Here is a 57,433-nt window from a genome sequence, read left to right on the forward strand (position 1 = left end):
TGTCGTTGCGCGGGGTTTGGGGGGTCGCGGCCGCCCCGGTTTTAACGCCCCCGGCCCCTTCCCGGGGGCCCCGGGGCGCGTCGGCGCCCGACGGCAACACCAGCACGACCTCTGCCGGCACCACCGGTGAGACGGGTACGACGGGCGAGACGGGCACCACGGGCGAGACCGGCAGCACCGGCGAGACCGGGACGACCGGCGAGACCGGCACCACCGGCGAGACGGGCACCACCGGCGAGACCGGCACCACCGGTGAGACGGGCACCACGGGCGAGACGGGCACCACGGGCGAGACCGGCACCACCGGCGAGACCGGGACGACCGGGACGACCGGCGAGACCGGCACCACCGGCGAGACGGGCACCACCGGTGAGACCGGCACCACCGGTGAGACGGGTACGACCGGCGAGACCGGCACCACCGGCGAGCCCGGCGAAGAGCCCGGCGGAGAGCTCCCGCCGTACTGCGAGGAGATCGACGAGAACTTCGAGGAGAAGGCTCTCGACATCGAGATCTCGGGCCTGCCCGGCAAGATCGTCGCGGGCAGCGCCCCCGAGGAGTTCAACCTCACCATCGCGAACAAGTCGGAAGCCGACCTCAAGGAGGTCGCCTTCTACGCCGAGGTCGAGAACTACGAGCTCGACGAGGACAAGTTCCTCAGCAAGTACATCGACCTGGAGTTCAAGCTTCCCGGCACCAACGAGTGGGTCGGCATCGGCGACAAGGAGTGGGCCGGCGGCTACTTCTGGGGCGTCGAGACCATGAAGTCCCAGGACTTCGTGAAGATCGACCTCCGCCTCACCATCGACAAGAACGCTCCGGCCGGCGACAGCTACTCCTTCGGCTCGGGCGGCTACCTCGGTGACGTCGAGGGCCAGGAGTGCATCGCCGAGAACGCCGGCGAGATCGTCGACTTCGTCGTCCTGGCTCCGGGTTCCTCGAACGAGGACCCGGGCGAGGCGAAGCCGGGCGACGAGAAGCCGGACGACAAGGGCCCCGACACCAAGCCGCAGGGTGACATCAAGGAGATCCCGGTCACCGGCAACCTCGCCGAGACCGGTTCCTCCTCGGTGCTGCCCACCATCGGCATCGCCGGTGGTATCGCGATCGTCGCCGGTGCCGGCGTCGTGTTCGCGATGAAGCGCCGCAAGAGCGACGCGGTCGCGTAACACGCCGCACCACAGCAAGAGAGGCGCTGCACTCGGAGGGGGGTGCAGCGCCTCTCGTCTGTTCCGGGGCGGTCAGGAGGACTTGGGCGGGACCGCCGGCATGCCCAGGAACGGGAGGTTCAGCGCGCCGAAGGCGTCGGCCGGAACCGCCGGGGCCTTCGGGGCGACCGGGGTGAGGCGTTCGTAGGCCGTGCCCTGTTCCGGACGGCGGTCCGTCTCGCCCTTGTTGGGCCAGAAGGACATCGCGCGCTCGGCCTGGGCCGTGATGGTGAGGGACGGGTTCACGCCGAGGTTCGCGGAGACCGAGGCGCCGTCGACGACCGAGATGCCCGGGTGGCCGTAGAGGCGGTGGTACGGGTCGATGACGCCCGACTCCGCAGAGGCGCCGATGGGGCAGCCGCCCAGGAAGTGGGCGGTGAGCGGGGTGCCCATCAGTTCGCCGATGTTGGACCCGGCGAAGCCGTTGATCTCCTCGGCGAGGAGGGAGGCCGCGCGGGTGGCCTCGGGGATCTGGTTCGGGTTGGGGGCTCCGTGGCCCTGGCGGGCGGTGAGGAGGCCCTTGCCGACACCGTTGGGCTTGCGGTACGTGGTCAGGGAGTTGTCCAGGGACTGCATGACCAGGCCGATGATGGTCCGCTCCGACCAGCGGCGGTTGGACAGCGCACGGACCGTGAGCCACGGGTGACGGGCGCAGTTGGCCAGCCAGGCCAGGACCCGGCGTGAGCTGTAGGGGACCTGGAGGACGGTCATGCTGCCCATCGAGTTCGAGCCCTTGCCGTAGCGGACCGGCTCGATGTGGGTGTGCTCGTCCGGGTGGATCGAGGACGTGATCGCGACGCCGCGCGTGAAGTCGACCGTGTCCGCGCCGTGGCGCTTGCGGTAGCGGCGGTTGTCGGTCTGGGCGCCGACGAGGGCCTCGGAGTTGGTACGGGTCAGCTCACCGAGCCGCGCGGAGATACGGGGCAGGAGCCCGCCGTCCTTCATCCGGTGCAGCAGCGTCTGGGTGCCGTAGGTGCCGGCGGCGATGACGACGCGCTGAGCCGTGAACGTACGCCCCTTGCTCTTGCGCTTGTTGTCGCTGGGCAGGGTCTTGACGGCGAAGCCGCCGCGGGAGTCCTCGGTGACGGTGACCACCGACGTCATCGGGTGGATGACCGCGCCCGCCTTCTCGGCGAGGTAGAGGTAGTTCTCGTTGAGGGTGTTCTTGGCGCCGTGGCGGCAGCCCGTCATGCACTCGCCGCACTCGGTGCAGGCCCGGCGCGACGGGCCCGCACCGCCGAAGTACGGGTCGGGGACCTCCGCGCCCGGCTCGGCCTGCGCCGTGCCGACCTCATCCCTGCCGACGGCATCCTTCCCGTCCCCGAAGAAGACACCCACCGGTGCCATGTGGAAGGTGTCGCCGACGCCCATCGCCTGGGCGGTCGCCTTCAGATGCACGTCCGACGGGGTCATGGTCGGGTTGAGGCGAACCCCGAGCATGCGCTTCGCCTGGTCGTAGTACGGCGCCAGCTCCTCCTGCCAGTCCGTGATGTCCTTCCACTGCGGGTCGTTGAAGAACGGGGCAGGGGGGACGTACAGCGTGTTGGCGTAGTTCAGGGAGCCGCCGCCGACTCCCGCGCCCGCCAGCACCATCACATTGCCGAGCAGATGGATGCGCTGGATGCCGAAGAGGCCGAGGGCCGGGGCCCACAGATAGTTGCGCAGGTCCCAGGAGTTCCTGGGCAGCGTCTCGCGCGTGAAACGGCGGCCCGCCTCCAGGACCCCGACGCGGTAGCCCTTCTCGGTCAGCCGCAACGCCGAGACCGCGCCGCCGAAGCCCGAGCCGACGACGACGACGTCGTAGTCGTAGCCGGATTCGGATGCGGAGTCGTCCTGTTTTCGGGCAGGGGGGACCTCGGACATGGCGGCTCTCCTCGTCGAGAAACGTGCGGGTGCGGGGTTGGGGCGGGTGCTAGCGCAGGCGCAGGGCCTTCATGACCTTCAGGGACGTGCTCATGAACGCCGCGTACTTCGCGTCGTCCATGCCGAAGGACGGGGCCAGCGGGATCAGCCGCTGCTGTGCCACGGTCTGGGCCTCGGTGTACTTGAGGATTCCCTCGGAGCCGTGCCTGCGGCTCAGGCCGGAGTCCTTCATTCCGCCCATCGGCGACTGCACACTGCCGTACGCGGGCGCGTACCCCTCGTTGATGTTGACCGTGCCGGTGCGCAGGCGGGCGGCGACGGCGTGGCCGCGCCTGCCGTCCTTCGTCCAGACACTGGAGTTGAGGCCGTACGGGGTGGCGTTGGCCTGCTCGATGACGTCGTCCTCGTCCTTGAAGCGGTAGAGGGAGACGACGGGGCCGAAGGTCTCCTCGGTGCACACGGCCATCGGCGCCTCGACGCCGTCGAGGATCGTCGGCTCGTAGAAGAGCGGGCCGATGTCGGTCCGGTGGACGCCGCCCGCGACGAGCGTGGCGCCCTTGGCGACGGCCTCCTCGACATGCCGCTTGACGGTCTCCAGCTGGCGCTCACCGACGAGGGAACCCATGTCGGCGCCGTAGGCGAGGGAGTTGCCGAGCCGCATCGCCTTCGTACGGGCCGCGAAGCGCTCCAGGAACGCGTCGGCGACGGACTCGTGGACGTACAGCCGCTCGATCGAGATGCACAGCTGCCCGGCGGAGGAGAAGCAGGCACGGACGGCGCCCGCGGCCGCCTTGTCGATGTCGGCGTCGTGCAGGACCAGCATGGCGTTCTTGCCGCCGAGTTCGAGGGAGACGCCGATGAGGCGGGCGGCGGCGCCCTGGGCGACCTCGCGGCCGGTGCGGGTGGAGCCGGTGAAGGAGACGTAGTCGGCGTGCTTGACGACCTCGGGGCCGACAACCGGGCCTTCACCGATGACGACCTGGAAGACGCCGTCCGGGAGTCCGGCCTCGACGAGGAGGTCACGGGCCCACAGGGCGGTCAGGGCGGTCTCGGTGTCGGGCTTCATGACGACCGCGTTGCCGGCGACGAAGGCCGGGAGCGCGTCGCCGACCGACAGCTCCAGCGGGTAGTTCCAGGGGGCGATCTGGCCGACGACACCGCGCGGCTGGCGCAGTTCGGTGGTCTTGGTGAGGACGGGGACGACGCCGGTGTGCCGCTTGGGCTTCAGGTACGAGGGAGCCCTGCGGCCGTAGTGGCGGGCGGCGACGGCGACGGCGAGGACCTCTTCATGGGCGTGGAGGCGGGCCTTCCCGGTCTCCAGCTGGATCAGGTCGAGCACCTCGGCCTGGCGCTCCAGGACCAGGTCGTGGAAGCGGAGCAGCACGGCGGCGCGGGCGCGCGGCGATGTCGCGGCCCAGGCGGGCTGGGCGGCACGGGCGCGGGCGAAGGCCTCGGCGACGTCCTCGGGGGTGGACTCGGGCAGGTCGGCCAGCTTCTCCCCGGTGAACGGGGTGTGGTTGGCGGTGCGGCCGGAGCCGACGACACCACGGGTGAGCTGGGCGACCACCTCGGGGGTGACCACGTCGGCGGCGGTGCGCGCACCGGCCGGGGCGGCGGCGACCGGGTTCGTGCCGAGCTGACCGCTGGGGTGGGGGGCGAGGGCCTGCGAGTCCGTCATGGGGGCGAGAGTATGACGCAATCAAGGCTTTGGGTACCCGTCGGTAACAGCTTTTCGCGAGGCCCTCACACCCCCGACCGGGCGCATCCCTTATCGCGCCAGTGATCACTGGCGCGATAAGGCCTGATCAGGGGCTTGTCGGGCCCTGTGGGCTCACAGACCCTGGATCTTCAGGTGCTTGACCACGTTCGTGAAGATCTCCTCACCGTCCTGCCGCGCGGCGCCCTCCGCCGGCATCGTCACCTGCAGCCGCCAGTACGACTTCTCTTTGTCCTTGCCCGGCACGATCAGCTCGTGCAGGCGGTAGCGGATCGGGTCGTCGCCCGACGAGCTGTACGGGATGTAGTCGACGGTCGTCTCGAAGGCCGGCTCGGCCTGGTACGTGACGTCCTTGGTGTCGACGTCGGGCTCCTTGTAGTCCACGCCGTTCTTGCCGCCCGCCGTGTAGTACTCGTCCCACACGTCCTTCTTGGGCTCGAGCACCTTGTCGGCGTTGTCCTCGGTGATCTCGACGTGCTCCAGGTAGATGCCGAAGACGCCGCTCGGGTCGCGGTACGTGACGCCGTCACCGCTGTCGCCCTCGGAGCGCTCGTACTCGCTGGGAACGCCCACGTCCGCCGAGAGGATCTCGCTCTCGGGCCGCACCTGCCATCCCTCGGGCAGCTCGTCGCCGCCGAAGGGCTTCACGAGGACCAGCACGAGGGCGACGGCCACCGCGAGCACGCCGCCGAGCAGGCCGAACTGCGCGGGCCTGTTGCGGTGCAGGACCGGCGGCACCCAGCGGGAGCCGCCCTTCCCCGCCGCCGCCCCGGCCCCTGCGGCCCCGAACACCGCGGTCGGGTCGAGCGCCGCCTGCGGCGGCCTGGCCACCGACTCCAGCGTCGTGCGGATCTCGGCCGCGCCCGGCCGGGCCGCCGGGTCCTTGCGCAGCAGTTGCATCACCAGCGTGCCGAACGCCCCTGAGCCCCGCGCCGGCATCTGTGGCTCGGCGGACAGTACGGCCTGGAGGGTGGCGGGGGTGTGCGAACGGCGGTACGGCGACATGCCCTCGACCGCCGCGTACAGCACGACGCCCAGCGACCACAGGTCCGACTCCGGCCCCGGCCGCTGCCCCAGCACCCGCTCGGGCGCGATGAACTCGGGCGAGCCGACGAACGCGCCGGTCTCCGTCAGCCCCTGCTCGCCCTCGACCTGGGCGATGCCGAAGTCGGTCAGGACGACCCGGTCGCCGCTGCCGAGGAGCACGTTGTCCGGCTTGACGTCCCGGTGGAGCACACCCGCCTCGTGCGCCGCGGACAGCGCGCCGAGGACGGCGAGTCCGATGCGGGCCGCCTCACGGACGTCGAGGGTGCCCTCCTGGAGCCGGTCGCCGAGCGACTGACCACGGACCAGTTCCATCACGATCCACGGCTTGCCGTCCTCGATGACGACGTCGTGCATGGTGACGACGGAGGGATGGGAGATACGGGCCGCGGCGCGCGCCTCACGCTGCATCCGGAGGTACACGGTCTCGCGCTCGCGCTCGCCCAGGTGTTCCGGCACGCGCGGTTCCTTGACGGCGACGTCGCGGTCCACGACCTCGTCGTGGGCGCGCCACACCGTGCCCATCCCGCCGTGGCCGAGCCGGGCTACGAGGCGGTAGCGGCCGCCGATGAGCCGGCCGTCGGCCCCCTGGGGCGCCTGCGCCTGCGGGGCGTACTGGGTGGGCTGGTGCGCCTGGTGCGTGGCTTGGGGCTCCGCGCCGTTCTGCTGCTGCATCGGGTGCTGCGCCTGCGGCGGCACCGGATGCTGCGGCGGTTGCAGCGCATAGCTCGTGGGCTCGTGGGCCCGTCCCCCGTCGTTCGTCATGTTCACATCCTGGCGAAACGCGGCTGTGGTCGCTACTTGCGTAGTTGAGCGATGCAAAACGGTAACGGAGCCGTCAGGCGGCAGACGGAGGGGGCCGCCAGCTCTGGACCATGACGTCGAACTGCTTCCGGATCGTGGGCCAGTCCTCGGCGGGGCCGGCCATGAAGAGGGCGTACTCGGTTCCGTCGTCGTCGTAATGGACCTGGTCGATCGCGCGGCGCTTGCCCGGGTGGTCCTTGATCTCGGTCCACGTGAACTCCCAGAGCGCCGACTTCGTCTGGTCGCGGTAAGTGATGGGGTGCAGCGTCAGCCGCCGGTAGTCCGACCGCTCGTCGACGATCTTCTCCAGATCCTGCAGGTGCATGTACGGGTTCTCGAAGTCGGGCGACGTGTCGATGCTGATCCGGATGCGATGGCGGCCGTTGTCGGGCGTGTAGTCGATCTGATCTCCGTCCAGCTGCCGCGTCCAGCCGTCCGGTACGAGCAGGCTGAAGCCCTCGGGGTCGTTCTCCCGATGCCAGCCCTTCGGCACGGAACCGGTCTTGGCGGGCGCGGGAGACGAGGACGTGCCGGGCCCGGGCGCGGTGCCACGGCCGGTCGGGGTACCGCCGCCGCTCCCGTCCGCGTAGTGCATCGCCAGGAATCCCGCGCCGCCACCGACGATCGCGGCGATGACGCCGGCCAGGAGTACCGCGCGCCAGCGGCCGGCCGGCTTCCGGGCCGAAGCTGGGGCCGCGGGACCGGTGGACGGGGTGGGCGCGGTGGTGGGGTCCGGCGCGAACGGGGCCCCTGGCAACTGTGCCGTCGCCGCCCTGCGTTCCTCGCGGTCCACCGTCTGCGTCGGTACGTACGCCTGCGCCGCCCTCAGGCTGCGCCCCTCCATCGCCTCCATCAGCATCCGCTCGGTCTCGGCGGCGGACGGGCGCCGCCCGGGGTCCTTGCACAGCAGCGCCGTGATGACCGGGGCCAGCGGGCCCGCGTTCCGGGCGGGCGGCGGCTCCTCGGTCACCACGGCCTGCATCGTGGACAGCGGCGACGTACGGCGGAACGGAGAGTTCCCTTCCACCGCGGTGTACAGCGTGGCGCCGAGGGACCACAGGTCGGACGCGGGTCCGGGATCGCCGCCGCGTACCCGTTCCGGAGCCAGATAGTCGATGGAGCCGACGAGTTCACCGGTCCTGGTGATCGTCGAGTCGCCCTCGATGGCGGCGATGCCGAAGTCGGTGAGCAGGACGCGGCCGTCGGAGGCGAGCAGCACGTTCCCCGGCTTGACGTCGCGGTGCAGCACACCGGCGGCGTGCGCGGCGCGCAGCGCACCGAGGACGTGCAGGCCGATCCGGGCGGCCTCGGTGGCGCGGACAGGGCCCGATTCCTTGGCGGCATCGGCGAGTGACGGGCCGTCGACGTACTGCATGACGATCCACGGGCGGTCGTCGTGCTCCAGGACGTCGTGGACCGTGACCACGTTGGGGTGGGAGATCCGGGCGGCGGCCCTGGCCTCCTTCTGGGTCCTGGCGTGCAGGACCGTCCGGTCGGCCTCGGACACATACAACCCGGCGGTGAGCTCCTTGACCGCGACGGTTCTGTGCAGGAGTTCGTCGTGGGCGCGCCAGACCTTGCCCATGCCGCCGCGACCGATGCTCTCGGCCAGCCGGTACCGGCCGGCCAGCAGCAGTCCCGCTCCCGTGCTCCGTCTGTTCTCCACGTGCCCCGTGCCCCCGCCCCGTTCCTTGGAATGACAGGTTACGGAGGGGAAGTACGTACGGGGAACACGGGGCTGCTCACCAACTCGCACCGTGACGCGGTTGTTGCGGGATGCGGTCGGCAAGGCGGTCACCGGGTGGATTTCGGACAGGGGCTGCTCACCAACTCGCACCGTGACGCGGTTGTTGCGGGATGCGGTCGGCAAGGCGGTCACCGGGTGGATTTCGGACAGTGGTCGACGGCTGGTCGCCGACGGTCGTACGGGAGGCCGGCAGTCCTGGTCAGCCGGCCGCGCGGTACGCCGCCGTCGCCTGCTGGTAGATCTCGCTGACCTTGTCCCGCTGGCCCTCCGGGCCGATCACCTGGATCACGTGGTACCGGTCGCCGACGATCATGGCGATGTTGCGGACGTACACCTCGCGTCCGGTGCTGTCCTGCCAGGTGAACTGCCCCTCCGCCATGGCCTGTTTGCCCACGTCGATGCGGCGCAGACCGGACGCGGACGACCAGGAGGACTCCCGGAACGGCTGCAGTTCGCGCTCCTTGTTGCGCTGGTACGCCATCGGGTCCGCGCCGTTCGCCCGGACCGAGTCCCGGCCGGGGACGACGATGAGGGTGAAGTCGCCGCCGACGTAGCGGACCTGACCGCTGTCGTTGATGGGCCGCCGCTGCCACGTCTTGTCGACGCCGATCCGGAAGCCCTCCGGATCCACGCGCACGACATAGCCGTCGGCGAGGTCCACCGCGGGTGCGGAGGTCTGGGGCTGCTGACCGTCCGGGGCACCCGAAGGCTGCTGGGGGCCGGGGGTCCCGCCTCCGTCGGGGGACTCGCTGTTCGCGGGTGCGCCGGCGCCAGGGGCCGTGCTGCCGGCGGACTGGGGATCAGCCTTCGGCATGAACATCACGGCGTACGCCACGGCCGCGGCCAGCGCCAGCAGGATCAGGACCAGGAGGAGACGGCCGAGCGAGCGCGGGCCGCGCGGTCGCCGCTCGCGCCGCTCCCGGGGCTCCTTGACCTTCTTGTGGCGGTGGCGGCCGTGTGTCGCCGCGGGCGAGCCGGCGCGGCGCTTGCGGACGAGCTCACCGCGTCGGCGTACGACGGGCAGCCGCGTGCCGTCGACGGACGGCAGCGGCACGACCTCCGCGCCCGCGTCGGGCTCGGGCGCGGACCTGATCAGCGAGCGCAGCCAGCCGCGGAGCTCCTCGAAGTCGGGGCGCTCGGTGGGGTCCTGGCGCAGCAGCGACTCGACGACAGGCCGCAGCGGGCCGCACTCCTCGGCGAACGCGGGCGGCTCGGCACAGACCAGCTGGACCAGCTCGACCGCGCTCTCCTCGGGGTACGGGGCATGTCCCTGCACCGCACGGTAGAGCAGCGCGCCGAGCGCCCACAGGTCCGTGGCCGGGCCGATGGGCGGCGCCAGTTGCCAGTTCTCGTGGACCGGGCCCGCCTGCTCGGGCGCCCAGCGTTCGGTGACCGCGCCGACGACGGCGATCCGCGCCTGGCGGGCCCGCTCGGCGGCGAGGGGAGTGGCGGGACCGCGATAGGGGGCCAGGGGGGTGGCCGGGCCGCCCGCGACGACGTCGTCCCAGCGGCCGGTACCGACCGTGCTCCCGGTGCTCCCGGTGCTCCCGGTGCTTGCGGAGTTGCCGGTACCACCGGTGCCCGGCCGTCCTGCGCCACGGGCCTGGGCGGGAAGCTGCTGCCGCTGTGCGTCGGCGCGCAGGGCGTCGGTGCCGAAGGAGCCTCTGCCGTACGGCGAGGGCCCGCCGCCTGCCGGAATCGGCGTGGGGCCGTCGGCACCCGGGCGGGGGCCGTCGTGCCACGTGCCCGCCAGTTCGGCGCGGCGCGGACGGTAGGGGCTGCGCGGCGGGTCCTCGCCATAGGTCACGTCGTCGTACGTCGCGACGTCGTACGTCGCGTCGTCGGTGGCGTCGCTCTCGTACGTCTCGACCTCGAAGGCGTCCACTTCGTAGACGTCGTCGTCCATGTCGTCGATGTCGTCATGGATGTCGTCGTCGTCGGTGTCCGTCGGCCGGGACCACCACTGGGGCTCGGGCGCGCCCGAGCGTGGGGCGGGCAGCGCGGAGCCGCTGCCGCGGCCCCCGGCGGGCTCGTCCCGTACTCCCGGGTGGTGCAGGCGCTCGACGCCGTGGTGACCGTCCTGGCTCTGCCGGCCGTGCTCGCCGTGCTGGGCATGCCCGCCGTGGTCCTCCGCCCGGCGCCCGCTCTCGAGCTCCCGGCGGGCTTCGTCCTGCCGCCGGTCCTCGGTGACGCGGGCCGCGGCGCGGGCTCCCGCCCGGTAAGCGGCGATGGCCCCCGCGCGTGTGGCGCGCCTGTCCCCGGAGTCCTCGCCGAAGCCGTAACCGTAGGCCGGAGGCGCGTACGGGTCCGTCGCGCCGCCCGGACGCGGCACGGGTGCGGGCCCGGGCACGGGGGCGAGTCCGGGCGCAGGGTCAGGAGTGGGCGCCGCCCCTCCGGGAGGCGGGCCGACCGGGTCCACGAGATCGGCCTCGATCACCTGGTCCAGGGGCTCCGGCACCGGCGCGTACCCGCACAGGGCCTCCTCCGCCGCGCCCGCCGCGAGACCCGTCAGCACGACACGGCCGTCGTCGCAGACGAGGACAGTGCGGACCGTGATGTTGCGGTGGGTCCAGCCGTGCGCGTGGAGGGCACGCAGCGCGGTGAGCACGTCCGAGCCGATCTCCGCCGCCCGGTAGGGATTCAGCGGCTTCTCCGCGAGCAGGGCCGCCAGCGGGCGTGCCGCGATCAGTTCGCTCACTATCCAGAGCGAACCGCCCTCCGCGAACACGTCGAAGACCTGGTCCAGCCGGGGGTGGTCAGGAATCCGGGCCGCTGCCTGCGCCGCCTCGACGGCGCGTCGGACCGCCGGGTCCGTGGGCCGCCGAGTGGTCCGCCCCGGCGCCCGCCGCTGCACGGAGGATCCCCGGGGACCGGAGCCCCCGTCCGGGTCGAGCACCTCGGCGTCCACGACCTCCGGCAACGGCACCTGCCGGACCACGACCTCCTGGCCGCTGTAGGTGTCGAAGGCACGCGTCTCGACGAGTTCGTACTCGTCGGAGGGTGGCAACGGCAGGCGGTAGCGGTCGGCGAGCACCCTTCCCGCGTAGTCGTCCACGACGCCTCCCCAGCAGCGCTGTCCTCTTGGCTCGGTTCACCTCCGGGGCGCTCGAACCGCTGTCGACGGTCGATCGTGCTCGGTCCCTCGCACCTCAGGACCTCCGCCCGCGCGGCGGTAGCCGCACATCGACGCCGGCCTCCCTTTCGACAGCGGCGCGCCCCTTCGCCTCACTCGCCTGTTCCCCCGGTCCCGAGACCGCACGAAACCGTCAATTCCGGTCGTTCACCGGCCTCTTGCGGCTGCGTACGGTCTACGGTCTCTCACGATACGTGGCCTGGTCAGTCCTTGGGGGCGAACGTGCCGAACGCCGTCTTGACCAGCGTCGCGCACTCCTCGCCGTCCCACTCGCTCGCCTTGCAGCTGATCATGATGGCGTAACCGTGCTTGGCATCGACCTTGAAGCCGCGGTTGAGGACGCGGATCCGCTCACCGTTCTGGATGCGCTCGAAGCTCCAGTCGGCGACGGTCGGGTAGCCGTTGTACTCGACGGTGTCGATGCCGAGGTGCTTGTAGCCGTCGCTGCCGGCGCGCACGCCGTCGACCGCGCGCGCCCACGCCAGCCTTGCGTCGCCCCCGGGGCTGTTCGTGAAGTCCACCTGCACGCGCGGGAATCCACCGTTCACACTGAAGACCCCACCCGAGTTCTGGCCCGCGATGCGGGTGAGCTTGAACTCCTTCGGCATCGCCATGGTGAAGTGGAACCGGTCGTTCGTCACCAGCTCGTACCCGGCCGGAATCCCGTCCACGTCCGCCTGGCCACCGGTCTTCCCGTCGCCCGACGGCTGGGCTCCGGCCGTGCTCCCGCCACTGCCCTGCGTGCCGTCGTCCGTGCCGGTGTCACCGCCCTGGTCCTGGCTGTCGCCGCCCTGGGTGTCGCCCTTGTCCTTGTCCTGACCGTTGCCGCCGGACGCGGCCCCGGCCGAAGCGGCCGTGTCGCCCTTGGGCTTGCCCTGTCCGCCCTTGTCCTCGTTGCCGTTGAGCGCGAGGAGAAGCACGGTCGAGAGCACGGCGAGTGCGACGACGACCGCGACGACGACCAGCATCCGCCTGGACACCACATCCGTGAGCGGCGCGCGCACGGGGGCCGTCCGTGCGGACGCCGCCCCGGGAGCACGGGAGGGAGCCGGCTCGGGCGACGCGGGCCTCTGCTCGGTCTTCGCCGCCGCGTTCCGTACGGAGCGGAGCGCGCTCCGCAGCCGCACTGCCGCCGCGTCCTTGGCGGGAGCCGCAGCCGGGGCCACGGGCTCCGGCGGAACCGGCGGCAGGGCGACCACCCTGGTCGCCTCGGCCGACGGCTCCGGCGCGGCCGGGTGCTCCGGTGCGTGCATGACGTCCAGGAGCAGAGCCCGCGCACCCGCGTCGTCGAGCCGCTGCGCGGGGTCCTTGGCCAGCAGGCCGTAGATGACCTCTTCCAGCGGGCCGGCGTTCTTCGGCGGGTCGAGCGGCTCGGTCATCACCGCGGTGAGCGTCGCGATCGCGGAGCCCTTGTCGTACGGCGGGCAGCCCTCGACGCACGCGTACAGCAACCCGCCGAGCGACCACAGATCGGCCGCCGGCCCGGGCTTGTGACCGCGGGCGCGCTCGGGCGAGATGTACGAGGGGGCGCCGACCAGCATGCCGGTGGAGGTGATGGAGGGGTCGCCCTCGACCTGCGCGATGCCGAAGTCGGTCAGGACGACCCGCCCGTCCTCGGCGATCAGCACATTGGACGGCTTCACATCGCGGTGCAGAATGCCCTCGCGGTGCGCGGAGCGCAGCACGTCGAGAATCGCCAGACCGACCTCGGCCGCCCGTCGGGGCGTCAGGAGGCCGTCCTCACGCAGGGCTTCGGCGAGGGACTTGCCCTCGACGAGCTCCATGACGATCCATGGGCGGTCGTCCTCGTCGACGACGTCGTAGACCGTCACCGCGCCGTTGTTGCGGATGCGGGCGATCGCCTTCGCCTCGCGGAGCGTGCGCGTGATGAGGCGCCGCTTCTCGTCCTCGTCAATGCTGTTGGGGAAGCGCAGCTCCTTCACGGCGACCGTGCGGCCGAGGGTTTCGTCGACGGCCCGCCATACGGTGCCCATGCCGCCGCGCCCGAGCACGCCGCCCAGCCGGTACCGTCCGGCCAGCAGCCGTCCGTCCCCGGCGGCCTTGACCGCGCCCCGCACCGTGCCGCCGCCCGTTCTGCCGGAATCGGCCCGGCCGCCGCTCCCGGCACCTGGGGCCGCCGTCTCGACGCCCGGGCCCGCCGCCCGGCCCGCTCCCGTCCCCGAAGTCGTCCCCGGCGCCGCGTCCTTCACCGGACCGCGTGCCGCGCCGACTGCCGAGTCGGCGCCATCCGCCGAACCCGAACCCGAGCCGGCGCCGTCCGCCACACCTGCATTCACGCCCGCGTCCGGGTCCGCGTCCGGCGCGGCAGTCCGTGCACCGGCGTCACCGGACACCGTCCTACCCGCCTTGTCCGCCTTGCCCGCGTCCGTCGCCGAGCCCGCGTCAGAGCGCTTCGCGTCGGCGCCTGCGACCTCCCGATCAGCGTCCTGCAGGGTCCCCGGTGTCGTGTCCCGCGACTGCTCCGCCTCCGACATGCGTCCCCTCTGCGATCCCTGATCCTCGCCCGCGCCTGCCGCTTCCGCGCGATGCGGTAACCCGCCCTGGAAGAGCCCCCATTCTCTCTTACTCCAGGACCGCTGAGTCTCCCGGGTCCACCGTGTGTCAGCACGAGCCGCCGAAAAAGGGCTCCGCAGCCGTCGGCCGCACGGGGCGCAGCCGCCACCTCGATCGCCTTCACCCCCCTCGAACGCCTGGTCGGGCTCCGGTGCCCGCATCAACCCGCCCTCCCGGCATGTGACTTCCGGAACGCACCGGCGCGTCCCGAAGTCGGCCGGACATGAGCGAGATCGGACTAGATCGGCACGATGTCCGGCGCCCCGAGCCGCGCCGCGTCCGCCGTCAGGTCGTCCGGCTGGCGCTGCGACTCGCGCTCCGCCTCCACCCGCTTCTCGTAGTGCTCGACCTCCTTCTCGATCTGCTCCTTGTCCCAGCCCAGCACCGGCGCCATGAGCTCCGCGCACTCCCGTGCACTGCGCGTCCCCCGGTCGAACGTCTCGATGGAGATGCGGGTCCGCCGCGTCAGGACGTCGTCGAGATGGCGGGCCCCTTCGTGCGAGGCTGCGTAGACGATCTCCGCCCGCAGATAGTCGTCGGCGCCGCCGAGCGGCTCGCCGAGCCTCGGGTCGGCCCCGATCAGCTCCAGCAGTTCCTCGGTCAGCGAGCCGTACCGGTTGAGCAGATGCTCCACCCGGGCGACATGGAGGCCCGTACGGGCCGCGATCCTCGCCCGTGCGTTCCACAGCGCCCGATAGCCCTCGGCGCCCAGCAGGGGCACGTCCTCCGTGACACAGGCCGCGACGCGCTGGTCCAGCCCGTGCACCGCCGCGTCCACTGCGTCCTTCGCCATCACCCGGTACGTCGTGTACTTGCCGCCTGCGACGACGACGAGGCCGGGCACGGGATGGGCCACCGTGTGCTCGCGGCTGAGCTTGCTGGTCGCGTCCGACTCGCCCGCGAGGAGCGGTCGCAGTCCCGCGTACACCCCTTGGACGTCGTCGCGGGTGAGCGGCACGGCCAGCACGGAGTTGACGTGCTCCAGCAGATAGTCGATGTCGGCGCTGGACGCCGCCGGATGGGCCTTGTCCAGGTCCCAGTCGGTGTCCGTCGTCCCCACGATCCAGTGGCGGCCCCAGGGGATGACGAAGAGCACGGACTTCTCGGTGCGCAGGATGAGCCCGGTGGTCGAGTGGATCCGGTCCTTGGGCACGACGAGATGGATGCCCTTGGACGCCCTGACGTGGAACTGGCCGCGCTCGCCGATCAGGGCCTGGGTGTCGTCCGTCCACACTCCTGTCGCGTTGACGATCTGCTTCGCCCGGATCTCGTACTCCCCGCCGGCCTCGACGTCCTGCACTCGGGCGCCCACGACCCGCTCACCCTCCCGCAGGAAGCCGATCACCCGTGCGCGGCTGGCCACCCGTGCCCCGTAGCTCGCGGCCGTGCGCACCAGGGTCGCCACATAGCGGGCGTCGTCCATCTGTGCGTCGTAGTACTGCAAGGCGCCCACCAGGGAGTCCCTCTTGAGGCAGGGGGCGACCCGCAGCGCGTTCGTCCGCGAGAGGTGGCGGTGGACGGGCAGGCCGCGGCCATGGCCCGATGAGACCGACATCGCGTCGTACAACGCGACGCCCGGTCCGGCATAGAGCCGCTCCCAGACCCTGTGCTGGAGCGGATACAGGAAGGGCACGGGCTTCACCAGATGCGGGGCGAGCCGCTGCAGCAGCAGTCCGCGCTCCTTGAGCGCCTCCCGCACGAGCGCGAAGTCCAGCATCTCCAGATAGCGCAGCCCGCCGTGGATGAGCTTGCTGGACCTGCTGGAGGTGCCCGATGCCCAGTCCCGGGCCTCGACCAGTCCGGTGGAGAGTCCGCGTGTCGCGGCGTCCAGTGCGGTGCCCGCGCCGACTACGCCTGCGCCCACGACCAGCACGTCCAGCTCGCGCTCGGCCATCGTGGCGAGTGCCTCCGAACGCTGTGCGGGCCCCAGTGTCGCTGTCCTCACGGCTGCCTCCCGTCGCCCCCGTTGGTCGGACTCACACCCTTGATTCTGTCCGCACTCCCCGACTTCAGCCACCGCCTGTGGACAACACTCGGGCGGCGAGACCCTTGCAATGCCGTATTTCGGTCATATTTACGCCTAGTGTGACATTGCGCCCCGCTGGTTCTGCCCTCGTTCTGTCCACAGGACTTGCGGGCCACGTCCCCTTCGGCTACTGGAAGCTTCGGCTACCGGGAAAGGACGGCCCACCGCCATGCCCGCAGATCTCGCCGTCATCGGACTCGGCCACCTCGGACTGCCGCTCGCCCAGGCCGCCGTGGCCGCCGGCATCGAGACGATCGGCTACGACACCGACCCGCGCCCCGTCGCCGAACTCGCCGCCGGCCGCCCGCCGGTGGACGGTTCGCTCAGCGCCTCCGAAATCCGCCGGATGCTCTCGGGCGGCTTCCGGCCGACCACCGACCCTGCCGAGCTGGGCCGCGTCCGTACCGCCGTCATCTGCGCCCCCACTCCCCTGGGCGCGGACCGCATGCTCGACCTGACCGCGGTCGGCGCCGCCGCCCGCGCCCTCGCTGCGCGGCTGCGCCCGCGCACCACCGTGCTGCTCGAATCCGCGGTCGCACCCGGCACCACGGAGAGTTACCTCCTCCCGATCCTCGAAGAGGGATCGGGGCTGCGCGCCGGCCGCGACTTCCACCTCGCGTACGCCCCCAGCCGCCTCGACCCCGGCAACCGCGTCCACGGCCACGCGGGCATCCCCCAGGTGATCGGCGGGCTCACCCCGGCCTGCACCGAGTCCGCCGCCGCGTTCTACGGGCGCGTCACCGACAAGGTGGTCCGCGCCCGCGGTCTGCGCGAGGCCGAGACCGTCAAGCTCCTGGAGACCAACTTCCGGCACGTCAACATCGCCCTCGTCAACGAGATGGCGGTGCTCTGCCACGAGCTCGGCGTCGACCTCTGGGACGTCATCCGCTGCGCCGAGACCAAGCCGTTCGGCTTCCACGCCTTCCGCCCGGGCCCCGGCGTCGGCGGCCACGGCATCCCCGTCGACACGATCGGCGCCCACCGGCCACTGCGGCTGGTCGAGCTGGCGGGCCAGATCAACGAGCGCATGCCGCAGTACGTCATCCAGCGCAGCGCCACGCTCCTGAACGAGCACGGGAAATCGGCACGCGGGGCCCGGGTGCTGCTCCTCGGCATCACATACAAGCCGGACCTCGCCGACCTCGAGGGCTCGCCCGCACCCGAGATCGCCCAGCGCCTGATGGAGCTGGGCGCGTCCGTCAGCTACCACGACCCGTACGTGTTCGACTGGCGCGTCCACGACCGGCCGGTCCCCCGCGCGGACTCCCTCTACGAAGCCGCGGCCAACGCCGACCTCACGATCCTGCTCCAGCACCACCACACCTACGACCTCCAGGGCCTGGCGGTGAAGGCCCAGCTCCTGCTGGACACCCGGGGCGCGTCGCCCGCGGGTGCGGCACACCGCCTCTGAGCTGGGGTTCGACCGGCATTCCCCAATGACGACGTCGTACAGGAGTGCTAGCCTCCGGGGCCATTGAGCGCACCATCCACGCGCTCGCGTTCCTTGGGGGGAACCCAGCATCGTGTCCAGCACCGCGCTGCTGTCGCAGCCACAGTTCGAACCGCACATCACCATGCCCGCGCTCGCGCCCCTGCGGACCGCGACCGTGGCCGGGGACTGGGATGCGGTCTCCCGTTTCTTCGCCGCGCTCGGCCATGAGGACGAGCGCGCCTTCGCCGCGTCCATCGTGGCCGACGTGCCCGGGTCCGAGACGTTCCTGGAGCAGGCGGTCGCCGACCGTCCCGGCGATCCCCTGGCCAGGTGCCTGCTCGCCGACCGGTACATCATCGTCGGCTGGTCGATCAGGACCGCCGCCCGCGCCAAGGCCGTCTCGCGCCAGCAGTTCAGCCAGTTCCACCGCTGGTTGCGCAAGGCCGAACAACTGCTCATCGACGTCTGCGCCGAGTACCCCGACTACGCGCTCGCCTGGTATCTGCGGCTGATCACGGTCCGCGGACTGGAGCTCGGCCACAGTGAGGCCCGGCGCCGCTACAACCGGCTCGTCGAGCACCACCCGCACCACTACCCCGCCCAGTCCCAGCTCCTCCAGCTGCTGTGCCCGAAGTGGAGCGGCACGTGGGAGGAGGCCTTCGCCTTCGCCAAGGAGTGCGCCGCCGCGGCCCCGCCCGGCACCCACAGCGCCACGCTCCTCGCCGAGGCCCACCTCGAGATGTGGCTCGAACTCAGCCCGGGCGCGGACGCCCGCCATCTCGCCCAGCCCTCCGTACGGGACGAACTGGCCGCTGCCGCCGCGCAGTCCGTCCTGCATCCGCAGTTCCGTCCCGGCTTCCACTGGATCAGCGCCCACGGCTTCTTCGCCGCCACGCTCTCCCTGGGGCGCCACCACGCCCAGGCGGCGCCGCACTTCCGCGTCCTCGGCAACTGCGCCAGCAAGCACCCCTGGGACTATCTCGGCGATCCGGCCGCCACGTTCAAGGAACACCGCAAGACCTCGCTCGCGAAGGGCTGACCCATGACCGAAGACATCCGCGAGACCGAGGTCGACGGCATCCGCACCCTGCTCGCACACCGTTCCGGCCCGGTGAGCGCCGGGCTCTTCTTCCGCGTCGGCAGCGCCGACGAAACCCTCGCCACCCGCGGAATCACCCATCTGGTGGAACATCTGGCGCTGCACCGGCACGGCGTCGGCGATCTGCACTACAACGGCGCGACCGCCGGAACCTTCACCCACTTCCATGTCACGGGCGACACCTCCGAGGTCGTCGAGTACCTCAACGGTGTGTGCGCCGCGCTGCGCGACCTGCCGCTGGAACGGCTGGAGACCGAGAAGGAGATCCTTCGCACCGAAGCGGCGGGCCGCAGCAGCGGCCCGGGGTACGACATGCCCCTGTGGCGGTACGGGGCCCAGGGCTACGGTCTGCCCAGCTACCAGGAGCTGGGCCTGTACCGGATCGACGCGACGGCGGTACGGGACTGGGCCGCGACCCGGTTCACCCGGGAGAACGCCGTCCTGTGGATCACCAGCGACACCGTGCCGGACGGCCTCGACCTGAACCTGCCGTCGGGACCGTGGCAGCCGCTTCCCGCGCCGACGTCCACCCTGCCGCGCACTCCCGCGTACTTCGAGGGCGACGACGGCGTCGTCGTGCTCGACGCCGTCGTCCCGCGCAGCACGGCCGCCAGTCTGTTCGCCGACGTGTTCGGCAAGGCGCTCTTCCGCGATCTGCGCCAGGAGGGCGGCTACTCGTACGCCGCCGAATGCGACTACAGCCCGCGTGACGCCGAGTTCGCGACGATCACAGCCCTGGCCGACTCGCTCCCCAGGAAACAGGACGCGGTGGTCGGCGGCTTCATCGACACCCTCGCCGCACTGCGGGCCGGGCGCATCGAGCAGTCCGATCTGGACGCCGTACGCAGCGCGCGGCTCAAGGCGTACGAGATCCCCGATCTGGCCGCCGCGAAGCTGCCGAGCCAGGCGCTCGGCGTGCTCACCGGCCACCCCGTGCCCGGCGACGACGAGCACATCGCCGAGCTGCACGCGGTCACGGTCGAGGATCTTCACGACGTGGCGCGCAAGGTCTGGGACAACGCGCTGCTCAAGGTCCCCGGTCACCGGGGCGCCGACTGGGCGGGCTTCCACGAGGCCCCCGGTGGATCCACGGAACTGCTCACCGGCCGCCGCTACGCCCACCGCACGCACTCCGACGCCGCACTGCTCATCGGCCGGGAAGGCGTCAGCCTGACATCGCCCCACAACCAGGTCAGCGTCCGCTACTCCGAATGCGCCGCGATGCTGGCGTACGCCGACGGCGGCCGCCGCCTCATCGCCGAGGACGGGCTCAGCATCTCCGTCGAGCCGACGCTGTACCACGTGTTCCCGGCGGAGCTCGCGCCCATCGACGCCGCCGTGGCCCCGCACTCGGTCATCCCGATGCCGGCCCGTTCCCCCGACCGGATCCCGCAGCCCGCGCCGCTGCGCGATCCGGCGCGGCCCACCCCGAGCCGGAAGTCGACTGCGGCACTGTGGCTGTTCGCCGCCCTGGCGCTGTTCTGGGGACTCGTCGCCGTCGTCGGGACGGCCGACGAATTCGACCCGGCGGTCACGGCCTCGCCGGACCGGGTCTATGTCGCCCTCCTGTGGATCCTCGAAAGCGGAGCGCTCTTCCTCCTGGGCCGCACCTGGTACCGGCGCAGGCAGGGCCACGGCGGATGACCGACCGGCCCGGCACCGTGAGGGTGCCGGGCCCAGATGAATCCTCGTGTGCATTGTCGGGCCGGGGTGTTAGCCTCCAGCGCCGCTTGTCGCACATTCGTGCGTATCCGTTTCCCGTGGGGGGATCCCGTATGTCTCAGTCCGTACCGCCGTCCGGCAACCCGTTCGCCGCCGACGCCGCGCCCGCGCCGGCTCCCACGCCCGCGCCCGTTCGTTCGGGCAACCTCGCCCTCGGTCTCGTGGGCTCCCTGGTCGCCGCCCTCGTCGCGGGCGGCGTCTACGGCGGTGTCGCCGGGGCGATCGAGCGCGAAATCGGCTGGGCCGCCATCGGTGTCGGCTTCCTCGTCGGCTTCGTCGCGGCGAAGCTCGGCGGTCGCAACCTGGTCCTGCCCATCGTGAGCGCCGCTTTCTCCCTCGGCGCGGTCTACCTCGGTCAGCTCCTCGCCATCGCGATCCTCGTCGCCAAGGAGCTGAACGTCTCCGCGACCGACATGTTCCTCGACCACTTCTCCCTGCTCACGCAGGGCTGGAACGAGGGCAAGGACTTCATGACGCTCGTCTTCTTCGTGCTGGCCGGCGTCGCGGCGTTCGGTGGTGCGAAGAAGGGCGCGGAGTGACACTGCCGCTCCGGGGCCATCCCGGCCCGGGGGGCCGTGTGTCGTGATCTCGTCCTGATCACCTGCGGACCGAGTGACGAGCACGCACGAGGGGCCCGGCACCGTGATGGTGCAGGGCCCCTCGGTCGTACGAAAGCAGGGTGCCGGCAGGTGTCAGCGCTTGTGCTGCGAGTCCGCCACGGTCACCTCGACGCGCTGGAACTCCTTGAGCTCGCTGTAACCCGTCGTCGCCATGGCCCGCTTCAGGGCGCCGAAGAAGTTCATCGAACCGTCCGGTGAGTGCGACGGGCCGGTGAGGATCTCCTCCGTCGTACCGACGATGCCCAGATCGACGAGCTTGCCGCGCGGGACGTCCTCGTGGACGGCCTCCATGCCCCAGTGGTGGCCGCGGCCGGGCGCGTCCGTCGCACGCGCCAGCGGGGAGCCCATCATGACGGCGTCCGCGCCGCAGGCGATGGCCTTCGGCAGGTCGCCGGACCACCCGACACCGCCGTCGGCGATGACGTGCACGTACCGGCCACCGGACTCGTCCATGTAGTCGCGGCGGGCCGCGGCGACGTCGGCGACGGCGGTGGCCATCGGGACCTGGATGCCCAGCACGTTCCGCGTGGTGTGCGCGGCGCCGCCGCCGAAGCCGACGAGGACGCCCGCCGCGCCCGTGCGCATCAGGTGCAGCGCCGCGGTGTACGTGGCGCAGCCGCCGACGATGACCGGGACGTCGAGCTCGTAGATGAACTGCTTCAGGTTCAGCGGCTCCGCGGCGCCGGACACGTGCTCGGCCGAGACGGTCGTGCCGCGGATGACGAAGAGGTCGACACCCGCGTCGACGACGGCCTTGGAGAACTGGGCCGTGCGCTGCGGCGAGAGCGCGGCGGCGGTGACGACGCCCGAGTCGCGCACCTCCTTCAGGCGCTGCCCGATCAGCTCCTCCTTGATCGGGGCGGCGTAGATCTCCTGGAGGCGGCGGGTCGCGCTCTCGGTCGGCAGCTCCGCGATCTCGTCGAGCAGCGGCTGCGGATCCTCGTACCGGGTCCACAGGCCCTCGAGGTTCAGCACACCCAGGCCGCCCAGCTCACCGATGCGGATCGCGGTCTGCGGGGAGACGACGGAGTCCATGGGAGCGGCCAGGAAGGGCAGCTCGAAGCGGTAGGCGTCGATCTGCCACGCGATCGAGACCTCCTTGGGGTCCCGGGTGCGCCGGCTCGGTACGACGGCGATGTCGTCGAACGCGTACGCCCTGCGGCCGCGCTTGCCGCGCCCGATCTCGATCTCAGTCACGATGTGTGGCCTTTCCCTCTACGTCTGCGCCTACCAGTATCGCCGACGCATGCCTCAGGGGCGGCCCCGGCGAACACCGGGACCGCCCCTGGCACGTCCGTGCGACGACTTCCTGCGTCGTCGTGCTGCTACTTGGTGCTGTAGTTCGGCGCCTCGACCGTCATCTGGATGTCGTGCGGGTGGCTCTCCTTGAGCCCCGCAGACGTGATCCGTACGAACCGGCCGCGCTCCTGCAGCTCCGGCACCGTGCGGCCGCCGACGTAGAACATCGACTGTCGCAGACCGCCGACCAGCTGGTGGACGACGGCGGAGAGCGGGCCGCGGTAAGGCACCTGGCCCTCGATGCCCTCGGGCACGAGCTTCTCGTCGGAGGCGACACCCTCCTGGAAGTAGCGGTCCTTGGAGAAGGAGCGCTGGTCGCCGCGGGACTGCATCGCGCCGAGCGAGCCCATGCCGCGGTACGACTTGAACTGCTTGCCGTTGATGAACATCAGCTCGCCCGGGGACTCCTCGCAGCCCGCGAGCAGCGAGCCGAGCATCACCGTGTCGGCGCCCGCGACCAGGGCCTTCGCGATGTCCCCGCTGTACTGCAGACCACCGTCGCCGATGACCGGAATGCCCGCCGCCTTCGCCGCCAGCGAGGCCTCGTAGATCGCGGTGACCTGCGGGACGCCGATGCCGGCGACGACTCGCGTCGTACAGATGGAGCCGGGGCCGACGCCGACCTTGATGCCGTCGACACCGGAGTCGATGAGCGCCTGGGCGCCGTCCCGGGTCGCGACGTTGCCGCCGATGACATCGACGGACGAGTTGGACTTGATCTTGGCGATCATGTCGCCGACCAGCTTGGAGTGGCCGTGCGCGGTGTCGACGACGATGAAGTCGACACCGGCCTCGATCAGGCCCTGGGCACGCTCGAAGGCGTCACCGGCGACGCCGACGGCGGCGCCGACGATGAGCCGGCCGTCCTTGTCCTTCGCGGCGTTCGGGTACTTCTCGGCCTTGACGAAGTCCTTGACCGTGATGAGGCCCTTGAGGATGCCCTGGTCGTCGACGAGCGGAAGCTTCTCGATCTTGTGGCGGCGCAGCAGCTCCATGGCGTCCACGCCGGAGATGCCGACCTTGCCGGTGACCAGCGGCATCGGGGTCATGACGTCGCGCACCTGCTGTGAGCGGTCCGTCTCGAAGGCCATGTCGCGGTTGGTGACGATGCCGAGCAGCTTGCCCGCCGGGTCGGTGACGGGCACGCCGCTGATCCGGAACTTGGCGCAGATCGCGTCGGCCTCGGCGAGCGTCGCGTCGGGGTGCACCGTGATCGGATCGGTGACCATGCCGGACTCCGAGCGCTTCACCAGGTCGACCTGGTTGGCCTGGTCGGCGATGGAGAGATTGCGGTGCAGTACGCCGACGCCGCCCTGGCGGGCCATCGCGATGGCCATGCGGGCCTCGGTGACCTTGTCCATGGCGGCGGACAGCAGCGGGATGTTCACCCGGACGTTCTTCGAGATGAACGAGGCGGTGTCGATCTGGTCGGGCGCCATGTCGGACGCGCCGGGCAGCAGCAGCACGTCGTCGTAGGTCAGCCCGAGTGTCGCGAACTTCTCGGGCACTCCGTCGACGTTGGCAGTCATGACACCTTCCCCAAATGGCCTTGATCGGTGCGGATGTCCATGCTAACGGGCTCCACGGGTGTCTCATTCCACGATCAAGATCAGACAGTATGTTTGTGTGTTCGTACGTACGTGACACACGTGACACACGAGCTCGATGCGCGCGCCGCGCGTGACGTACGCCCGCGAACGGTCACTGCTCCGCCAGGGCCCGCAGCCTGCTCAGCGCCCTGTGCTGCGCCACCCGGACCGCACCCGGCGACATCCCGAGCATCTGCCCGGTCTCCTCGGCGGTGAGGCCGACGGCGACCCGCAGCACCAGCAGCTCCCGCTGGTTCTCCGGCAGATTGGCGAGCAACTTCTTGGCCCACTCCGCGTCGTCGCTGAGCAGCGCCCGCTCCTCGGGGCCGAGCGAGTCGTCGGGCCGCTCGGGCATCTCGTCGGAGGGGACGGCCGTGGACCCGGGATGCCGCATGGCAGCCCGCTGCAGATCGGCGACCTTGTGCGCGGCGATGGCGAAGACGAACGCCTCGAAGGGGCGTCCCGTGTCCCTGTAGCGCGGAAGCGCCATGAGGACCGCCACACAGACTTCCTGTGCGAGGTCCTCCACGAAGTGGCGGGCATCACCGGGCAGCCGGCTCAGCCGCGTGCGGCAGTAGCGCAGGGCGAGCGGGTGCACATGGGCCAGCAGGTCATGGGTGGCCTGCTCATCGCCGTCGACGGCACGAAGCACGAGCGCACCGATGGCCCCGTGGGCATTCGCCGCCTCGTCGTTGCGCATCGGTCCATGGTGCCTCGACTGGCGCTGCTCCGTGGCACTGCGTCCGTAGTTGTGCACCGAAGCGTTATGAGCAGGTGCGCCGGAAGTCATCTCCTGCGCCCTCCCCTTACGCTCGACCGACTTGTCCCCGAGGAACTCCACACTCTCAAGGATGCGGCATGCCGCGGGAAACGTGTGCCCACCGTCCGCGGTCGCCCCGCCCACCGGTCAGCGGGCGGGGACGGCACCTCCTCCGGGCTCGGCTCGCCTCCGGGGCGCTCCGGCGCCACATCGGCTCGCTCGCCGTGAGAGCTCCCTCTCGCGATCGGCACCGCTCAGCGGACCAGGCCCCAGCGGAATCCGAGCGCCACGGCGTGCGCCCGGTCCGAGGCACCCAGCTTCTTGAACAGCCGCCTGGCGTGCGTCTTCACCGTGTCCTCGGAGAGGAACAGCTCGCGCCCGATCTCGGCATTGGACCTGCCGTGACTCATGCCTTCCAGCACCTGGATCTCGCGCGCGGTGAGCGTGGGCGCGGCGCCCATCTCGGCCGAGCGCAGCCGGCGCGGGGCGAGCCGCCAGGTCGGGTCGGCGAGGGCCTGGGTGACCGTGGCCCGCAGCTCGGCGCGCGAGGCGTCCTTGTGCAGGTAGCCACGGGCACCTGCGGCGACGGCGAGCGCGACGCCGTCCAGGTCCTCGGCGACGGTGAGCATGATGATCCGGGCGCCGGGGTCGGCGGACAGCAGCCGGCGGACGGTCTCGACGCCGCCCAGTCCGGGCATGCGTACGTCCATCAGAATCAGATCCGAGCGGTCGGCGCCCCAGCGGCGGAGGACTTCCTCGCCGTTGGCCGCGGTCGTCACGCGCTCTACGCCGGGCACGGTTGCGACCGCGCGGCGGAGCGCCTCTCGGGCGAGCGGGGAGTCGTCGCAGACGAGGACGGATGTCATGGCCGCCCTCCGCAGCTGATGCGCGTCACCTTGAGCCTCCAGGCTGGTTACGTATCGTCACCTGTGCGGTTGACGCCCCCGGACTCCTGCCCGAGCGCTTGTTCTCTCAACCGCCTCCGCACTCTCAACGACGGTCACTCGAAAGAGTTACGGGTACGACGGGCACCTTCGGCACTCTACGTGAGGACCTACACACGGAGGAGAGCGACACAGCTCAGCCGGGCGTCACTTGACAGCTATGCCCCATTTAGCGGCTTTTCTTCCCTTTTGCTGGTGTCTGTGGCTAGATTCGCAATGAGTCATATTTACATCTACTTACACCGTAGATGTACGGTCGGAGCTTCAGGCATCCACTCAGCACGGCAACAAGGGGACATGCGCTATGGCAGATTTCTCCCGCCTTCCCGGACCGAACGCCGATCTGTGGGACTGGCAGCTGCTCGCGGCATGCCGGGGCGTTGACAGCTCGCTCTTCTTCCATCCCGAGGGGGAACGCGGCGCGGCAAGGAGTGCGCGCGAGAACTCGGCGAAAGAGGTCTGCATGAGGTGCCCGGTGCGCGCGGAGTGCGCAGCGCACGCACTGGCGGTGCGGGAGCCCTACGGGGTATGGGGCGGACTGACGGAGGACGAGCGTGAGGAGCTCATGGGGCGGGCCCGGAACCGGCTGATCCCGGCATCAAGCACAGGGGGAGTCGCCGGACACGGTTGACGTACGGCAACCGTTGGAAGCAACCGAAGAAACGTTCCTGCACCGTCCGGCCCAGCGCCGGATGCCGAGAGGAGCACACAATCAGCGCGCCGTCAGGAGCGCGCCGAGGGGGCGGAGTTCGGTGCGCAACGGGAAGGGGCGCGCCCAGTGGACGGAGTTCAGCGCGCCGCGGCGAGCGCCAACTGGTCCAGGGTGGCCGCGACCGTCGGGACCTGGGCCAGATCGGGAAGGGTCAGGGCGACGATCTCGCGTTGTACGGACGGCTCCACCGTGACCGTACGGGCGCCCTTGTGCAGTACCGACTCCAGCGCCAGCTCCGGCAGCACCGCGACGCCGAGACCGGCGCCGACGAGTCCGACCACGGCCGGGTAGTCGTCCGTGGCGAAGTCGATCCTGGGAGTGAAGCCTGACTCCTCGCAGACCTCCACGAGTTGGCGGCGGCAGCGCGGGCAGCCCGCGATCCACGGCTCGTCCGCCAGATCGGCGATCGAGACGGCTCCCGCGCCGGCGAGCCGGTGCCCCTCGGGCACCAGACCGACGAGCCGGTCGCTCAGCAGCGGCCGTACGACCAGGTCCTCCCACTCCGCGTCCGCGGAGCCGTAGCGGAAGGCCAGCGCCACATCGCAGTCACCCTCGCGCAGCATCTCCTCGGAGCGCGGCGGCTCGGCCTCGACGAGCGAGACACGGGTGCCGGGGTGCGCCGCACGCAGGGCGGCGAGCGCGGTGGGCACAAGGGTGGAGCTGCCGCTGGGGAACGACACCAGGCGGACCCGGCCGGCGCGCAGTCCCGCGATCGCGGCGACCTCCTCCTCCGCTGCGGTGAGCCCCGCCAGGATCCCGGCGGCGTGGCGCACCAGGGCCTCCCCGGCCTGGGTGAGCCGCATCTCCCGGCCGGTCCTGATCAACAACGGTGTGCCGGCGGAGGTTTCGAGTGCCTTCATCTGCTGACTGACGGCGGGCTGGGTGCAGCCCAGCTCGCGCGCCGCCGCCGAGAAGGAACCGGTGGCGGCGACAGCGCGCAGGACACGGAGATGACGGGCCTCGATCACCCTCTGAGCATAAGGTGCACTTGGAGTTCAGGTGAAATAGTCGATGAAATCTTTGAGGACGGCCACCCGGTGCTGGGCTAGCGTCGCCCGTATGCAGCTTCTGACCGTGAACGTGGGACGCCCGAAGGCCGTCGACCACACCGACCACAGGGACGGCGTGACGGGGATCGACAAGCAGCCGGCGGACGGCCCTGCGCTGGTGACCGATCCCGGCCCCAAGGGGACGGGCGGCAGCGGCGTCGCCGGGGACACGGTGTGCAGCCTGCGGCATCACGGCGGGACGCACCAGGCGGTGTACGCCTTCGCGCGCGAGGACCTCGACTTCTGGGAGGGCGAGCTGGGCCGCCCACTGCCCAACGGGTCCTTCGGCGAGAACCTGACCACGTCCGGGCTCGACGTGACCGGCGCCCTCATCGGGGAGCGGTGGCGGATCGGCGCACAGCTGGTCCTGCAGGTCACGTCGGGCCGTGTTCCGTGCCGTACGTTCGCGGGCCACCTCGGCGAGCGGGGGTGGGTCGGACGGTTCACGCGGACCGCTGCCCCCGGGGCGTATCTGCGGGTCGTCGAGCCGGGTGAGATCCGGGCGGGTGACCCGATCGAGATCGTGCACCGGCCGGACCACGACGTGACGGTCGCGCTGTCCTTCCGGGCGGGGACGACCGAGCGGTCGCTGCTGCCGCGCGTCCTCGCGGCGGGGGATGCACTCCATCCCGAGCAGCTGGCCGCCGCCAGGGAGTACGTGGCCAAGTACGGCGCGTAGGCAGGGCGTTCCGGAGGAGGCCCGAGGACCGGTCCCGCGCCGGAGGACGAACGTCCCGGCCACCGGGGCCGGCCCTGCGCCGGAGGACGAACCTCGGGCCGCGCCGGAGGTGGGCCGGCCCTGCGCCGGAGTACGAACCTCGGGCCGCGCCGGTTGACGGGCTGCCAGGTGCGTCGCACGCGTACGCGGGGCACTAACGTGCCGCGTATGACGACAGCACTGATTACGGGCGCGACCGCGGGCATCGGGGCCGCCTTCGCGCGGCGCCTCGCGGCGGACGGGCACGACCTGGTCCTGGTGGCGCGGGACACCGAGCGGCTCCAGGACCAGGCGACGGAGCTCCACGACCGGCACGGCATCGAGGCGGAGGTCCTGTCCGCGGATCTCGCGGAGGAGGCCGGGATCGCCTCGGTCGAGGCCCGGCTCGCGGACCGGAAGCGGCCCGTCGACCTGCTGGTGAACAACGCCGGGTTCGGCAACAAGGGCCGCTATCTCGAAGTGTCCATGGCCGATGAGCTGCGGATGCTCAAGGTGCACTGCGAGGCGGTGCTGCGGCTGACGTCCGCGGCGGCCGGGGCGATGCGCGAGCGCGGTCGCGGCGGCGTGGTGAACGTGGCATCGGTGGCGGCGTTCGTGCCGCGGGGGACTTACGGCGCGTCCAAGGCATGGGTCGTGCAGTTCACCCAGGGCGCGGCGCGCGATCTGGCCGGGACGGGGGTGCGGCTGATGGCGCTGTGCCCCGGTTTCGTACGGACCGAATTCCATGAGCGGGCCGGGATGGGGACGGACAACATTCCGGGCTGGATGTGGCTGGACGCCGACAAGCTGGTGTCGGCGGCGCTGGCCGACCTGGCGCGCGGGAAGACGCTCTCCGTCCCGGATCCGCGCTACAAGGCGCTGATGGGCGTGGTGAAGCTGACGCCGCGCCGACTGCTGGGCGGGGTCAGCTCCAAGGCGGGCCGCAGGTACGGACCGAAGTAGTTCCGTCCTGCCAGGTCACCGCGAGGGTTCGGGTGCCGGTGATATCGATGTCGGCGAGTGAGGAGACGGGCTCGGGGGCGGGCTCGTCGGTGAGCGAGGCGAGGGCGACGAACAGCGTCTCGCGCTCGCCGGTCGCGTCGCCGGACGGGCCACCGGTCGTGCCGTGGAGCGCGGCGGTACGGGAGACGGGGCCCTGGAGCGTGGAGCCGGTGTCGGCCGCGGTGCGCACCGCGTAGCCGTGCACCGGCTGGAGTTGGGCGGTGGGGCCGTCGGGGGTGGTGGCCCAGCCCGTCTGACATACGGGAGTTGCCTCGGGCGCCCCCATGACGAGATGGGCGCGGACCTCGGCGCGGCCGTGGGCGAGCGTCAAGGAGTGGACCCGGATGCCGGGGTACGGAGTGTGGGCGGAAGCGGCCCAGCCCTGACCCGACCCCTGTGGTTCGGCAGGGCCGCGCGAGGTGGGCTTTCCGTCGATGACCAGGGCGAAGTGGTTGTCGTCCGAGTGGTTGTCGTCGGAGTCCGTCGGCCCGGTGACCGGGCCGGTGCGGGTGGAGTACGCGAAGCGGGCGTAGCAGGGGTCGTCCCCGGCGCCGACGGCACGGACGGGACCTGCACCGTGGTTGTGGAGGCGTACGAGCCCGTCGGCAGCGGTGGACTGGACGAGCAGGCCGGCCGGGGCGAGGGCGGTGACGGCGTCCTCGGTCTCCGCGGGCAGCGGCTCCTCGCGGTCGGTCCAGGCCGCATGGCCGGGCGGAAGGAGCAGCCCGAGGAAGCCCTTCGAGGCCCAGTAGGGCGATGCCGGTCCCGAGTAGTTCTGGAGGACGGGTTCGTACGGGCCGTGCCAGCCGAGCGTGAGCAGTCCGCGGGCGTCGGTGGCGCCCCGGTCGAGGAAGTGGCGCACGGCCCCGGACGCGAGACGGCGGGTGGCGCCGGGGGTGAGCGGCGTGTGGCCGGTGAGGGCGCCGAGCCACGGGGCCGCAGCGGCGGCGAAACGATACGTCAGCGAACGGCCGTACGGCATCGGCGCTCCGTCGGCGCCGAAGAGACGGGCATAGCCGTCCAGATGGGCCCGCAGGCGCGGGCCGTAGCGCTCCAGGAGGTCCTGGTCGCCCGCGAGATGGGCGTGCAGGACGGGATACAGATGCAGGGCCCAGCCGTTGTAGTGGTCGAAGGACCGGCCCGCCCCGTCGCTGTACCAGCCGTCGCCCGCGTACCACTCCTCGATCCGGGCGAGGGAGCGGTCGATCGTGCGACGGGCGCGATCGGTCTCGATGCCGGCGTCCTGGAGGAAACCGGCGACGGTGAGGCCGAAGAGCCACCAGTTGTTGTCGACGGGGGAAGGGCCGAGGGCGGGCAGCAGCCAGTCGACGGCGCGCTGCCGGGTCCGCTCGTCGAGCCTGTCCCAGAGCCAGGGACGGGTGAGGCGCAGGGAGAGGGCGACGGAGGCGGACTCGACGATGGCCTGGCGGACGTCGGCGATGCACGGCCAGGCATCGACGCCGTACCTGCCCGAGGTGCCGTACGAGCCCGAGGTGCCGGAGGCGAGCCCTTCCGCGTACCGCGCAAGATGGCCGTACGGGTCCTCGCCGCCGGCCCCGGCGACGCGGAAGGCGGCGAGCAGGAACGTACGGGCGTATCCTTCGAGGCCGTCCGACAGCGGCCCGGACCAACTGGGGCGCGGGCCGGGCAGGTTGACGAGTCCCCGGTGCCGCGAGGCGTACGGGCGCACCGCCAGCAGGAGTTCGTCCGCGGTGGTCTCCCAGTGGGTACGGGTCCAGCCGGTGTACGGACTCAGCTCACGGTTCTCGGACGGCGCGGGCATGATCGGCATCATGGGCTCGAGATCGATCGAAGGTCAATACGTCCGAGCGAATGATCGGAACTCTTGTCGTTCGATCGGATTGCATTAAGGTCTGGCTCATCGAGCCACCACACCGCCAGGGGGACTGCCACCGTGCGCGCGAGTGCCGCCCAACGACACGACAGACTGCTGGAGCTGGTGCGGGAGCGCGGCACCGCGCGTGTGGCCGACCTCGCGGACCGGCTCGGAGTGTCCGCGGTGACCGTGCGCCGCGACGTGGAGGCGCTCGCCGAGCGCGGCCTGCTGGACCGGGTGCACGGGTCGGTGTCGTGGCCCGAGCGGCATGCACTCCCCCAGAAGCGTGCAGGCGGGGGCGGACTGGTGCTGGGGATGCTCGCGCCCTCGGCGACGTACTACTTCGCGGAGGTGATCCGCGGGGCGAGCGAGGCCGCCGAGCGCGCCGGGGCACGGATCGTCCTGCGGATCTCCGACTACCGCCCCGCCGAGGACCGCGCGCGCACCGAAGGGCTGCTGGAAGCGGGCGCCGAAGGGCTGCTGGTCGCACCGGGGTGGTGCGGCCCCGAGGACACGGCCACGCACAGCGACTGGATCACCGAACTGCCCGTGCCCTCCGTGCTGCTGGAGCGCCTGCCGGTGCCGGGGAGCGCGCTGGACGAGCTGGACCGGGTCTCGTCCGACCACCGGCACGGCGCGCTCCTCGCCCTCCGCCACCTGGTCGGGCTCGGGCACGGAACCCCGCTGCTGGTGGCGCGCGCGGACAGCCCGACGGCGCTGGCCGTGCGCTCCGGGTACGGAGAGGCGCTGGGGGCGCTCGGGTTGCGCGCACCCGCGCCGGTGATCGATTCGGTGCCGGCCGAGCAGGACCCCGAGGGCTTCGAGGCGGCCGCACAGGCACTGCGGGCGGCGGTGGTCTCGGGCGAGGCGACGGCAGCACTCGTGCACAACGACGTCGACGCGATCCAGATGGTGCAGCGCCTGGCCGAGCTCGGCCTGCGGGTGCCGGAGGACCTGGCCCTGATCGCGTACGACGACGAGGTCGCCGCCCTCGCCGGCACGCCGCTGACGGCCGTCGCCCCGCCCAAGCGTCATGTGGGGCGGCAGGCCGCAATGTTGCTGTTCGAGCGGCTGACCGGCGGTGCGGCGCAAGCCGCGGACGAACCTCGGCGGCATGTGACGCTTCTGCCGCGGCTGAACGTGCGGTCGTCGTGCGGGGCGGGCGGCGGCAGCGGGGACGTCCAGGCGTGACCCTCCCGCCCCCGCGACCTGCATACGCGACCCGCGACAAGGGGCAATTCTCACTAAAATGGGCGTGACCCAGCGACCTCCGGGGTGACGCCATGACATTCGCACAATTGATCGACTGCAAGACGGACCGCGTGGACGAGTTCAACCGGCTCCTGGACGCCTGGATCGAGCAGACCGAGGGAAGGCGCACCGCGACGCACAGCCTGGTCGCCACCGACCGGTCCGACTCGACGCACGTCGTGGAGCTGGTCGAGTTCCCGTCGTACGAAGAGGCGATGAAGAACTCGAACCTGCCCGAGACCGACCGGATCTTCCGGGAATTGGTGGCGCTGTGCGACGACATGCCGACGTTCACCGACCTCGAGGTGATCAGGGACGAGCAGCTGAACGAGTCGGCCTGCCGCAGGTTCTTCTCGGAGGCGCTGCCGAACGGTGACGCCGCCCTGCTGGGCGAGTTGCTCACCGACGACTACGTCGACCACGATCCCTCCAACGCCGAGGACATCGTGGGGATGGAAGGACTCCGCCGCGAAGTCGCCGTGTGGAGGGACGGGTTCGACTTCGGCTTCGCGATCGACGACCAGATCGCGGACGCCGACCGCGTCTGCACGCGCTGGACCTGGACCGGCCTGCACAAGGGCGAGTTCATGGGGGTCACCGCGACCGACCAGCAGGTGACGATGACCGGGACGACCGTGCAGCGGTGCCGTGAAGGAAAGATCTGCGAGAGCTGGTGGCAGTACGACCGGCTCGGCCTGATGGGCCGGCTCGGCGTGCTCGAGATGTGAACACCGGGCAGGAGCCCGGGCAGAACGGAGGCAAGGACAAAGGCAAGGGCCCGGGCAGACGCAAGGCCCCCGCTCCCTCTCCGGGAACGGGGGCCTGCTCAAGCCCTGAGCGAGTCAGAACCGGTCGGGCCGGTCCGAACGCGTCAGTGGGAGTGGCCGTGGCCGTGGCCGTGGCCCGCCTCCGCCGGCTCCTCTTCCTTCTTCTCGACCACGAGGGTCTCGGTGGTGAGCAGCAGGGAGGCGATCGACGCGGCGTTCTCCAGCGCGGAGCGCGTGACCTTGACCGGGTCGATGACGCCGGCCTTCACCAGGTCGCCGTACTCGCCGGTCGCGGCGTTGAAGCCGTTGCCCTTGTCCAGCTCCGCCACCTTCGCGGTGATGACGTAGCCCTCGAGGCCCGCGTTCTCGGCGATCCAGCGCAGCGGCTCGACGGCGGCGCGGCGGACCACCGCGACGCCGGTGGCCTCGTCGCCGGTCAGGCCGAGGTTGCCCTCCAGCACCTTCACGGCGTGGACGAGCGCGGAGCCACCACCGGAGACGATGCCCTCCTCGACCGCGGCGCGGGTCGCGGAGATGGCGTCCTCCAGACGGTGCTTCTTCTCCTTCAGCTCCACCTCGGTGGCGGCGCCGACCTTGATCACGCACACACCGCCGGCCAGCTTCGCGAGGCGCTCCTGGAGCTTCTCGCGGTCCCAGTCGGAGTCCGTGGTCTCGATCTCGGCCTTGATCTGGTTGACGCGACCGACGACGTCCTCGTGGCTGCCGCCACCGTCGACGATGGTGGTGTCGTCCTTGGACACGGTGACGCGGCGGGCCGAGCCCAGCACGTCAAGACCGGCCTGGTCGAGCTTGAGGCCGACCTCCTCGGCGATGACGGTGGCACCGGTGAGGGTGGCCATGTCCTGCAGCATCGCCTTGCGGCGGTCGCCGAAGCCGGGGGCCTTCACCGCGACCGCGTTGAACGTGCCGCGGATCTTGTTGACGACGAGGGTGGACAGGGCCTCGCCCTCGACGTCCTCGGCGATGATCAGCAGCGGCTTGGAGGCGCCGGCCTGGATGATCTTCTCCAGCAGCGGCAGCATGTCCTGGATGGAGGAGATCTTGCCCTGGTTGATCAGGATGTACGGGTCGTCGAGGACGGCCTCCATACGCTCCTGGTCGGTCACCATGTACGGGGACAGGTAGCCCTTGTCGAAGGCCATGCCCTCGGTGAAGTCGAGCTCCAGGCCGAAGGCGTTGGACTCCTCGACGGTGATGACACCGTCCTTGCCGACCTTGTCCATCGCCTCGGCGATGAGCTGGCCGACCTGCTGGTCCTGGGCGGAGAGCGCGGCGACGGCCGCGATGTCGGACTTCTCCTCGATCGGACGCGCGGTGGCGATCAGCTCGTCGGAGACGGCCTTGACCGCGGCGTCGATGCCCTTCTTCAGGGCGGCCGGGGAGGCACCGGCGGCGACGTTGCGCAGACCCTCGCGGACCAGGGCCTGGGCGAGCACGGTGGCGGTGGTGGTGCCGTCACCCGCGATGTCGTTGGTCTTGGTCGCCACCTCCTTCACCAGCTGGGCGCCGAGGTTCTCGTACGGGTCCTCGATCTCGACCTCGCGGGCGATCGTGACACCGTCGTTGGTGATGGTGGGGGCGCCGAACTTCTTGTCGATCACGACGTTGCGGCCCTTGGGGCCGATCGTCACCTTGACCGTGTCGGCGAGCTTGTTGACGCCGCGCTCAAGGGCGCGACGGGCGTCCTCGTCGAACTTCAGGATCTTCGCCATGGAGCTTCTCAAGTCCTCTCATCTGCGATCCTCGGCCGCCTCGAGAAGGGGCCGCCATCGCTCAAAAACGAACCGCGCCCCTCGCCGCCCGGCTTCTTACGACGCGGGGGCCAGGGGCGCGGCTCACAGCAAAACTGCAGGTGGCTACTTCTCGACGATCGCGAGCACGTCGCGAGCCGAGAGGACGAGGTACTCCTCGCCGCTGTACTTCACCTCGGTGCCGCCGTACTTGCTGTAGAGCACGACGTCGCCGGTCTTGACGTCGAGCGGCAGGCGCTCGCCGTTCTCGAAGCGGCCCGGGCCAACGGCCAGGACGACGCCCTCCTGGGGCTTCTCCTTGGCGGTGTCCGGAATGACCAGGCCAGAGGCCGTGGTCTGCTCGGCGTCGAGCGGCTGGACCACAATGCGGTCCTCGAGCGGCTTGATGGCAACCTTGGAGCTGGTGGTCGTCACGATCCGACCTCCCCCTTCGGAGATCTCACGGGGTTTGACTGTCTGAGGTGGCGACCAGGTCGATCCGTCGTCGCGGGTGCCGGACCTGCCCGTCGCTGTGTTGGCACTCTCCGGTGGGGAGTGCCAGAGCCGAGACTATGACCGCGATTAGCACTCGGTCAAGCGGAGTGCCAATCACCCGGCGCGCCGGGGGCCGGCGGCACGTGATTGCGGCCCGTGATTGCGGCCCGTGGCCGCGGCTCGAAGTCGCGGGCCGCGGTCGCGTCCCGGGGCTGCGGATCGGGGCTGCGGCCCGGTCTCGATCCGGACACCGAAGGGACAACGAGGGGACGCGGTGCCGCGTTCCGTACGACCGTTCGGAGATGTCCTACGGCCGTACGGAGGTGTCCATCGGCACGGCCCGGCCGAGCGGTCGTCACCACGGCCCCGCCACGCCCTGGGGCGACGCCGCGCTCGCGCTGTTCGTACTCTTCGTGGACGCCGTCGCGCTCGCGGTGACCGCCATGTGGGTGTACGTCGCGACGCGGCCGGACAGCGCTGCCGCCGAGAGGGCACGGCCCAAGGCGCCCGAGATACCCGGGGATGCACCCCGGCCGCGCCCGGAGATGGCCGCGGACGCGGCCCCGGCGCCGTCGGTGGCCTGGGCCCCGTACCTCGGTTTCGCCATCGCGGCGGCGCTGATCGCCCTCACCGCGTACGCCTTCGTCCGCAGCGGTCACCGGATCACGGCCGGCGCCTGGTGGTCGTCCTCCTGACCCTCGGAGCACTCCACTCCGCCGCACGGGAAGCCCGCGGGACACACCCCGGGCCGGTGCCCGTGCCGGCCCGCGACCGGTGCGTCTGCCACAGCGCGGGCGGGAACTGCCACGGCTGCGAGGGCCACTGACCGTCGCACGCCAGCAAGGGCACCGGCCGCCACAAGGGGCGGGCGGCGGCGGCCGGTGCACGCGGCTCAGACGTAGTCCTCCAGCCGGGCCACGGCGTATCCCTGCGCGGTGGCGACGTTCATGACCCGGCGGATCATGTCGGGCATGCTGCCCTTCCACTGCTCCTTGCCGCGGAAGTGGGTGAGGATGACGTCGCCGGGGCGCAGCGTGTGGTCCGGCTCCCGCCACTCCACGCGATCGGGGAACGCCTCCGCGGCCCACAGCGGCACGGCCTTCACTCCGCACGACTTGGCGGCGCGCAGCGTGTCCTCGTCGTAGCTTCCGTACGGCGGCCGGAAGAGCCGGGGGCGTTTCCCGAACCGCTTCTTGATCTTCTTCTGCTGTCCGCAGATCTCCCGCTTCTGCTTCTTGTACGAAAGCCCGCGCAGGTAGGCGTGGCTGAGGGTGTGGTTGTTCAGCGCGACACCGCGGTCCTGCATCTCCTCGAAGTAGCCGTAGTCGTCACGGACGAGGTAGTCACTGAGGAACGCGCTGTACGGAATGTCCAGCTCGCTCATCATCCTCAGCAGCTCGGGGTCCTTCTCGGCCCCGTCGTCGATCGTCAGGAAGACGACCTTCTCCTTCGTCGGCACGGTGGTGAAGACGGGCGGCAGACCCTCGTGGTCGTCGACCTCGAAGCCCTTGCGGGTGGTGACGGTGAGCTTCTCGACGGGTGGCTCGGGCGGGGTCAGCGGGACCTTATCGAGCCCCCAGCGCTTGGCGGCCGCGACCCGGGCTGCGTGGGCCTTCTTCGACCGTTTCGCGTAGTCGGACAGCGCGCCCGCCGGGCCGGCGGCCGGCTGCTGCCGCCCGTGCGCGGCGGGCTCGGGGGCCCGCGGATCCGTGGTGGCGGAGCCGGACGGCTCGGCCGCACAGGCGGAGCCGAGAGCGGCGACGAGCAGGACGGCCAGCACCGCGCGGCGGCGTTGCCGGGACAGCGCGTCACGTCGGCCCCGGCGGGGGTGTGTGCGTCCGCTCCACCTGGGCGGCATCACACTCCGACCCGATGATCCTTTTCTCATATTTCCGTTTTGTCGTACAGGTTGCATGGCGCCGCATCCTGTCAGCGCAGCCCGCCCGCAACGGCTCGACACCGCCGCGGGGCGCCCGCCGTCCCCCGCCTGGCCGACAATGGCCGGGTGAACGATGTCTCCTTCCCCCACCTCGGCGCGCTGCTCAGCGACGAGGGGCAGGCCCTGCTCGCCGCCCTGCGCGACTACGACCCGGCGAAGGAGCTCGCCCTCGCGACCCGGCTGCGCCGCGAGCACCCGGCGGAGCTGGTCTCGGCGGCGCTGGCCCAGGCGCGGCTGCGGCAGCGGGCGGTGGCGAAGTTCGGCGCGGAGGACGCGTACCGGATGTACTTCACGCCGAACGGGATCGAACAGGCCACCCGCACGTCGGTCGCCGAGTACCGGGCCATGCGCTTCCGGGACATCGGCCCGGCCGACGTCACCGACCTCTGCTGCGGCATCGGCGGCGACGCGATCGCCCTCGCCCGTGCGGGCTTCGTCGTGCAGGCGGTCGACCGGGACCCGGTGACCGCCGAGGCCGCCCTGGTCAATGTCCTCACCGTGGTGGAGGGCACGCCACAGATGCGGGTCACCTGCGCGGACGTCATGGACTACGACCTCACCGCCACCGATGCGCTGTTCATCGACCCGGCCCGGCGCGGCGGGCGGGGACGCATCTTCGACCCGGAGGCGTACTCCCCGCCGCTGTCCTGGGCGATCGACGCCGTGCGCCGGGTCGGCACAGGCGCCATCAAGATCGCGCCCGGCATCCCGCACGAACTGGTCCCTGACGACTTCGAGGCGGAGTGGATCTCGGACGGCGGCGACGTGAAGGAGGCGGTGCTCTGGCACGAGGATCCGGGCCCGGGCGCGAGCCCCGTCGTCCCCGGCGCCCGCCGCGCCACGCTCCTCCCCTCCGGCGCCACGGTCACCTCCCGCGGCCTCCCGAACCCCGCGGTCCGCAAGCTCGGCCGCTTCCTGTACGAGCCCGACGGCGCCGTCATCCGCGCGCACCTGGTCGCCGAGGTCGCCGAGGACCTCGACGGCGGTCTCATCGACGGGACGATCGCGTACATCACGGCGGACGAGCTCCGCCCGACGCCCTACGCCACGGCCTATGAGATCACCGACGAACTCCCCTTCAACCTCAAGAGGTTGAAGGCCCTCCTGCGTGAGCGCGAGGTCGGCAACCTGACGGTGAAGAAGCGCGGCTCGGCGGTCGAGCCGGAGGAGGTCCGCCGCAAGGTCAAGCCGAAGGGCCCGAACGCGGCGACGGTCTTCCTCACCCGGGCAGCGGGCGCGCCGACGATGCTGATCGGCGGGCCGGTGGCGTAATCCGGTGGTTCAGCGGGAGTGGTCGCATCCAGTCCCCTGGCCTCAACCACCGCCCCTGAGACCACCGTTGTCACAGTGCCCGGAGTGATGAATGGGGCAGCGTGAGGGACACACGGTGAGAAACACCGATCTCGACGTATCCGAGGACGACCTGACGCGACTCACCAACGACCTTGACGAGATGCAACGTCATCTCGACGGCCAGGTACGGCGGATGGACGCCATCGTCGACCGCATCGAAGCGGGCTGGAAGGGCGACGCCGCCAAGGGGTACCGCGCACTGCACCGGGGGGCCTCGGCGAGTTCTATCCCGTACCGGACGTGGGCCTGCCCGACTCCGAGATCCAGGCATGGCTGGTCGGCCTCGCCGACCGCCTCAAGGAGAGCGTGGAAACCGGCCGCGCCCCGCAGCCCGCCACTCCACAGACCCGCTGGGAGTGGCACACCCGCTTCCCCGAGGTCGCGCAGCTCCTCGGCGGCTGGTTCTCCCAGGACATGCCGGACGAGTTCGAGGATCATGATGCCGCGCTCCAGGACTACTTGGACACCACGGACCCCGGGCTGATCGCCCAGCTCGCGGGGGAGCTGCACGATCTGCTGGCTCCCGTTGGACGAGGCGGACTACGCCCTCGCCCTCGCCGAACTGGGCATGGAGGTCGACCCGCCCTCGCCGTACGCCCCCGGGGGCTGGCTCGCGGAACTGGCGGGCCGCCTGCGCCGAGGGGGAACGTGACCGACCGCCCGCGGGGTCAGCGGTGCACGCCGCCGGGCGTGTGCGCAGGTGGGGCGGCGGCCGCGGTGCCTGTGGCGAGGCGGACCGCCCAGCGGTAGTGGGTCACCCTCTTCGTGGCGCCGATCAGGGCCGCCACCCAGAGGCCGCCACCCACACCCATCAGGTGGGCGACCTCGCCGTACGTCGAGCTGCCGGGGCGCGCGGTCGCCGGGGCCGCGAAGGAGAGCCAGAGGCCGAAGGCGCCGCCGATGAAGAAGGACACCAGGAACCAGCACAGGCGCGGTCTCACTCCTCCGCGGCAGGCCCGGCGGGCGGCTGCTCCGTGCCGGGGCGCGACGGCATGCGTACCCGCGCGAGCAGCAGCTCCCGCTCCCGGGTGTTGCGGGTCAGCGACGCCGCCCGCTCGAACTCGGTCCGGGCCTCGGCGGTGCGGCCGAGCCTGGCCAGCAGATCCCCGCGCACGCTCGGCAGCAAGTGGTAGTTCCTCAGGGCGGGTTCGGAGGTGAGGGGGTCCACGATCGCGAGGCCCGCCTCCGGTCCTTCGGCCATCGAGACGGCGACCGCGCGGTTCAATTCGACGACCGGGGACGGGGCGACGGCGGCCAGGCGCCCGTACAGCGCGGCGATGGTGGCCCAGTCCGTGTCCGCGTACGTCACGGCCTGCGCGTGGCACGCGGCGATCGCGGCCTGGAGGGCGTACGGGCCGGGCGGGCCGCCTGCCGTGTTCGCGCGGCCGAGCGCCGTGAAGCCGCGGCGGATGAGGAGCTGGTTCCAGCGACGGCGGCTCTGGTCGGCGAGGAGGACCGGCTCGCCGTCGGTCCCGGTACGGGCCGTCGTACGGGACGCCTGGAGCTCCAGGAGCGCGGCCAGACCGTGGACCTCGGGCTCCTTGGGCATGAGTCCGGTGAGGACGCGGGCGAGCCGCAGGGCGTCCTCGCACAGGGCGGGGCGCAGCCAGTCGTCGCCTGCGGTGGCCGCGTATCCCTCGTTGAAGACGAGGTAGATGACCTCGAGCACCGAGGAGAGGCGGGCGGCGCGGTCCTCGCCGTACGGGACCTCGAAGGCCACGCTCGCCTTCGCCAGGGTCCGCTTGGCGCGCACGATGCGCTGCGCGACGGTCGGCTCGGGTACGAGAAAGGCGCGGGCGATCTCCTCGGTGGTGAGGCCACCGAGCAGGCGCAGCGTGAGCGCGATGCGCGCCTCGGCGGACAGGACCGGGTGGCAGGCGGTGAAGACGAGCCGCAGGAGGTCGTCGTCGATGTCGCCGGGGCCGGCGGCGAGGTCGGCGGGGTCCGGTTCGTAAGTCGCTGCCGCCGTCTCCAGGTCGCGGCCCATCTCGGCGAGCTTGCGCGCGTACGTCTCGCGGCGGCGCACGAGATCGATCGCGCGGTGTTTCGCGGTGGCCATGAGCCAGGCGCCCGGATTGTCCGGGACACCCGACTCCGGCCACTGTTCCAGCGCGGCGACCAGAGCGTCCTGCGCGAGCTCCTCGGCGATGCCGAGGTCCCGGACGATCCGCGTCACGGCGGCGATGATGCGTGCGGACTCGATCCGGAAGACGGTCTCGACAGTCGCGACGGACTCGACGGCCCCACGAGCCGTGCCCGCCTCGCCGGCGGCCCCGCGGGCCCCGCCCGCCTCGCCGGCGGTCCCGCCGCCGACCGCGTTTCGTGCGCTCACGGGTACCCATCAGAGCACCCGCGCGGCGCAGCGGCAATCAGCGGCCGGTCCGCCGGGCGTCAGCCCTCCACGATCTCGCGAACCTCACAGGTGACGTTCCAGTGCTCCTCGTGGACCTGCAGGAAGCGCTTCGTCCACTCCACGGCCTCGGTCTTGTCCTTGGCCTGGACGATCGCGTAACCGCCGACGACCTCCTTGGCCTCCGTGAACGGTCCGTCGGTGACGGTCAGCTCGCCACCGGACCAGGTGACGCGCGTGCCCTGTGAGGTCGGGGTGAGACCGGCGGTGTCCAGCAGGACACCGGCCTTGGTCATCTCCTCGATCAGGTTCCCCATCCGCTCCATGAGTTCCTGACTGGGGCCCTCGGCGGGAGCCTCGGCCTCGTTGATACGGACCATCGACAGGTAGCGGGGCATGGTGACTCCTCGGGTCGGGTCGGCGGGGCTGTTCCCCGCCTCTCACCATGTACGTCGAACAGGAGCCGGGCCGATCGACACGGCCGCCGAGATCTTTTACAGGTAGTCCTCGAGGCGCGCGACCGTGAAGCCCTGCTCCTGGATGCGGCGCAGCATGGCCGCCGTCATCTCGGTCATCGTCCTGCCCTTCAGGTCGGACGGCCCGCGGAAGTGGGCCAGGATGATGTCGCCGGGGTGCAGCTTCCTGTCGCCGCGCTGGTACTGCATGTTCTTGATCTGCATGGACTCGCGCCACAGCACGATCGCCTCGACGCCGCAGGCCTTGGCGGCGGCACGGGTGTCCTCGTTCCAGTTGCCGTACGGCGGGCGGAGGAGGCGGGGGGCGGTGCCGTAGTGCCGCTTCAGCCTGTTCTGCTGGCCGCAGATCTCCCGCTTCTGGGCGGCGGCGCCCAGCGTGCGCAGGTCGGGGTGGGTGAGGGTGTGGTTCTGCACGCCGTTGCCGAGCTGCTGCAGCCGCTCGAAGTAGCCGTAGTCCGCGCTGATGGCCGCGTCGGTCAGGAACATGGTGAAGGGGATCTTCAGTTCCCTCATCATCTTCACGAACTCCGGGTCCTTCTCGGCCCCGTCGTCGATGGTGATGAAGACGACCTTGTCCTCGGTCGGGATCTCACTGATCACGGGTACGTCGCCGCCCGGACGCAGCGTCACCGGCTTCTTGGCGGGCGGGGCCGGCGGAGCGGCGAGCGGCTCGAGGCCCCACGCGCGGTAGGCGGCCGTGGTGCCGGCGGCGCCCGCTCCTGCCACGGAGTCCGGCCTGGCCGCGCGCGGTGACGCGGTCGCGGGCGGGGTAGCCGATGTCCCGGAGGCCGAGGGTACGGTCGGCGACGCCTCCGACGGGGTCGAGCACCCCGACATCAGTCCGGATATCAGCCCTGCCGCGAGCAGTGTCCCGGCAGCCCGCCGCCACCCCGCGATGTTCCCGCCCACCCCTGCACCTCATGTCCGTACGCCTGAACCGCTTCGCCCTGCTTGATGGCCGAAAGGCGTACGGGGTTGCGTGCGCGTGCGGAACTCGTCGGGACTCATCCCATGGGGACGTCCGTGGGGGCGCCTGCGGCGACGTCCCCGGAGAAGTCGAGCGACTCGAAGCGCCAGCGGTGCACCGGCCGCGTGATCAGTTCCGCGGCCGGCTCGGGCAGTTCCGGTGGTTCGGGCAGCTCGGCATCGGACCCCGGCACCTCCCACCAGGTCAGGACCAGAACCCGCTCACCCGGCGCCCGGAACGTCTCCCTCCGCAGCGGCGCGGCGGCAAGGGTCTGCTTCCGCGCCCACTCCAGCAGCTCCGGGCCCCGCCCCTCGGCCGCCCGCGCCTCCCACATCAGCGTGACGACCGTCATGAGTACAGGTTGTCCTTGCTGATCTCGTGCACATGGTCGTGGTCGTGCACATGGCCGTTGTGGTTGCCCGGCACATGAGGTTCCGTCACCGGCAGCGAGGAGTCCGCGGACAGCTCCCAGTCCGAGGCCGGCCGGTTCCTGGCGACCATCTCGGCGCCGAGCGCCGCGACCATCGCCCCGTTGTCCGTGCACAGCTTCGGCCGCGGCACCCGCAACCGGATCCCGGCCCGCTCGCAGCGCTCCTCCGCGAGCGCGCGCAGCCGCGAGTTCGCCGCGACACCGCCGCCGATCATCAGGTGGTCCACGCCCTCGTCCTTGCAGGCCCGCACGGCCTTCCTGGTCAGCACGTCCACCACCGCCTCCTGGAAGGACGCGGCGACATCCCGTACGGGCACGTCCTCGCCCGCGTTCCGCTTGGCCTCGATCCAGCGGGCCACGGCCGTCTTCAGCCCGGAGAAGGAGAAGTCGTACGCGGGATCGCGCGGGCCGCTCAGCCCGCGCGGGAACGCGATCGCCGTCGGGTCGCCCTCCTTGGCCAGCCGGTCGATCACGGGACCGCCCGGAAAGCCCAGGTTCAGCACTCGCGCGATCTTGTCGAAGGCCTCGCCCGCCGCGTCGTCGATCGTCGCGCCCATCGGCCGTACGTCGTTCGTGATGTCCGGCGCGAGCAGCAGCGACGAGTGGCCGCCGGAGACCAGGAGCGCCATCGTCGGCTCGGGCAGCGGGCCGTGCTCCAGCTGGTCCACACAGATGTGCGAGGCCAGGTGGTTCACCCCGTACAGCGGCTTGTCCAGCGCGTACGCGTACGCCTTCGCGGCCGAGACACCCACCAGCAGCGCGCCCGCGAGCCCGGGGCCCGCCGTCACCGCGATGCCGTCGAGGTCGCGGGCGGTCACTCCCGCGTCCTTCAGGGCGCGCTCGATGGTCGGGACCATCGCCTCCAGATGCGCGCGCGACGCGACCTCGGGCACGACCCCGCCGAAGCGCGCGTGCTCGTCGACGCTCGAGGCGATGGCATCGGCGAGCAGGGTGGTGCCCCGGACGATGCCGACGCCCGTCTCGTCGCAGGACGTCTCGATGCCGAGGACGAGCGGTTCGTCAGCCATGGTTATCGGTTCCTTGTGCGTCGTGTACGTGCAGGCGCATGACGAGGGCGTCGATGTTGCCCGGCTGGTAGTAGCCGCGGCGGAAGCCGATCGGCTCGAAGCCGAAGCGCTCGTACAGCTTCTGGGCGCGGGTGTTGTCCACCCGCACCTCGAGAAGCACCTCGTCGCATTCGAAGGCGGTGGCGTGCTGCAGCAGATCGGTCAGGAGCCGGGAGCCGAGCCCGGTGCCCCACTGGTCGCGGGCGACGGCGATGGTCTGCACGTCGCCGAGTCCGCCGGCCGCGGCGAGGCCGGCGTACCCGACGATCCGGCCGTCGGCGGGATCGACTGCGGCGACATAGCGGCGGGTGGCGCGCGGGCCGCGGGAGTGCGCCAGCTCGGACCAGAACATCCCGGGCGACCAGGCGTCCTCCGGGAACAGCTCGTGCTCCAGCCTCAGCACCGGCTCGATGTCCCACCACCGCATCTCGCGCAGCACAGTGGCGGTCGTGGCGGTCATTTCGGCGTGACCACCTTGTAGTTCTTCGGCACCTGAGCGTCCGGGCGGCGCAGATACAGCGGCAGCGGCGGCAGCATCTCCTCGCCCGCCGCCAGCTTCTCGGCGGCGAGCGACGCGAGGGCGGCGGCCGACTGGTGCTCGGGGCCGTGGGCGTCCGGGAAGGTCTCGGGGTAGAGCGCCGCGCCCGCGCCGACGGCCGGAAGCCCGGCGACCTGCTCGGCGATCTCGGCGGGCCGGTCGACGGCCGGCTCGCCCACGCGCGTGCGGAAGCCGTCGTAGCGCGCCCAGTAGACCTCCTTGCGGCGCGCGTCCGTCGCCACCACGAAGGGCCCTTCGAGCCCGGACGCGTAGGCGAGTCCGTCGAGCGTGCACAGGCCGTGGACCGGAACCCCGAGCGCCGACCCGAACGTCGCGGCGGTCACGAGTCCGACGCGCAGTCCCGTGTACGGTCCGGGGCCCACGCCGACGACGAGATCCGTGACGGCACCGAGTTTCAGCCCCGCGTCGGCGAGGGCGCGGTCGACGGCGGGCAGCAGCAGCTCCCCGTGCCGGCGCGCGTCGGTCGAGGTGGCCTCGGCGACGACGGACGCACCGTCGTGGAGGGCGACGGTGACGGCGGGGGTGGCGGTATCAACGGCGAGCAGAAGCACGCAAACAGCCTACGGCCACGCGCGGGGGGCGCGGTTCCCGTACCGTCATGCCGCTGCTGCTACCGTCACTCCGATAGCTATGGGGGTACCTCCCAGGTCGAAGACTCTGGGGGAGAGAGGGGAGCGAAGGTGGCAAGGAGCAGCTCGGGAACGGTGGCCGGGCTCACCGCTGCGGCCCTCGCCGCGGTCGCGTTCCTCGCCTATCAGGCCTCCGCGAACGTGCCCGAGAACCTCGCGAAGCCCTCCGTCGGCGATGTGTCACCCGCCGCACGTCCCTCCGGCGGGGCGGACCAGCCGCAGAAGAACCCGCTGGACCTGCCCGCGAAGTCCGGTACGGGCATGCGCGTCGTCTACGCGCTGACCGAGCAGCGGGTCTGGCTGGTGGACGAGAAGGGGCTGCCGTCTCGCACCTTCGCGGTCATGCCCAGCACGGTGAACCCGCTGTCCGGCCAGTACGTCGTGACCTCGAGGAGCGGCAGCATCCGGGGGTCGGACGGGGTGCAGATCGAGCACGTCGTGCGGTTCGCGAACGTCGACGGCGTGCACGTCGGGTTCAGCGCCGCGGTGGACGGCTCGATGCCGGCCCCGGACCCGGAGAAGAAGACCGGCGGCGTGCGGATGAAGCGCGCGGACGGCGACGCGCTGTGGACGTTCGCGACGATCGGCTCCAAGGTCGTCGTCGTCCCGTAACGGCCCGGGCCCTACGGCAACGCCCGTGGCCCTACGGCCGCACGCGCGTGGACACCGGAACTGGGTCCCTTGGCGCCGTAGACGTACCGGCCCTACGGCCGCACGCGCGTGGACACCACTCGCCTGAACGCCACTCGTACGGGCTACGCGGCGTTGCGCCGTTCCTCGCACCGGTCGGTCCCGGCGGGCTCCGGAGTCTCCGCGTCGCGCTCCCGCGGCGGAGTGGAGACCGCGCTGGCCGCCGCGCACGACGCCAGCAGATCCCGCATCGAGAAGGCCGACGGTGACCGCGGCCGCGACTGCGGCTGCACTTCACGCTCGGGCGCCGACATGGATGCCTCCTGGGGCTCCGGGGGCAGGCTTGGTTAGGTAGGCCTAACCAGGTCGTGGTATCCATGTGACCACGCCCGGAGCAGCGCACGCAACAGTTTGCCGACGTCTTGTCGGAACGTACACAACCAGCGGGTCGGGCCGGGCCGGGACTCCGCCGCGTCGGTCAGGCCGTGAGCCCCTCGAGCCCCGCGTCCTCCCAGCGTGTGCCGGTGCCCGTCACGGTGACCGTGCGTCGCTCGTCGTCCGTGTTGCCGACGACCCGGTGGATGACCACGTGCAGCCGGTCGTCGGACAGGTCCTCCACCTTGCCGTCGCCCCACTCCACGACCACCACGGACTCGGGCAGCGAGACGTCGAGATCGAGGTCCTCCATCTCGTCGAGCCCGCCGCCCAGCCGGTACGCGTCGACGTGCACGAGCGCGGGGCCGCCGACCAGCGAGGGGTGCACGCGGGCGATGACGAAGGTCGGGGACGTGACGGCGCCGCGTACGCCCAGGCCCTCTCCGAGGCCGCGCGTCAGCGTCGTCTTGCCCGCGCCGAGCTCACCGGAGAGCAGCACCAGATCACCGGGCCGCAGCAGCTTCGCGAGCCGGCGGCCCAGCTCCTTCATCTGGTCCGGGGAGGTGAGAGTGAGACGAGCGGCGGCCTCAGCCGCCGGGCTGTGCGGTGCTTCCATACGTGCCAACGTTAGCCGCTGCCGGGACCGCGCCGACGCGGACCAGCAGGTCCGCCAGCCGGTCGGTGACCACCTCGGGGTGCTCCAGCATCACCAGATGCCCGGCGTCCGGCACGATCACCAGCTCCGCGTCGGGCAGCAGGTCCGCGATCGCCTCGCTGTGCGAACTGGGCGTGACCAGGTCCCTGTCCCCGGCCAGGACCAGCACCGGGACCTCCTGGAAGATGCCCAGCGCCTCGGCCTTGTCGTGCTCCTGGAACGCCGGGTAGAACTCGGCGACCACATCGATCGGAGTGCCCTCGATCATCCGCTCGGCGAACCGGGCCACCGCCGGGTCCACGTCCTTCGAGCTGAACGAGTACCGCTTGATCAGGCCCGCGAACAGGTCGGCCGTGGCCCTGCGGCCCCGCTCGACCAGCTCCGCCTGCGAACCGAGCGCCCGCAGGACTCCCGGCAGCACGCGCCGCACCACGTTGACGCCCGCCACCGGCAGACCGTAGTTCACCTCGCCGAGCCTGCCCGCCGACGTACCGACGAAGGTGGCGCCGACGACGCGCTCCCGGATCAGCTCGGGGTAGTGGGCGGCCAGCGCCATCATCGTCATGCCGCCCATGGAGTGGCCGACCAGCACCAGCGGGCCCTCGGGCGCAGCCGCGTCGATGACCGCCTTGAGGTCGCGGCCCAGCTGGTCGATGGAGACCGGCACGCCGTCCGGGCCCGACTGGGCGGCCCCGCGGCCGGAGCGGCCGTGGCTGCGCTGGTCCCAGTGGACCGTGCGGACCAGGCCGCGCAGCGCGGCCCGCTGGAAGTGCCACGCGTCCTGGCTGAGGCAGTAGCCATGGCTGAAGACGACGGTGACCTGCGCGGGCGACTTGCGGCCGAAGAGCCGGCGCCTGCGCGGCCCGGCGCCACCCGCCTCCGGGTCGACCTCGTCGGTCTCGTAGTAGAGCGCCGTGCCGTCGTCCGCCGTGGCCCGGCCGGGGGTGCCGCGCAGGCCCCCGTAGGGACCGGAGGCGTCCAGCGCGAGCCGGGCCTTGCGGCGCATGCCGCGGCCCACGGTCATCCGCTCTATCGCGACGCCCGCCGCCGCACCGGCGGCGATCACTCCTATGGCGGCGCCGGCGAAGCCTGCCCGGCGCCAGTTGCCCGCGGCCGCGTCGGTCACCGCCGCCGCCACGTCCCCCGCGCTGCTCTCGCTCACCGTGCCGCTCCTACGGGTCCAGGTCTCAGTGGTCTCGTCACTGCTCGTCGATGTAGACGCGCGGGACGCGCGCGCCGATCCGCGTCACGATCTCGTACGCGATGGTTCCGGCCGCCTCGGCCCAGTCCTCGGCGGACGGCTCGCCACGGTCGCCCGGGCCGAACAGCACCGCCTCCGCCCCCTCCTGGACCGTGTTGCCGCCGTCCGGGCCGAGGTCGACCACGAACTGGTCCATCGCGACCCGGCCCGCCACACGCCGCCACTTGTCCCCGATCAGCACCGGGCCGCGGCCCGACGCGTGCCGGGGGATGCCGTCGGCGTAACCGACGGGGATCAGGCCCAGGGTGGTCTCGCGGTCCGTGACGTAGTGATGCCCGTAGCTGACGCCATGGCCCGACGGGACGTGCTTGACGAGCGCCACCGATGCCTTGAGCGTCATCACCGGCCGCAGACCGAGGTCGGCGGGGGCGCCCAGCTCCGGGCTGGGCGAGATGCCGTACACCGCGATGCCCGTGCGCACCAGGTCGAGGTGCGTCTCGGGGAGGGTCAACGTGGCCGGGGAGTTGGCGATGTGCCGGACCTCGGGCTCGACGCCCTCCTTCTCGGCGTACGCCACCAGGTCCTTGAAGACGGCCAGTTGGGCGGCGATGGAGGGGTGGCCCGGCTCGTCGGCGCACGCGAAGTGCGACCACAGTCCGGTGACGCGCACCGTGCCCGCCTCCTCGGCGGCGCGGGCGGCTGCGACCAGCTCGCCCCAGTCGGCGGGCGGGCAGCCGTTGCGTCCGAGGCCGGTGTCCGCCTTGAGCTGGATACGGGCCGGGCGGCCGGCCTCCCGGGCCGCGCGGGTGACTTCCCGCAGCGCCCACAGGCCGCTCACCGCCAGGTCGAGGTCCGCCTCGATACCCGCGCGCCAGGGCCCGCCGGGCGTCCACAGCCAGCACAGCACCCGGCTGCGGATCCCGGCCGCCCGCAGCGCCAGCGCCTCCTCGGGCGTCGCGGTGCCGAGCCAGGTCGCACCCGCCTCGAGCGCGGCCTTCGCGCAGGGCACCATCCCGTGGCCGTACGCGTCCGACTTCACCACGGCCATCACGGCGGCACGGGGCGCCCGCGCGCGCAGTGCGCGGACGTTGGCGCGCAGCGCGGCGAGGTCGATCTCTGCGCGGGCTCGAAAGGGTGCGTTCTGAGTCATCGCCGTCAGTCTCTCAGAGGCCCGCGACAGAGTTCGTACGGCAACGACCGCGAGTGGCCCTGGTCACCCGCGTGACGGGTCGGGCCTCGTGGTTTCGTACGACAGGCATCCGGCCGCCCGGCCGCGCCCGGCAGACAGGGTCCTTCGGGAGCCCGTCCGGCGGCCGAAGGCCGATACCCGGGCCAACTGGGGGATACCGGGCCCGTCTTCGGCCCGCGCGGGAGCGGTCCCGGGGGCCTGCGGCCGGCGCGTCAAAGCGTCCTCGTGTCGCGCCAGGCCCGCGGGATCGCCCCGGCTACGTCATGGGCCGACACCGGGGCGTCGTGGGAGACCAGACGGGCCGCGAGCCCGTGCAGATACGCGGCCACGGACGCGGCGTCGAACGGCGCGAGTCCTGCCGCGAGCAGGGACCCGCCCAGCCCGGACAGCACATCCCCGCTCCCGGCGGTGGCCAGCCAGGACGTGCCGGTCGGGTTCACCCGGACCGGGCGGCGCGGATCCTGGTCCGCCACGAGGGTCGTGGAGCCCTTGAGCAGCACCGTGGCCCCGTACTTCGCGGCCAGCGCCCGTACTGAGGCGAGCCGCGCCCCCTCGACCTCCTCGCGCGACACGCCGAGCAGCGCGGCCGCCTCGCCCGCGTGCGGGGTGAGCAGCGTCGGGGCGGTACGGGCCTGCACGGCGGCCGGGTCCAGGGCACGGAGCCCGTCCGCGTCGACCAGCACCGGCACGTCGGAGTCCAGCACCTCGCCCACGCCGGGCCCGTCGCCCAGGCCGGGCCCGACGACCCAGGCCTGTACGCGGCCCGCCTTCGACGGGGGCCAGCCGTGGACCAGCGCCTCGGGGAACCGGGCGATGACGGCGTCGGAGCCGGGGCCCACGTACCGCACGGCGCCCGCGCCCCCGCGCAGCGCGCCCGCCACGGCGAGCACGGCCGCCCCCGGGTAGCGCGCGGACCCGGCGACGATGCCCACGACCCCGCGCCTGTACTTGTCGCTCTCCGCGGCGGGAACCGGCAACAGCTGGGCCACGTCCGCGTGTTGCAGGGCCTCCAGCTCCGGCACGGAGGGCAGATGCGGCTCGAGCCCGATGCCGACGAGCCGTACGGCGCCCGAGTGCTCCCGCGCGGGATCGATCAGCAGGCCCGGCTTGTACGTCCCGAACGTGACGGTCGCGTCGGCCCGCAGCGCCTCGCCCGCGACCTCGCCCGTGTCCGCCTCGATCCCGCTCGGCAGGTCGACGGCGACGACCGTCGCGTGGGATCCGCGTGCCGCGCGCGCGACCGGTACGGCATCGGGACGCAGGCCGCCGTGGCCGCCGATGCCCGTGATCCCGTCGAGCACCAGGTCCGCCGCGGCCAGCACCTCGTACGGGTCGTCGGCGACCCGGCCCCCGGCCTTCAGCAGTGCCGCGAGCCCGGCCCGGTGGGCGCGGTCGGGCGTGAGCAGTACGGCGTTCACGCCGGCGCCGCGCCGGGCGAGCCTGGCCCCGGCGTACAGGGCGTCGCCCCCGTTGTCGCCGCTCCCCGCCAGGACCACGACCCTGGCCCCGTACACCCGCCCGAGCAGCCCGGCGACCACGGCGGCGAGGCCGGCGGCGGCCCGCTGCATGAGCGCGCCCTCCGGCAACCGGGCCATCAACTCGGCCTCGGCGGCCCGTACGCTCTCCACGCTGTAGGCATGACGCATGCTCAGAAGCATGCCGTGCGGTGCCCTCCGGAGCCACGCCGCCGTGCCCGAAACACACGAGCACCGGCACCGGTCGATCGCCGTCCTGGGCACAAACCACCCACCGGTCGGGGGGACAACCGGGGCGGGGCCGTGCAGGGTCGCCCCCGCAGAAATCGCGCGGAGGTACCGGACGACGCCCTACCCACCGATTTCGTAGAGGCGAGGAGGGGCCCCGCACCACCACCCACGGACAGCGGCCGCACCCGGCCCGTCCGGGGGTCCCCATGCCGCAGGGCGTAGGGGGCACTTGAGGACGGACACACCGGACGCCCGCCACGGCACCGGGCACACCCCCACCCCATCCCGCACACCGCACCGCGGGAGGCGCCGGCAAGGACGTCGCGCCCCGAACGGCCGGAGGCCCCGTCACCCCTCCGCGATCACCACCGCCGACGCCACGCCCGCGTCGTGGCTGAGCGAGACGTGCCAGGACCGCACCCCCCGCGCCTCCGCAGCCGCTGCCACGGTCCCCCGGACCCGCAGCCGCGGCCGGCCGGAATCCTCGACGTACACCTCGCAGTCCGTCCAGAGCAGCCCGGCCGGGGCGCCCAGCGCCTTCGCGACCGCCTCCTTCGCGGCGAAGCGGACCGCGAGCGAGGCGACCCCGCGCCGCGCCCCGCTCGGCAGGAGAAGCTCGCTCTCGAGGAACAGCCGGTCCGCCAGCCCCGGCGTCCGCCGCAGTGCATCCTCGAACCGGTCGATCTCGGCGACGTCGATCCCCACCCCGATGATCATTCGACGGTGACCGACTTCGCCAGGTTCCGTGGCTGGTCCACCTCATTGCCGCGTGCTGTCGCCAGCTCGCACGCGAACACCTGCAGCGGCACCGTCGCGACCAGCGGCTGCAGCAGCGCGGGAGTCGCCGGGATGCGGATCAGATGATCCGCGTACGGCGCCACCACCTCGTCGCCCTCCTCGGCGATCACGATCGTCCGCGCTCCCCGCGCCCGGATCTCCTGGATGTTCGACACGATCTTGTCGTGCAGGACGGACCGGCTCCGCGGCGACGGCACGACCACCACCACCGGAAGGTCCTCCTCGATCAGCGCGATCGGCCCGTGCTTGAGCTCGCCCGCCGCGAAGCCCTCCGCGTGCATGTAGGCCAGCTCCTTGAGCTTGAGCGCTCCTTCCAGGGCGACCGGGTACCCCACGTGCCGCCCCAGGAAGAGGACGGTGTTCTTGTCCACGAGCGACCGTGCCAGCTCCCGCACGGGCTCCATCGTCTCCAGGACCCGGTCGACCTCGCCGGCGATCTTCGAGAGGTCGCGGATGACGGCCCGGATCTCGTCCCCCCACTTGGTGCCCCGGACCTGCCCCAGATACAGCGCCACCAGGTAGCACGCCACCAGCTGCGTCAGGAACGCCTTCGTCGACGCGACCGCGACCTCGGGGCCCGCGTGCGTGTAGAGCACGGCGTCGGACTCGCGCGGAATCGTCGATCCGTTGGTGTTGCAGATGGCCAGGACCCTCGCGCCCTGCTCGCGCGCGTGCCGCAGCGCCATCAGCGTGTCCATGGTCTCGCCGGACTGCGAGATCGCGATCACGAGTGTCCGCTGGTCGAGGATCGGGTCCCGGTAGCGGAACTCGCTCGCCAGCTCGACCTCGCACGGAATGCGCGTCCAGTGCTCGATCGCGTACTTCGCGATCATCCCCGCATGGAAGGCCGTACCGCACGCCACGATCACGACCTTCTGCGCTTCCCTCACCACCCGGTCCGGGATCCGCAGTTCGTCCAGGGTCAGCGACCCGTTCGCGTCGATCCGCCCGAGCAGGGTGTCGGCGACCGCCTTCGGCTGCTCGGCGATCTCCTTGAGCATGAAGTAGTCGTAGCCGCCCTTCTCCGCTGCGGAGGCGTCCCAGTCCACGTGGTACGTCCGCACCTCGGCCGGCGCGCCGTCGAAGTCGGTCACGGTGACGGCGTCGCGCCGCAGTTCGACCACCTGGTCCTGGCCCAGCTCGATCGCGGAGCGCGTGTACGCGATGAACGCCCCCACGTCCGAGGCGAGGAAGGCCTCCCCCTCCCCCACGCCGACGACCAGCGGCGAGTTGCGACGGGCCCCCACGACCACGTCCGGCTCGTCCGCGTGCACCGCGACCAGCGTGAACGCGCCCTCCAGCCGGCGGCACACCAGCCGCATCGCCTCCGCCAGCTCACCGCAGGAGGAGAACTCCTCGGCGAGCAGATGCGCGACGACCTCGGTGTCGGTCTCGGACGCGAGATCGTGCCCGCGCTCGGTCAACTCGGCACGCAGCGCCGCGAAGTTCTCGATGATGCCGTTGTGGACCACGGCGACGCGTCCCGCGTTGTCCAGATGCGGATGCGCGTTGGCGTCGGTCGGCCCGCCGTGGGTGGCCCACCGGGTGTGCCCGATGCCCGTCGAACCGCTCGGCAGCGGCCGGTCGACCAGCTCCTTCTCCAGGTTCAGGAGCTTGCCCGCCTTCTTGGCCCCGGCCAGCCCGCCGTCGGCGAGCACGGCGACGCCCGCCGAGTCGTACCCCCGGTATTCGAGCCGCTTGAGCCCCGCGATCACGACATCGAGCGCGGACTGCGCTCCCACATAACCCACGATTCCGCACATGGCCGCAGCCTACGGCGTACCGCGCGCGCCGCCCCGGACCCGGGGTGCGGCTGTCCCTGCCCGCCGCCCGCCCGCGCCACTGTGACGTACTCCACCGACATTCATGTCCGGCGTGTCCGCAGACGCCCCCGGGCGTGAGCGACGCCACGCCGCACTCCGTCCGGCCTGGGCCGACAATGAGCGTGTGATCACTTCGCCGCCACGAAGCCGCAGGCCCGACAGGACCGAGACGTCCCCCTACGTCGACCTCACCCGGGACGAGTGGAGCGCCCTCCGCGAGAGGACCCCGCTCCCGCTGACCGCCGCCGAGGTCGAGCAGCTGCGAGGGCTCGGTGACGTCATCGACCTCGACGAGGTGCGGGACATCTACCTGCCGCTCTCCCGGCTGCTCAATCTGTACGTCGGCGCCACGGCCAATCTCCGCGGCGCGCTCAACACCTTCCTCGGGGAGGCGGGCAACGGCCACGGCACCCAGCGCGGCACGCCGTTCGTGATAGGCGTCGCGGGGTCCGTCGCCGTCGGCAAGTCCACGGTCGCCCGTCTGCTCCAGGCCCTGCTCGCCCGCTGGCCCGAGCACCCGCGCGTCGAACTCGTCACCACCGACGGGTTCCTGTACCCGATGAAGGAGCTCCAGGCCCGCGGCCTGATGTCGCGGAAGGGTTTCCCCGAGTCGTACGACCGGCGCGCGCTCACCCGCTTCGTCGCCGACATCAAGGCGGGCAAGGACGAGGTCACCGCCCCCGTCTACTCGCACCTCATCTACGACATCGTGCCCGGCGAGCGCCTCACCGTCCGCCGCCCCGACATCCTCATCGTCGAGGGACTCAACGTCCTCCAGCCGGCGCTCCCCGGCAAGGACGGCCGCACCCGCGTCGGGCTCGCCGACTACTTCGACTTCTCCGTGTACGTCGACGCGCGGCCCGAGGACATCGAGTGCTGGTACCTCAACCGCTTCCGCAAGCTCCGCGAGACGGCCTTCCAGGACCCGTCCTCGTACTTCCGGAAGTACACCCAGGTGTCGGAGGAGGAGGCGCTGGACTACGCCCGCACCATGTGGCGCACGATCAACGGGGTCAATCTGCTGGAGAACGTGGCTCCGACCCGGGGACGTGCCACGCTGGTCGTGCGCAAGGGCCCGGACCACAAGGTCCAGCGCCTGTCCCTTCGCAAACTCTGAGGAGCCCTGCGTGCTGCACCTGCGCCTGATCGTCCCGCCGGACCGCACCGACGAGGTGGTGCGTACCGTCGAGAGGACGGTCGGTACGGCCCACCTCGCCGTGCTGACGGGCGCCGCCCGCAACCCGTCGGGCGATCTGGTGCTCTGTGACGTGGCACGCGAGGCCGGCGACGCGCTGATCGGCCATCTCCGCGAACTCGGCCTGGACAAGGACGGCTCCATCGCCGTCGATTCCATCGATCTGTCGCTGTCCACGCGTGCCGACGAGGCGGAGGAAGAGGCTCCGGGCGAGGGCGCGGACGCGGTCCTGTGGGAGCAGCTGACGGACGCGACGCACGAGGAGTCGACGCTCTCGTTCACCTACATGGCGTTCCTGACTCTGGCGACGATGATCGCCGCGTGCGGTGTGGTGCTCGACAATGCGATCCTCATCGTGGGCGCGATGGCCGTCGGCCCGGAGTTCGGCCCGCTCGCCGGGTTCAGTACGGCGATGGTGCAGCGTCTGCCGCGGCTGGCCTGGCGCTCACTGGCGGCACTGATCGTGGGCTTCGCGGCGGCGATGGCGGTGACGGTCCTCTTCAGCTACTTCATGGACGGCGCCGGACTCTTCGAGCGCGCGATGCTGAGGGCCGACCGGCCCAACACGGGCTTCATCTACGATCCCGACGCGTTCTCGTTCGTCGTCGCCGTGCTCGCGGGCATCGCCGGCACGCTCTCGCTCACCTCGGCGAAATCGGGCGCCCTGGTGGGCGTGGCCATCTCCGTGACGACGGTCCCGGCGGCGGCCAACGCGGCGGTGGCGCTCAGCTACGGCGAGTACGGCCAGGCCTGGGGCTCCGCGGAGCAACTGCTGCTCAATCTGCTCGGCATCATCCTCGCCGGCACGCTCACGCTGTTCGCCCAGAAGTGGCTGTGGTCGCGCCGGCGGAGGCGTGCGGGGAAGTCAGCGGCCTGACAGCGTCTCGGCGAGCCAGTCGAAGACGACCTCGCAGTGCTGCTGCGGGGCCATCGGTGAGCAGTGCAGCTGCGCGCCGGTGGCCGCGGTGAGCTTCACGTAGTCCTTGGGCGAGGTCAGCTTGTCGAACATCTGGCGTGCCTGGCCCGGGTAGAACTGCTCGTACTCGTAGTCCAGGACCAGCGTGGGCATCTTGATGCGGCCCACGACACTCGTGATGTCCAGCGACTCGATCAGCTTGGCGGGGGTGTAGAAGTCGGTGAAGATCTTGCCCTCACGGGCGTCGAGCATCGCCGGCACGGAGAAGGGCTCGAAGCGCTTCTTCAGCGTCGCGGCATCGGCCGGAGGCAGCTCGGGGACGACCTCCTTGTTCCAGATGTTGTTGGTCTCCGCCTTGCTCGGCGTGAGGATCTCCCGGATCTCCTGCGGAAAGCCCAGCCACGGCGTCAGGCAGCCGGGCATCGCCACCAGAGCGGCGATCCTGTCCTCGAAGGCCGCGGCCCGGGGCGCCAGGTCGCCCGCCATGCTCAGTCCGGTCAGGCCGATCTTGTCGGCGTCGACGTCCGGGCGGGCGGCCAGCCAGTCGACGAGCGGTGTGACGACCTTCTCCCAGGTCGGAGTGAAGACCACCTGGTCCACGAAGAGCAGCTGCCCCTGGCCGGGCCCGTCGTACACGAGGGCGTTCCAGCCGCGGTCCAGGGCGGCCGGGACACCGTAGGTCCACATGTCGACGTTCTGCCCGTCGCTGCCGTTCGTGAGGATCACGGTGGGGCGGCGCCGATCGGACTCGTCCGGCCGGAAGAACCACACCGGCAGCGGTGTCGTCCCGTACGGGACGGTCGTCTTCAGCGGTGCCGGGTCGCACAGGTCGCAGAACTTGTCCCAGGCGGCGCGCCCGGCCTTGTACAGCTGCTCCTCGCTGCCGGGGTCGTCGGAGCCGAGGACGAAGAACAGCGCCTGGCCGTAGTACTGCGCGGCGCGAAGCGCCCGGAAGCGCGTGGTCCGGTCGTCGGGTTTGCTGCCCTCGGGCGGATCCATGAGCTGGTCGCCGAGCTTCTTGAAAGTCTCGACGTACGTCTGCGAGGAGAGGCCGGCCTTGTTGATCGTGTTGACGGCGGTGAGTACCTCGCCCACCTCACCGGCACCCGAACCGGCGCCACCCAGCGCCATGAGCCCGTTGAAGTTGAACGCCGGGTCCTTGAAGAGCGTCATCACGCCGGGGGTGGGACCACCCGCCGGTGCGGAGACCGACGCCGTGGGACTGGGTGTGGGTGCGGCCGCGGGCGACGCGCCGGACGGTGTGCACCCGGCGGCCAGTACGGCACCGGCCCCTCCGACGAGCCCGGCGATCGCGGTACGGCGGGAGGGTCCGGAGGCGCGATCACCTGATACGTACGTCATGCCAGCCGAACGTACGAGCCGCGCCTCCGGGCCCCTCCCCGCGACACCAGCCGTTCCCCCGTACGGCGCTGTGCGGCGTGCTCCGTCAGCCCAGCGCCGACTTCACCGCGTCGGCCAGCCGTCCCGCAACCGCCTGTGCCTGGTCGATGTCCGCGGCCTCGACCATCACGCGGACGAGGGGCTCGGTGCCGGACGGGCGCAGCAGCACCCGGCCCGTGGAGCCGAGCTCGCGCTCCGCGTCGGTGACCGCCGCCGCCAGATCGTCCGATGTCGCGACGCGCGACTTGTCGACGTCCGGGACGTTGATCAGGACCTGCGGCAGGCGGTCCATCACACCGGCCAGCTCCGCCAGCGAGCGCCCCGTCGCCGCGATCCGCGCCGCCAGCATCAGACCGGTCAGCGTGCCGTCGCCGGTGGTCGCGTGGTCGAGGACGATGACGTGGCCGGACTGCTCGCCGCCGAGGGCGTACCCGTGCTCCTTCATCGACTCCAGGACGTAGCGGTCGCCGACCGCCGTCTGCACCAGCTCGATGCCCTCGCGCTCCATCGCCAGCTTGAAGCCGAGGTTCGACATGACGGTCGCGACGACGGTGTTCCCGCGCAGCGTGCCCGCCTCGCGCATGGACAGGGCCAGCACGGCCAGGATCTGGTCGCCGTCGATCTCGTTGCCC

The 57,433-nt window shown here is 71.7% G+C and carries 50 protein-coding genes (1 of these 50 cut by a window edge); 16 read left to right on the forward strand and 34 right to left on the reverse strand.

What is annotated here, in order from left to right:
- Positions 1–1,169 (forward strand): LPXTG cell wall anchor domain-containing protein (locus tag ABT078_RS11665; protein WP_351226433.1); only part of this gene is annotated, 1,169 nt, incomplete at its 5' end.
- 72 nt (positions 1,170–1,241) lie between these two features.
- Here the strand turns inward: ABT078_RS11665 and ABT078_RS11670 are convergent.
- From ABT078_RS11670 to ABT078_RS11700, 7 genes are all read right to left on the reverse strand, one after another.
- The gene (locus ABT078_RS11670; RefSeq protein WP_351226435.1) at positions 1,242–3,071 is read right to left on the reverse strand and encodes a GMC oxidoreductase; all 1,830 of its coding nucleotides are present in this window, start codon (positions 3,069–3,071) and stop codon (positions 1,242–1,244) included.
- A 49-nt stretch (positions 3,072–3,120) separates the two neighbouring features.
- On the reverse strand, positions 3,121–4,749 hold the full coding sequence (locus tag ABT078_RS11675) for a succinic semialdehyde dehydrogenase (RefSeq protein WP_351226437.1): 1,629 nt from the start codon (positions 4,747–4,749) through the stop codon (positions 3,121–3,123).
- 153 nt (positions 4,750–4,902) lie between these two features.
- Positions 4,903–6,597, reverse strand: a complete 1,695-nt coding sequence (locus ABT078_RS11680; protein WP_351226439.1) for a serine/threonine-protein kinase — start codon at positions 6,595–6,597, stop codon at positions 4,903–4,905.
- Between the two features lie 73 nt (positions 6,598–6,670).
- Positions 6,671–8,302 carry a serine/threonine-protein kinase gene (locus ABT078_RS11685; protein WP_351226441.1) on the reverse strand — a complete coding sequence of 544 codons (1,632 nt, stop codon included), beginning with the start codon at positions 8,300–8,302 and terminating at the stop codon, positions 6,671–6,673.
- 280 nt (positions 8,303–8,582) lie between these two features.
- Positions 8,583–11,438 carry a serine/threonine kinase C-terminal domain-containing protein gene (locus ABT078_RS11690; RefSeq protein ID WP_351226443.1) on the reverse strand — a complete coding sequence of 952 codons (2,856 nt, stop codon included), beginning with the start codon at positions 11,436–11,438 and terminating at the stop codon, positions 8,583–8,585.
- A gap of 281 nt (positions 11,439–11,719) precedes the next feature.
- Positions 11,720–14,011: a serine/threonine-protein kinase gene (locus ABT078_RS11695; RefSeq protein WP_351226445.1), complete on the reverse strand. Its 2,292-nt coding sequence runs from the start codon at positions 14,009–14,011 to the stop codon at positions 11,720–11,722.
- 317 nt (positions 14,012–14,328) lie between these two features.
- Complete coding sequence (locus tag ABT078_RS11700) at positions 14,329–16,035, reverse strand: glycerol-3-phosphate dehydrogenase/oxidase (protein ID WP_351226447.1); 1,707 nt, start codon at positions 16,033–16,035, stop codon at positions 14,329–14,331.
- Between the two features lie 250 nt (positions 16,036–16,285).
- Here ABT078_RS11700 and ABT078_RS11705 point away from each other — a divergent pair, with 250 nt between their 5' ends.
- From ABT078_RS11705 to ABT078_RS11720, 4 genes are all read left to right on the forward strand, one after another.
- On the forward strand, positions 16,286–17,527 hold the full coding sequence (locus ABT078_RS11705) for a nucleotide sugar dehydrogenase (protein WP_351226449.1): 1,242 nt from the start codon (positions 16,286–16,288) through the stop codon (positions 17,525–17,527).
- Between the two features lie 112 nt (positions 17,528–17,639).
- Entirely contained in the window at positions 17,640–18,587 is a 948-nt protein-coding gene (locus ABT078_RS11710; protein ID WP_351226451.1) for a hypothetical protein, read from the forward strand.
- 3 nt (positions 18,588–18,590) lie between these two features.
- A complete protein-coding gene (locus tag ABT078_RS11715) occupies positions 18,591–20,291 on the forward strand; it encodes a M16 family metallopeptidase (protein ID WP_351226453.1) in 1,701 nt (566 codons plus the stop codon).
- A gap of 131 nt (positions 20,292–20,422) precedes the next feature.
- On the forward strand, positions 20,423–20,908 hold the full coding sequence (locus tag ABT078_RS11720) for a hypothetical protein (RefSeq protein ID WP_351226455.1): 486 nt from the start codon (positions 20,423–20,425) through the stop codon (positions 20,906–20,908).
- Positions 20,909–21,061: 153 nt separating this feature from the next.
- Here ABT078_RS11720 and ABT078_RS11725 read toward each other — a convergent pair whose 3' ends face one another.
- The 4 genes from ABT078_RS11725 to ABT078_RS11740 all read right to left on the reverse strand — a co-directional run bounded on the left by ABT078_RS11725 (position 21,062) and on the right by ABT078_RS11740 (position 25,503).
- Entirely contained in the window at positions 21,062–22,186 is a 1,125-nt protein-coding gene (locus ABT078_RS11725) for a GuaB3 family IMP dehydrogenase-related protein (protein ID WP_351226457.1), read from the reverse strand.
- A gap of 128 nt (positions 22,187–22,314) precedes the next feature.
- Complete coding sequence (gene guaB / locus ABT078_RS11730) at positions 22,315–23,817, reverse strand: IMP dehydrogenase (RefSeq protein WP_351226459.1); 1,503 nt, start codon at positions 23,815–23,817, stop codon at positions 22,315–22,317.
- A 172-nt stretch (positions 23,818–23,989) separates the two neighbouring features.
- Positions 23,990–24,577, reverse strand: coding sequence for a sigma-70 family RNA polymerase sigma factor (locus ABT078_RS11735; RefSeq protein ID WP_351226461.1), 588 nt, complete (start codon positions 24,575–24,577; stop codon positions 23,990–23,992).
- A 314-nt stretch (positions 24,578–24,891) separates the two neighbouring features.
- Positions 24,892–25,503 (reverse strand): response regulator transcription factor, encoded by a 612-nt coding sequence (locus ABT078_RS11740; protein ID WP_003948568.1) that lies wholly within the window; start codon positions 25,501–25,503, stop codon positions 24,892–24,894.
- Positions 25,504–25,885: 382 nt separating this feature from the next.
- Between ABT078_RS11740 and ABT078_RS11745 the strand changes: the two genes are divergently transcribed.
- A complete protein-coding gene (locus tag ABT078_RS11745; protein WP_351226463.1) occupies positions 25,886–26,212 on the forward strand; it encodes a WhiB family transcriptional regulator in 327 nt (108 codons plus the stop codon).
- A 158-nt stretch (positions 26,213–26,370) separates the two neighbouring features.
- Here the strand turns inward: ABT078_RS11745 and ABT078_RS11750 are convergent, their stop codons facing one another.
- The gene (locus ABT078_RS11750; protein WP_351226465.1) at positions 26,371–27,261 is read right to left on the reverse strand and encodes a LysR family transcriptional regulator; all 891 of its coding nucleotides are present in this window, start codon (positions 27,259–27,261) and stop codon (positions 26,371–26,373) included.
- Between the two features lie 91 nt (positions 27,262–27,352).
- On the opposite strand from ABT078_RS11750, the gene ABT078_RS11755 reads away from it, so the two are divergent.
- Positions 27,353–28,021, forward strand: a complete 669-nt coding sequence (locus ABT078_RS11755; RefSeq protein ID WP_351226467.1) for an MOSC domain-containing protein — start codon at positions 27,353–27,355, stop codon at positions 28,019–28,021.
- A gap of 207 nt (positions 28,022–28,228) precedes the next feature.
- Positions 28,229–29,002: an SDR family NAD(P)-dependent oxidoreductase gene (locus ABT078_RS11760; RefSeq protein WP_351226469.1), complete on the forward strand. Its 774-nt coding sequence runs from the start codon at positions 28,229–28,231 to the stop codon at positions 29,000–29,002.
- On the opposite strand, the gene ABT078_RS11765 is transcribed toward ABT078_RS11760, so the two are convergent.
- Positions 28,965–30,824 carry a DUF2264 domain-containing protein gene (locus ABT078_RS11765; RefSeq protein ID WP_351226471.1) on the reverse strand — a complete coding sequence of 620 codons (1,860 nt, stop codon included), beginning with the start codon at positions 30,822–30,824 and terminating at the stop codon, positions 28,965–28,967. The genes ABT078_RS11760 and ABT078_RS11765 overlap by 38 nt on opposite strands.
- A gap of 132 nt (positions 30,825–30,956) precedes the next feature.
- Between ABT078_RS11765 and ABT078_RS11770 the strand changes: the two genes are divergently transcribed.
- Positions 30,957–32,069: a substrate-binding domain-containing protein gene (locus tag ABT078_RS11770; protein ID WP_351226473.1), complete on the forward strand. Its 1,113-nt coding sequence runs from the start codon at positions 30,957–30,959 to the stop codon at positions 32,067–32,069.
- A 92-nt stretch (positions 32,070–32,161) separates the two neighbouring features.
- Entirely contained in the window at positions 32,162–32,857 is a 696-nt protein-coding gene (locus ABT078_RS11775) for an ester cyclase (RefSeq protein ID WP_351226475.1), read from the forward strand.
- Positions 32,858–33,000: 143 nt separating this feature from the next.
- Here the strand turns inward: ABT078_RS11775 and groL are convergent, their stop codons facing one another.
- Complete coding sequence (groL, locus tag ABT078_RS11780) at positions 33,001–34,629, reverse strand: chaperonin GroEL (RefSeq protein WP_351226477.1); 1,629 nt, start codon at positions 34,627–34,629, stop codon at positions 33,001–33,003.
- A 144-nt stretch (positions 34,630–34,773) separates the two neighbouring features.
- On the reverse strand, positions 34,774–35,082 hold the full coding sequence (groES, locus tag ABT078_RS11785) for a co-chaperone GroES (RefSeq protein ID WP_017949608.1): 309 nt from the start codon (positions 35,080–35,082) through the stop codon (positions 34,774–34,776).
- 362 nt (positions 35,083–35,444) lie between these two features.
- Between groES and ABT078_RS11790 the strand changes: the two genes are divergently transcribed.
- Positions 35,445–35,837, forward strand: a complete 393-nt coding sequence (locus ABT078_RS11790) for a hypothetical protein (protein ID WP_351226479.1) — start codon at positions 35,445–35,447, stop codon at positions 35,835–35,837.
- A 197-nt stretch (positions 35,838–36,034) separates the two neighbouring features.
- On the opposite strand, the gene ABT078_RS11795 is transcribed toward ABT078_RS11790, so the two are convergent.
- A complete protein-coding gene (locus ABT078_RS11795) occupies positions 36,035–36,922 on the reverse strand; it encodes a polysaccharide deacetylase family protein (RefSeq protein ID WP_351226799.1) in 888 nt (295 codons plus the stop codon).
- Positions 36,923–37,147: 225 nt separating this feature from the next.
- Between ABT078_RS11795 and ABT078_RS11800 the strand changes: the two genes are divergently transcribed.
- The gene (locus ABT078_RS11800) at positions 37,148–38,353 is read left to right on the forward strand and encodes a THUMP-like domain-containing protein (RefSeq protein ID WP_351226481.1); all 1,206 of its coding nucleotides are present in this window, start codon (positions 37,148–37,150) and stop codon (positions 38,351–38,353) included.
- 189 nt (positions 38,354–38,542) lie between these two features.
- On the opposite strand, the gene ABT078_RS42640 is transcribed toward ABT078_RS11800, so the two are convergent.
- Positions 38,543–38,944 carry a hypothetical protein gene (locus ABT078_RS42640; protein ID WP_502981210.1) on the reverse strand — a complete coding sequence of 134 codons (402 nt, stop codon included), beginning with the start codon at positions 38,942–38,944 and terminating at the stop codon, positions 38,543–38,545.
- Here ABT078_RS42640 and ABT078_RS42645 point away from each other — a divergent pair.
- Positions 38,849–39,184, forward strand: a complete 336-nt coding sequence (locus tag ABT078_RS42645; RefSeq protein ID WP_502981209.1) for a hypothetical protein — start codon at positions 38,849–38,851, stop codon at positions 39,182–39,184. The two genes, ABT078_RS42640 and ABT078_RS42645, sit on opposite strands and share 96 nt — an antisense overlap.
- On the opposite strand, the gene ABT078_RS11810 is transcribed toward ABT078_RS42645, so the two are convergent.
- From ABT078_RS11810 to tsaB, 8 genes are all read right to left on the reverse strand, one after another.
- Entirely contained in the window at positions 39,103–39,375 is a 273-nt protein-coding gene (locus ABT078_RS11810) for a hypothetical protein (protein ID WP_351226483.1), read from the reverse strand. The genes ABT078_RS42645 and ABT078_RS11810 overlap by 82 nt on opposite strands.
- Positions 39,372–40,637, reverse strand: coding sequence for an RNA polymerase sigma factor (locus ABT078_RS11815; RefSeq protein WP_351226801.1), 1,266 nt, complete (start codon positions 40,635–40,637; stop codon positions 39,372–39,374). Before ABT078_RS11815 ends, ABT078_RS11810 begins: the two co-directional genes overlap by 4 nt.
- A gap of 188 nt (positions 40,638–40,825) precedes the next feature.
- The gene (locus ABT078_RS11820; protein ID WP_351226485.1) at positions 40,826–41,182 is read right to left on the reverse strand and encodes a YciI family protein; all 357 of its coding nucleotides are present in this window, start codon (positions 41,180–41,182) and stop codon (positions 40,826–40,828) included.
- A 96-nt stretch (positions 41,183–41,278) separates the two neighbouring features.
- Positions 41,279–42,097, reverse strand: a complete 819-nt coding sequence (locus ABT078_RS11825; protein ID WP_351226803.1) for a polysaccharide deacetylase family protein — start codon at positions 42,095–42,097, stop codon at positions 41,279–41,281.
- A gap of 167 nt (positions 42,098–42,264) precedes the next feature.
- Entirely contained in the window at positions 42,265–42,579 is a 315-nt protein-coding gene (locus tag ABT078_RS11830) for a hypothetical protein (RefSeq protein WP_351226487.1), read from the reverse strand.
- The gene (gene tsaD / locus ABT078_RS11835) at positions 42,576–43,685 is read right to left on the reverse strand and encodes a tRNA (adenosine(37)-N6)-threonylcarbamoyltransferase complex transferase subunit TsaD (protein ID WP_351226489.1); all 1,110 of its coding nucleotides are present in this window, start codon (positions 43,683–43,685) and stop codon (positions 42,576–42,578) included. Before tsaD ends, ABT078_RS11830 begins: the two co-directional genes overlap by 4 nt.
- Positions 43,678–44,184, reverse strand: a complete 507-nt coding sequence (gene rimI / locus ABT078_RS11840) for a ribosomal protein S18-alanine N-acetyltransferase (RefSeq protein WP_351226491.1) — start codon at positions 44,182–44,184, stop codon at positions 43,678–43,680. The genes tsaD and rimI overlap by 8 nt, the downstream gene beginning before the upstream one ends.
- Positions 44,181–44,834 carry a tRNA (adenosine(37)-N6)-threonylcarbamoyltransferase complex dimerization subunit type 1 TsaB gene (tsaB, locus tag ABT078_RS11845; protein WP_351226493.1) on the reverse strand — a complete coding sequence of 218 codons (654 nt, stop codon included), beginning with the start codon at positions 44,832–44,834 and terminating at the stop codon, positions 44,181–44,183. Before tsaB ends, rimI begins: the two co-directional genes overlap by 4 nt.
- A gap of 129 nt (positions 44,835–44,963) precedes the next feature.
- Between tsaB and ABT078_RS11850 the strand changes: the two genes are divergently transcribed.
- Positions 44,964–45,524 carry a hypothetical protein gene (locus ABT078_RS11850; protein WP_351226495.1) on the forward strand — a complete coding sequence of 187 codons (561 nt, stop codon included), beginning with the start codon at positions 44,964–44,966 and terminating at the stop codon, positions 45,522–45,524.
- Positions 45,525–45,667: 143 nt separating this feature from the next.
- Here the strand turns inward: ABT078_RS11850 and ABT078_RS11855 are convergent, their stop codons facing one another.
- From ABT078_RS11855 to glmS, 7 genes are all read right to left on the reverse strand, one after another.
- A complete protein-coding gene (locus tag ABT078_RS11855) occupies positions 45,668–45,856 on the reverse strand; it encodes a hypothetical protein (protein WP_351226497.1) in 189 nt (62 codons plus the stop codon).
- Positions 45,857–46,020: 164 nt separating this feature from the next.
- The gene (tsaE, locus tag ABT078_RS11860) at positions 46,021–46,533 is read right to left on the reverse strand and encodes a tRNA (adenosine(37)-N6)-threonylcarbamoyltransferase complex ATPase subunit type 1 TsaE (RefSeq protein WP_351226499.1); all 513 of its coding nucleotides are present in this window, start codon (positions 46,531–46,533) and stop codon (positions 46,021–46,023) included.
- On the reverse strand, positions 46,505–47,734 hold the full coding sequence (locus tag ABT078_RS11865) for an alpha/beta fold hydrolase (protein WP_351226501.1): 1,230 nt from the start codon (positions 47,732–47,734) through the stop codon (positions 46,505–46,507). The genes tsaE and ABT078_RS11865 overlap by 29 nt, the downstream gene beginning before the upstream one ends.
- Positions 47,735–47,771: 37 nt before the next feature.
- The gene (gene alr / locus ABT078_RS11870; protein ID WP_351226503.1) at positions 47,772–48,923 is read right to left on the reverse strand and encodes an alanine racemase; all 1,152 of its coding nucleotides are present in this window, start codon (positions 48,921–48,923) and stop codon (positions 47,772–47,774) included.
- Between the two features lie 251 nt (positions 48,924–49,174).
- Positions 49,175–50,608 (reverse strand): NAD(P)H-hydrate dehydratase, encoded by a 1,434-nt coding sequence (locus ABT078_RS11875; protein WP_351226505.1) that lies wholly within the window; start codon positions 50,606–50,608, stop codon positions 49,175–49,177.
- A gap of 408 nt (positions 50,609–51,016) precedes the next feature.
- Positions 51,017–51,385, reverse strand: a complete 369-nt coding sequence (locus ABT078_RS11880; RefSeq protein ID WP_351226507.1) for a holo-ACP synthase — start codon at positions 51,383–51,385, stop codon at positions 51,017–51,019.
- Complete coding sequence (gene glmS / locus ABT078_RS11885; RefSeq protein WP_351226509.1) at positions 51,382–53,229, reverse strand: glutamine--fructose-6-phosphate transaminase (isomerizing); 1,848 nt, start codon at positions 53,227–53,229, stop codon at positions 51,382–51,384. The genes ABT078_RS11880 and glmS overlap by 4 nt, the downstream gene beginning before the upstream one ends.
- Positions 53,230–53,413: 184 nt before the next feature.
- Between glmS and coaA the strand changes: the two genes are divergently transcribed.
- Entirely contained in the window at positions 53,414–54,406 is a 993-nt protein-coding gene (coaA, locus tag ABT078_RS11890) for a type I pantothenate kinase (RefSeq protein WP_351226511.1), read from the forward strand.
- A gap of 10 nt (positions 54,407–54,416) precedes the next feature.
- Entirely contained in the window at positions 54,417–55,361 is a 945-nt protein-coding gene (locus ABT078_RS11895) for a DUF389 domain-containing protein (RefSeq protein WP_351226513.1), read from the forward strand.
- Here the strand turns inward: ABT078_RS11895 and ABT078_RS11900 are convergent.
- Positions 55,350–56,762, reverse strand: a complete 1,413-nt coding sequence (locus tag ABT078_RS11900; protein WP_351226515.1) for an alpha/beta hydrolase family protein — start codon at positions 56,760–56,762, stop codon at positions 55,350–55,352. The genes ABT078_RS11895 and ABT078_RS11900 overlap by 12 nt on opposite strands.
- Before the next feature lie 85 nt (positions 56,763–56,847).
- Positions 56,848–57,433, reverse strand: the end of a protein-coding gene (gene glmM, locus ABT078_RS11905; RefSeq protein WP_351226517.1) for a phosphoglucosamine mutase. Its footprint extends 773 nt past the window's final position; 586 of the gene's 1,359 nt are visible here — the last part of the coding sequence; the start codon falls outside the window, past its right edge; its stop codon occupies positions 56,848–56,850.

Origin of the sequence: Streptomyces sp. NPDC002133, from assembly GCF_040296405.1 — a bacterium.
Taxonomy (GTDB): Bacteria; Actinomycetota; Actinomycetes; order Streptomycetales; family Streptomycetaceae; genus Streptomyces.

What these genes read in the sequence shown, in the direction of transcription:
- ABT078_RS11720 (WP_351226455.1), top strand. Translation starts at nt 20,423, where the DNA reads ATGTCTCAGTCCGTACCGCCGTCCGGCAACCCGTTCGCCGCCGACGCC.
- ABT078_RS11680 (WP_351226439.1), bottom strand. Translation starts at nt 6,597, where the DNA reads ATGACGAACGACGGGGGACGGGCCCACGAGCCCACGAGCTATGCGCTG.
- ABT078_RS11760 (WP_351226469.1), top strand. Translation starts at nt 28,229, where the DNA reads ATGACGACAGCACTGATTACGGGCGCGACCGCGGGCATCGGGGCCGCC.
- ABT078_RS11675 (WP_351226437.1), bottom strand. Translation starts at nt 4,749, where the DNA reads ATGACGGACTCGCAGGCCCTCGCCCCCCACCCCAGCGGTCAGCTCGGC.
- groL (WP_351226477.1), bottom strand. Translation starts at nt 34,629, where the DNA reads ATGGCGAAGATCCTGAAGTTCGACGAGGACGCCCGTCGCGCCCTTGAG.
- ABT078_RS11765 (WP_351226471.1), bottom strand. Translation starts at nt 30,824, where the DNA reads ATGCCCGCGCCGTCCGAGAACCGTGAGCTGAGTCCGTACACCGGCTGG.
- tsaD (WP_351226489.1), bottom strand. Translation starts at nt 43,685, where the DNA reads ATGGCTGACGAACCGCTCGTCCTCGGCATCGAGACGTCCTGCGACGAG.
- guaB (WP_351226459.1), bottom strand. Translation starts at nt 23,817, where the DNA reads ATGACTGCCAACGTCGACGGAGTGCCCGAGAAGTTCGCGACACTCGGG.
- ABT078_RS42645 (WP_502981209.1), top strand. Translation starts at nt 38,849, where the DNA reads ATGCCGGACGAGTTCGAGGATCATGATGCCGCGCTCCAGGACTACTTG.
- alr (WP_351226503.1), bottom strand. Translation starts at nt 48,923, where the DNA reads ATGACTCAGAACGCACCCTTTCGAGCCCGCGCAGAGATCGACCTCGCC.
- ABT078_RS11745 (WP_351226463.1), top strand. Translation starts at nt 25,886, where the DNA reads ATGGCAGATTTCTCCCGCCTTCCCGGACCGAACGCCGATCTGTGGGAC.
- ABT078_RS11880 (WP_351226507.1), bottom strand. Translation starts at nt 51,385, where the DNA reads ATGATCATCGGGGTGGGGATCGACGTCGCCGAGATCGACCGGTTCGAG.
- ABT078_RS11740 (WP_003948568.1), bottom strand. Translation starts at nt 25,503, where the DNA reads ATGACATCCGTCCTCGTCTGCGACGACTCCCCGCTCGCCCGAGAGGCG.
- tsaE (WP_351226499.1), bottom strand. Translation starts at nt 46,533, where the DNA reads ATGGAAGCACCGCACAGCCCGGCGGCTGAGGCCGCCGCTCGTCTCACT.
- ABT078_RS11775 (WP_351226475.1), top strand. Translation starts at nt 32,162, where the DNA reads ATGACATTCGCACAATTGATCGACTGCAAGACGGACCGCGTGGACGAG.
- ABT078_RS11825 (WP_351226803.1), bottom strand. Translation starts at nt 42,097, where the DNA reads ATGTCGGGGTGCTCGACCCCGTCGGAGGCGTCGCCGACCGTACCCTCG.
- glmS (WP_351226509.1), bottom strand. Translation starts at nt 53,229, where the DNA reads ATGTGCGGAATCGTGGGTTATGTGGGAGCGCAGTCCGCGCTCGATGTC.
- ABT078_RS11735 (WP_351226461.1), bottom strand. Translation starts at nt 24,577, where the DNA reads ATGCGCAACGACGAGGCGGCGAATGCCCACGGGGCCATCGGTGCGCTC.
- ABT078_RS11830 (WP_351226487.1), bottom strand. Translation starts at nt 42,579, where the DNA reads ATGACGGTCGTCACGCTGATGTGGGAGGCGCGGGCGGCCGAGGGGCGG.
- ABT078_RS11755 (WP_351226467.1), top strand. Translation starts at nt 27,353, where the DNA reads ATGCAGCTTCTGACCGTGAACGTGGGACGCCCGAAGGCCGTCGACCAC.
- ABT078_RS11695 (WP_351226445.1), bottom strand. Translation starts at nt 14,011, where the DNA reads ATGTCGGAGGCGGAGCAGTCGCGGGACACGACACCGGGGACCCTGCAG.
- ABT078_RS11900 (WP_351226515.1), bottom strand. Translation starts at nt 56,762, where the DNA reads ATGACGTACGTATCAGGTGATCGCGCCTCCGGACCCTCCCGCCGTACC.
- ABT078_RS11705 (WP_351226449.1), top strand. Translation starts at nt 16,286, where the DNA reads ATGCCCGCAGATCTCGCCGTCATCGGACTCGGCCACCTCGGACTGCCG.
- rimI (WP_351226491.1), bottom strand. Translation starts at nt 44,184, where the DNA reads ATGACCGCCACGACCGCCACTGTGCTGCGCGAGATGCGGTGGTGGGAC.
- ABT078_RS11875 (WP_351226505.1), bottom strand. Translation starts at nt 50,608, where the DNA reads ATGCGTCATGCCTACAGCGTGGAGAGCGTACGGGCCGCCGAGGCCGAG.
- ABT078_RS11855 (WP_351226497.1), bottom strand. Translation starts at nt 45,856, where the DNA reads ATGTCGGCGCCCGAGCGTGAAGTGCAGCCGCAGTCGCGGCCGCGGTCA.
- ABT078_RS11670 (WP_351226435.1), bottom strand. Translation starts at nt 3,071, where the DNA reads ATGTCCGAGGTCCCCCCTGCCCGAAAACAGGACGACTCCGCATCCGAA.
- ABT078_RS11820 (WP_351226485.1), bottom strand. Translation starts at nt 41,182, where the DNA reads ATGCCCCGCTACCTGTCGATGGTCCGTATCAACGAGGCCGAGGCTCCC.
- ABT078_RS11715 (WP_351226453.1), top strand. Translation starts at nt 18,591, where the DNA reads ATGACCGAAGACATCCGCGAGACCGAGGTCGACGGCATCCGCACCCTG.
- ABT078_RS11790 (WP_351226479.1), top strand. Translation starts at nt 35,445, where the DNA reads ATGTCCTACGGCCGTACGGAGGTGTCCATCGGCACGGCCCGGCCGAGC.